Origin of the sequence: Bradyrhizobium sp. AUGA SZCCT0222 (assembly GCF_018130205.1) — a bacterium.
Taxonomy (GTDB): Bacteria; Pseudomonadota; Alphaproteobacteria; order Rhizobiales; family Xanthobacteraceae; genus Bradyrhizobium.
Genome location: NZ_JAFCLX010000018.1, coordinates 57672 through 113644, shown reverse-complemented (window position 1 = coordinate 113644; position 55973 = coordinate 57672). Strand labels below are relative to the sequence as shown.

The following is a 55973-nucleotide window of genomic DNA, read 5'->3' as shown; positions in this document are numbered from 1 at the left end:
GTCGACATTGATGGAAAAGAACACCTTGCCGTCAGTGGCGGTGATCGCCGACAGCACATTGGCGTTGGTCAAGGCGACGCCGCGCGGCGAGGCCACCTTGGCCAAGGCATCGAGAACCTGTTGCTGCGTTACGCTCACGGCACGTCTCCTGGAGCCCAGAGCCTTGTCCGTTCCGATTGAATCGGAACGGGGCTCTAGATTCTTGATTGACGCGTTTTCATGACGCGAACCGGGTCCACTTCGCTGGAAAACGCTCTAGTCGGTTCCGATGGGCATCAGAACCGGGGCCCTCTTAGAGCGTTGCAGCCCAAAAGGCTACCTTGCTCCGACGTCGTCCCGGCGTTCGGCCGGAGCCACGACGCCGCCCTCCTTGGCGGCCTCGTAGTTCAATTCGACCATGACGCCATTGGGATCCGTGACGAAGATCTGCCAGAGATCGCCGCCGGGAACCTGACGCGAGTCGAATTCCGTTCCTTTGGATTTGAGCCGCTGCTGCATGCCGGCAAAGCCCGTGCTGGCGAAGGCCACGTGATGGACCACGCCGGAGTCAGGCTTTTGGGGCTCGTCGGTCTTGGAAATATCGACCAGATGCACCACCGCCTTGCCCTCCGAGTACATCCACGCACCCGGGAAGGCGAAGTTCGGCCGGGCGCCCTTTTCCAGGCCCAGAATATCCTCGTAAAAACGGACCGTGTCGGCGAGATTCCGGGTCCGGATGTTGAAATGATCGAGCACGCCCACACTGACGCCCATGCGATCTCACTCCCTTTTTTTGTGAGGTTCTTATAACGCCCCTAGCCTAGCACAAAACCCGTCCCGCCAGCCAAACGAAGGCGTTGCCCTTCATGGCGCAGGGGTTATGGTGCGGCCTCCTCCCAAATGGCGTCCGGCCCTTCCGCGCCGGCCAAACCCCGGATTTAGCCCGCCAGGGCAAACGATAAGGTAGCACACATGGCTAAAGTCGCTTTTCTCGGTCTCGGCGTGATGGGTTTCCCGATGGCGGGCCATCTGGTGAAAAAAGGCGGCCACGAGGTCACCGTTTACAACCGGACCGGAGCCAAGGCGAAGGAATGGGCGGACAAGTTCGGCGGCCGCACGGCGCCGACGCCAAAGGCCGCCGCCGAAGGCCAGGACTTCGTGATGTGCTGCGTCGGCAATGACAATGATTTGCGCGCGGTCACGATCGGCGCTGACGGCGCCTTTGCCGGCATGACGAAGGGCGCGACCTTCGTCGATCACACCACCGCCTCCGCCGAAGTCGCCCGCGAGCTCGATGCCGCCGCCACCAAAGCGGGCTTCAAATTCATCGATGCGCCGGTGTCCGGCGGCCAGGCCGGCGCCGAAAACGGCGTCCTGACCGTGATGTGCGGCGGCGCCGCGGACGCCTATGCCGGCGCCGAGCCCGTGATCGCGGCCTATGCGCGGATGTGCAAGCTGCTGGGACCTGCCGGTTCCGGTCAGTTAACAAAGATGGTCAACCAGATCTGTATCGCGGGGCTGGTTCAGGGCCTCTCCGAAGGCATTCATTTCGCGAAAAAATCCGGCCTCGACGTCCAGGCCGTGATCGAGACCATCTCCGAGGGCGCCGCGCAGTCCTGGCAGATGGAGAACCGCTACAAGACCATGAACGACGGCAAGTTCGATTTCGGCTTTGCGGTCGAATGGATGCGCAAGGATCTGTCGATCTGCATCGCCGAATCCCGCCGCAACGGCGCCAATCTGCCGGTCACCGCGCTGGTCGATCAGTTCTATTCCGAAGTCGAGAAAATGGGCGGCAAGCGCTGGGACACGTCGAGCCTGCTGGCAAGGCTGCAGCGCTGAGCGAAGAGGTTAATTTAACCTCGCGTTAACGGGATTCTTTAGCTCTTTAAGTCATCGCTTAAGGATTTGGGCTCACAGATAGACAATACAAAAAGCCCGCGCGGTTCGCGGGCAGGGTTTGTGTTGTTTAATGAGTAATCCCGCAGAAAAGCCCGAGGTTGTCCAGCTTCCGGCGGACCCGCCAGTCGCCGCGCCGGTCAATACCCGGCGCGCCGCGGCGCAGCGGGTGCGCGAGGCGCGCGACCGGTTAACGTCGACCAGCGGAACCCGCCCGGCTTTCGATACCGAACTGCTCCGGCAATATGCCCAGACCCGGATGTCGGCCTCCTACGTCGTCATGCTGCTGGTGGTTGCGACGGGTGTGCTGTTCGGCCTTTGGATGCACCCGATAGCGGCTTTGGCCTGGACCTTCGGCATGCTGTGCATTCATGCCGTCATCATCCGCAATTGCCGGAGATTTCTGGCGGTGCAGCCCTCGCTCGCCGCCACGCGCAAATGGCGCACGCGATTTGTGCTGCTCGACCTGCTCTACGGCCTGTGCTGGACCGCGATCCTGATCCACCCCGCCGGCCTCGACGTCGTGTCGAACACGATGATGATGTTCCTGATGCTGCTGGTGATCGCGGTGTCGAGCATGCTGGCGGCCAGCCTGCCGATTGCGGCGCTGGCGGCCACCGCGCCGGTGACGGCCGCGATCGCGCTGAATTTCGTGCTGGGCGGCACCTTCGACACCTACGCGCTCGCCATGCTGGCGCTGGCCGCCGAAGGCTATTTCGCGCTGCTCGCCCATCGCCTGCACTCGACGACGCTGGCGACGCTGGAGGCGCGCGCCGAAAAGGATGCGCTGATCGGCGAGCTCGAGCAGGCCAAGGCGATCTCCGACGAGGCGCGGCATCGCGCCGAATCCGCCAACGTCGCCAAGTCGCGCTTCCTCGCGCAGATGAGCCACGAATTGCGCACGCCGCTGAACGCGATCCTCGGATTCTCCGAGGTGATGAAGAGCGAAATTTTTGGTGCGCACACCGTGCCGGTCTACAAGGAATATTCCGCCGACATCCATAATTCGGGCGTCCACCTGCTCAACCTCATCAACGAGATCCTCGATCTGTCGCGGATCGAGGCCGGCCGCTACGAACTCAACGAGGAAGCGGTGTCGCTGGTGCATGTCGTCGCCGACTGCCATCATCTCTTGAAACTGCGCGCCACCAGCCGCGGCATCACCATCCACGAAGTGTTCGAACAGGGCATGCCGCGGATCTGGGGCGATGAGCGCGCCACCCGTCAGATCGTGCTCAATTTGTTGTCGAACTCGATCAAGTTCACCCCGCAAGGCGGCGATATCTGGCTGAAGGTCGGCTGGACCGCGTCCGGCGGCCAGTATCTGAGCGTCAAGGACACCGGCTCCGGCATTGCCGAAGACGAAATCCCGATCGTGCTGGCGTCATTCGGCCAGGGCTCCAACTCGATCAAGTCGGCCGAACAGGGCGCGGGGCTGGGACTGCCGATCGCAAAAAGCCTGATCGACATGCATGGCGGCACCTTCACGCTGAAATCGAAGCTGCGGATCGGCACCGAAGTCATCGTCACCTTCCCGCCGGAGCGCGTGATGTCGGCGCTGGCGCCGATGGCCGAAGAGGCCCCGCCCCTGCAGCCGGAGCCCGTCATCATTGCGACCGCCGACGAGAAGCGCCGGGCGCGCCACAAGCCGATCATGAGCGCCGGAACAGGACTGTAACTGGAGCGCTTGCGCAAACCACCGAAAGCATTTCACACTCCCCGAATGAGCAAAGAAACGCCGTGTATCGCAGTCTGCATGATGGACCCCAAAACCAAACTCTGCTTCGGCTGCGGACGAACGCTGCCGGAAATCGCGCAATGGCACCGCATGGACAGCGCGGAGCGGCTGGCCGTGATGGCAGGATTGCCGGCCCGCATGGCAGAGGCCGGCCTGGCGCAGATCGCGGAGCGTCCGACGTCCAGCTGATCGATCGCAGGACTGCCCAGGGGGGCGCGCGATGAGCCGCATCCTGCTCGTCGTGATCATGCTCGCCGCCACCGCCGGCGCCGTCGTTGCTTACGGCGACCCCGAACAGATCGCACGCGCGAGCGATTCAGTCTCGCAGATGTTGCGGCGGCACAGCGTGCAGCCGGTGCCCGCGGTGCAGATCGCGCGCGGCCAGGCCGGCGAATTTGCGCTGCATGCCAAGATCAACGGCGTCAAGGCGCCGATGGTGATCGACACCGGCGCGACCTCGGTGGTGCTGACCTGGGAAACCGCGAAGGCGATCGGGCTGCCGCTCGAGATGCTCGAATACAATGTCGACGTCGAAACCGTGGGCGGGCACACCAAGGCGGCGCGGCTGACGCTCGACCGTCTCGCGGTCGGTCACCTCGTCGAGAAATCGGTCCCGGCGCTGGTGGTGCAGCGCGGGCAGATGAAAACCAACCTGCTCGGCATGAGCTTTCTGGATCGCCTGGAAAGCTGGGGCGTAAAGGCCGACCAGCTGATGCTGCACGGCTATCCCGACGTGACGGGCAGCGTCAGCCCCCCGCGCCGCCCCCGGCGCGACCGCGCGGCTGCCAACTAGCGCGATCGCATCGCGCGGCCCGCCGGCGCCTTGCGGATGGGTGGCTCGGCTGCGTGTGGGTCAATTCGGCCCGAGCGCCGAAGCGGCGACTTTCGCTGGCACCACATATTCGATCTGCACCTTCTTGCGTTCGGCATCCCTGCGGGCCTGCAGCCAGCCTGGAAACCACATCGCGATCGCCGGGAAGATCAGCACCAGCACCACGCAGAGAACCTGGATGACCATGAAGTCCGCCATGCCGCGGTAGATCAACCGCAGATTCCATTCCCTCACGACCTGCTTGAGATAATAGGCCGACATCGCGACGGGTGGAGACAGGAACGCCGTCTGCAGCACGACCGCGACGATGCAGCCGAACCACACCATGTCGTAGCCGAGGCCCTTGGCCACCGGGGCCAGCATCGGCATGAAAATAAACACGATCGCCGGCCATTCGAACGGCCAGCCGAGCAGGAATATCAGCGTCAGCAGCAGCGTCATGGTGCCCCAGGCCGGCAGCGGCGAGGCAAGCAGGGCATTGGTCATCCAGCTGGCGGTGCCGAGCCAGGCGAACACCGCACCGAACACGTTGGAAGCGACGGCGAGCAGCAGCACCATGCTGGTGGTCGCCATCGTGCTGTAGCAGGCCTGCAGCAAACCGCTCCACGTGAATTTGCCGTAGAGAATGACCAGAAGGATGGCGCCGAGCGCGCCGAGTGCCGCCGCCTCCGCCGCCGTCGTGATGCCGGCCAGGATCGCACCCAGCGTGACGATGGTCAGCACCGTCACCGGAACGAGGCCGACCAGGCACTCCCACAGCACGATCTTCATCGATTCCGGCCGCTCGTCGAGCGGCACCGGCGGACCGAGCTTCGGATTGAAATGACAGCGGATCAGCGTGTAGGCGATGAACATGCCGGACAGCAGGAAGCCCGGGCCGAACGCAGCCGCATACAAATCGATGATCGAGATATCGAGCACGGGCGCCATCACGACCAGCATCACCGACGGCGGAATCAGGATGCCAAGCGTGCCGCCAGCCGCGATCGCACCCGCCGACATGCGCACGTCGTAGCCGGAGCGGATCATCATCGGCCCGGCCATGATGCCGAGCAGCGCCACCGTCGCGCCCACGGTTCCGGCAGCGATGCCGAACAGCGTCGCGGTAACGATGACGACGACGTAAAGCGCGCCCTTCAGCGGCGCAAACAGATCGCGGAACGCCCTGAACAGTCGCTCCATCAACCCGGCCTGATCGCAGATGAAGCCCATCAGGATGAACATGGGCACCGCGACCAGTTCGTCCTGCTTCATGATGCCGATGGTCTGCAGGTAGGCGAGGCTGAGCACCCGCGGCCCCATGCCGATGTAGCCGAACACACCGGCGAGAAACAGCAACGTAAAACTGATCGGCAGACCGATGAAGATCGCCCCCAGCATCACCAGCAGCATGAACAGGCCAAGCAGCTCGAGTCCGGTCATATCTCGATCTTTTCCTTGTGCTCGAACTCGCGCCCGAACTGGATCTGATACCAGCACTTCAGTACTTCGGAGACGCCCTGAACCATCAGAAGGACCGCCGCCAGCGGGATGGTGGCCCGGAACGGCCACATGATCACGCGCCACACGCTTTCCTGCGACCTCTCGCCAGTGTCCCAGGAATGCAATGCGGCGTCGTAGCTGACCACCATGAAGGTGATCATGACCGGGTAGAACAGCAGGATGTAGGAGATCATGTCGATGATCCCCTTGGTGCGGTACGAAAAATTCTCCCAGTAGATATCGGTTCGAACGTGCGCGCCCTTGTAGAGCGCGTATCCGCAGGCGAGCATGAAGGCCGCGCCGTTGGCCATGAAGCTCGACTCGTAAACCCAGGCGGTCGGGGCATTGAACCCGTAACGCATCACGACCTCGTAGGTGATCGTCACCACGAGGAACAGCATCGTCAGGGAGATGAGTTTGCCGGTGACGTCCGAGAACCGGTCAATGGCCCGAATGATCGTGTAGAAGGCGCGTGGAAACTCACTTCCCACGCCAGCAGGATACGAGGCTCCGCCGTCTGTCGACATCATGATCCCCCTTGGAAAGCAACTGGCGCTTGTCAATGACGCCAGTTGCGCGCGCGAAAGCGGATCACTTCTTCTGCAGATAGACCTTGTCCTTCCAGTAGTACTCGCCGGCGAAATTATAAGGCGGGAACCAGGAAAGCTTGAACGGGACGATCTTCTCGGCGTAGGCCTTCTGACTGTCCATCGCCTTCTTGTAGAAGGGGTTCTTGGCGGCGTACTCGGCCTGGATCTTCTCCCACTCGTCGAGGAAGTTCTTCAGGACATCATCCGGCGTGCGATGCAACTGGACGCCCATCTTGAGGAGGTCCTGGCAGGCCTGCGCGGTCTCGCGGTTGAAGGAGAAATTGCGCTGCGTCGTGGCGTAAACGCTGGCAACCTTGATGATCTCCTGCAGATCCGGCGTCAGCTTCTTCCAGACATCGCCGTTGATCATCAACTGGCCACCGGTGACGGGCTCGTGCATGCCAGGGGTGTAGTAGTGCTTTGCGACCTGGTGCAGACCGAGCTTCTTGTCTTCCTCGCAGTTGATCCATTCAGCGCCTTCGATCACGCCGCGCTCCATCGCCGGGACGATCTCGCCGCCCGGTATGGTGACGACCGACACGCCAAGCCGGCCGTAGGTCTCCGCGCCGATGCCGTAGATGCGATACTTCATCCCCTTGAGATCGGCGAGGCTGTTGATCTCTTTCTTGAACCAGCCCATGCCTTGCGGATAATCGGTCGGAATCGGGAAGCCCACGACGTTGAGCTTGAGGACGTCGCGGTAGAATTCTTCCAGCAGGGCCATGCCGCCGCCGTCGTAGTACCAGGCCCAGTAGTCGCTTCCGTCCATGCCGAACAGCGGACCGTGCGACATCGGAATCGTCGCCGTGTTGCGGCCGAGGATGTAGCCGAACGGCGCCATTCCAACGTCGAGAACGTTCTTCGACGTTGCGTCGAAGACCTCGAACGGGGGAACGATGGCGCCGGCCGGGAGCGTTTCAATCTTGAGGCGGCCAGCCGTCATCTTTTCGACGGTCTCGGCCCACAATTTGAAGATGAGGTGGAAGTTCGACGACGCGGGGTGGGTCGATTGCCCTTTTAATACAAGGGGCTTGGGCGCCGGGGTCTGAGCCTGGGCTGGCTCTGCAAAGGTGGCGGCGAGTCCGAGGGCAGCAGCCACGACAATAGACGTGTACCTGAGCATTCTCACTCCTCCCTTTTGGCAGCAATTTCTCCTTGGTTGATGTTTTTTTGATCTTGTGAGCTGAAGTTACGGACGGGATGATTGCGCTGTCAAGGCGATATCTGTCGGACCGGCAAGTGAGCCGGTGAAAGATGGAGTGGCCAGGCTCGTGAAAGCGAGACAGCTAATTGAAGAAATTGCCGGCAGCACCAACGCTGCCATCAGCCTGGGTCGCGCGCCAGAAGCGTTGCCGTCAGGCCGCGATCGAAGACGCCACGCTGATATCAACCAGCGCAATCGCATCGCACAATACGTTGGCGCCGGCGCCTTGCCTGACGCCGTTTTCGGCGAGATGGCGGCGGAAGGCGCGCGCCCCCGGCACGCCGTGAAACGCACCGACGAAATGCCGCGTCATCGAATGCAGCCGCGTGCCCTGCCCGAGCTGGTTTTCGATGTAGGGCATCATAGCCTCAAACACATCCTTCATGGTCGCATGCGGCGCCGCCTCGCCGAATAACTCCGGATCGACCTTGAGCAATCGCCACGGCTCCTGATAGGCCGCCCGCCCCAGCATCACGCCATCGACATGGGCAAGATGCGCCTTCGCCTCGGCGAGGCTGCCGATCCCGCCATTGATGATAACGGGCACCTCGGGCAGCGCGGCCTTCAGCCGGTAGACTCTGTCGTAATCGAGCGGCGGAATGTCGCGGTTTTCCTTCGGCGACAAGCCGTTGAGCCAGGCCTTGCGGGCGTGCACGACCAGCGCATCGGCGCCCGCGGCAACGACGCCGCGCGCCAGCACGTCCAGCGCCACTTCCGGATCCTGGTCGTCGATGCCGATGCGGCATTTGACCGTGACGGGAATGTTCACCGCGCGCTTCATCGCCGCAACGCCGTCGGCAACCAGCGCCGGCTCCGCCATCAGGCAGGCGCCGAAGCGGCCGTCCTTCACCCGGTCCGACGGACAGCCGACGTTGAGGTTGATCTCGTCATAGCCGAAATCCTCGCCGATCTTGGCAGCGGTAGCGAGATCGCGCGGATCGGAGCCGCCAAGCTGCAGCGCAACGGGGTGCTCGCTCTGGTCGAAGCCGAGCAGCCGCGTTCGGTCGCCATGGATGATGGCGCCGGTCGTCAGCATCTCCGTGTAAAGCCGCGCCCGCCGCGTCATCAGACGGTGGAATACGCGGCAATGCCGGTCGGTCCAATCCATCATGGGGGCGACGGAAAAGCGGTGGTCTAACATGTTGCTTTCATTGAATTTTACGACACAAATCCGTCCAGCCGTTTCCTGGGCCGACCAATGATCGGAGCGATAGACCTAAAGCATTTTCCTTTCTTTTCAACTGGTTGAACCATTCTGGCTTCTTCACGTAATTTCGCCTATGTCGACTTTTACCTGAGCCGGTACTGCATTGCTGTACTGGCTGAGCGCATGCAGTACTGCGTTGCTACACCCTAATCACGACGACCTCGATCACTTCGATTCCGCTGGCATCGAGTAACCGATCACAACGCCGATCAAAGTCAGAAGCAAAATAGCGCTGCGCTTTGCCGGTGCCTAGGCCCGCGATACTCCGATCGTAGTTTCGGCGATCGCAGCGTAAGAGAACTTGAGCACGGCGGACTAATGCCGCGGTGATGCTGCAAGTTGGCGGTGGTAGCTTCAAATCGAAGGCACGCAATACCCCTAGAAGCGCAAGAAGGACGGCGAAAACAGGCCGCAAGATTTCTTGATGGGGATGTCAGATCCGCACTTGACGATCTCGCCAGACCATTCAGATCAGGCTTGAGGTGCCACGGCTGATCACCTCACCTGCGCCCTTCTCTCCGACGATCTTTCCATTTTCTGCAACCACCCGCCCACGGGCGATGGTCGTGACCGGCCAGCCGGTTACCTCAAACCCTTCCCACGGCGTGTAGTCCGAACCGTGGTGTAGATCGGACTGTTGGATCGTTTTCTTCAGCTTCGGATCCCACAAGACGATGTCGGCGTCGAAGCCCACGCCGATCGAACCCTTGCGGGGGTAGAGGCCATAAATTCGCGCGTGATTGGTGGAGGTCAGCTCGACGAATTTTTGGAGACTGATCCGTCCCTTCGACACCCCCTCCGAAAAAAAGATCGGCAGCCGCGTTTCCACTCCGGGGATTCCGTTTGGTACCCAGCGAAACGATGTACGCGAATTCGGCGTCAGCTTGCCCATCGGATCGTCATAGCGAAATGGGCAATGATCGGATGAAAAGGTCTGAAAGACGCCGCCGGTGATACCTTCCCAGATTGCTTCCTGACTTTCCTTGTCGCGCGGCGGCGGCGAGCACACATATTTCGCACCACTCATATCCATGTTGAGGCCCTTCATATCATCAGCGGTTAGCGTGATGTATTGTGGACAGGTCTCCGCATGCACGGGCAAGCCCCGCTGCTGAGCCCAACGCACCTGCTCCATCGCCTCCCTGCCCGACACGTGAACGATCATGATCGGAACACCGACAATTTCGGCATGGCTGATCGCACGGTGCGTCGCTTCTCGCTCGACGATTTGGGGCCGCGATGTTCCGTGAAAATACGGCGCGATATGCCCTTCGCGTTCCAGTTTTTCGGTCAGGTGGCGGATGGCGTCGTACCCTTCACAATGCACCATCACGAGCGCCTGCTCGCGGCGGGCCACCTCAAAAACCTCGAGCAACTGCTTGTCGCTTAGAACCAGGTCGTCATAGGTCATGAAGACCTTAAAGGACGTGTAGCCGTCCTTGACGAGCGCCGGCAGTTCCTGACCGAGAACGACCGCCGTCGGGTCGGATATGATCAGATGAAACGATGTATCGATGTAGCACTCGCCTTCGGCGAGTTTTCGGTATTCCTCGACGCAGGCGCGTAGCGATGAGCCTTTGATCTGCAATGCGAACGGCAGGATCGTGGTATTGCCGCCGGCCGCGGCGGCGCGCGTGGCCGAGGCAAAATCATCGGCCATCACGACATCAGGCCCTGACGGCTGCGAAATATGGACGTGGCTGTCGATGCCGCCGGGCAATGCCAGCAGGCCCGTTGCATCGATCTCCCGCGAAGCGCCCTCGATGCGGTCGGCGATGCTCACGATGCAGCCATCGCGAATACCGATATCGGCCCGGAATTCGTCGCTGGCCGTTACGATCGTGCCGCCGCGAACGGCGAGGTCAAATTGGACCACGTGGAATGCCTCCGGTCGCTTCTAGGAAAGTGGGGACTGAAAGATCCGCCCCCAACCTGACAGTATTCTCGGGTCTGCACGCGCAAGCAACAATGTTTGCCACAACGTGACCGCGACGGAGTCGAGGATCAAGACATTCAGTTCGCGCTCCAGGGGCGCGGTCACGGTTGCGCTATCCATGTTAGTGCAGAGGACCACGACAGCCTCGCACCCCTCTGCGGCAACGGCACGGATCATTTCGGTGATTTCCGCAGGAGTTACCTCTCCGAACGAGAAATTATCGCGCAGGCCGAGATGGCGTTCCGCATGACAGGCAATGCCTGCGCCCGCCCAGACCTCGCCGATTCGTAGTTGCACGTCATCCGTATAGGGCGTCACGAAGCCGATGCGTTGCGCGCCACTCAACCGCACCGCATCGATGCAGGCCAGCGTCGACGTCGTGGCAGGCCTTCCGGTGCGCGCACTGATCGCTTCACACAGGCTCCGGTCGCGCTCGATTCCCAGCCAGCTGGCCGAAGTGCCGTTCCAGGCCATGGCATCGACCTTGGCGTCGGCAAGCAAATCCGCCGCCGGCAAGATATTGGATAGATCGAACTGATCGAGCGCCTGGGCATCAAGCGCGATCTCGGTCACCCGGAAACGGGAGAAGTGCGCGCTGATCCCGTGAGCTCTGGCGAGCATGGCGCAGGTCACCGGCTCAAGCACCGAATTCGACGATGGCGTGAGCATCCCAAGGCGCGTTCGCATTGCATTCATCACAGGACCACGTTTCGGCTGGCCAATATTTGCGGCGCAACGACGCCAACGTTCAATCATCCTTCCCTACGCCAGCCACCGCAATGAATTTCTGCACACTGCATACAATTTGTTCAATATGCCATTGTTTTCATCTAGATAAGTAATTAATTTGGGCAACTACTTCGAGCCAATAGCGGCTAGAGTGGAAGTCCAGCGAGGCGGAAGCGTGCGAAAAAAAAGGGACGACGGTGCGGGGCGAAAGACACTCAAGCTCAAGCGGACAGGCCTGCATGAGCGCGCCGCGGCGCGGATGCGAGCCATGATCATCCGCGGAGAGTTGGAGCCTGGGTCGCCGACGCAAGAAACCAAGCTGTCAGAGGCGCTTGGCGTTTCTCGAACGCCACTGCGTGAAGCCATGAAGCTATTGGCCGCCGAAGGACTGGTGGAATTAAGACCGAACCGCAGCCCGCGGATCGCCGAGATCGAGACGGATCGCATACTCGAGTTGTTCGAAGCGCTCGCAGGGATCGAGCGACTTGCGGCTGAACTCGCGGCTCAACGCGCCACCGAGCGCGAATTACAACGTCTGCGCCTCCTGCAGACGCGCATGGAGCACCATCACAGGGACGGCAAGCTCGACGATTATTTCGCCATCAATGGGGAGATACACGGCCTGATCGTTCGCGCCTCGCGGAATGCGCCGCTGCGCGAGGCGCATGAGACGCTGCTGTCGAGGGCAGAGCGTGCCCGCTATCTGGCACTCGGGGCGGAGCGGCGCTGGAGCAATTCTGTTGAGGAACACGCGGCCATTCTTGCCGCACTCGAAGCTCGCGATGGCGAACTCGCCGGACGTCTGCTCTCGGCGCACGTGCAGCGCACCGGCACCGCGCTTTTGGAAGTCTTGCCCAAGACTACACTCAGCAGGCCGGCGGCGTGACGATGAAACTCCTGCTCCTCAACCCGAACACCCGCACGGACATCACCGACCTGATGCTGGCGGTCGGACAGCGCGCCGCTGCGCCGGGAACGGCGCTGACACCCCTCACCGCCCCGCGCGGCGCCCCCTATATCTCGACGCGCGCCGAAGCCCAGATCGGCGGCGCCGTTGCGCTCGAAATGCTCGCGGAGCACCATCGCGAATTCGACGGCGCGATCATCGCAGCCTTCGGCGATCCTGGCCTGTTCGCAGCCAGGGAATTGTTCGACATCCCCATCGTCGGCATGGCGGAGGCTGCGATGCTGACCGCCTGCATGGCGGGACGCCGGTTTGGCCTCGTAACATTCGCGCGGGCGCTCGGCCCATGGTTCGAGGAATGCGTTCGCGCGCACGGGCTCTGGGATCGCTGCGCGGGTATCCGCATGCTCGATGGTCCGTTCCGTGAGATCGCAGAAGTGGGGACTGAGAAGGAAGACCTGCTCGTCGAACTTGCCAAGCGCGCGGTGGAAGAGGACGAAGCCGATGTCCTCATTTTGGCCGGCGCGCCTCTATCGGGACTGGCCGAGCGGGTCGCCGATCGCATTCCGGTGCCTGTCATCGACCAGGTCGTGGCCGCCGTCAAACAGGTCGAAGCCCTGCACGCGCTCCGCTTGCGAAAAGCGAGCGCGGGGACATTTCGCCGGCCCGCTGCAAAGCCGACGAAAGGCCTCGCCGGTCCGCTGGCCGCCCGTCTCGAACATCGCGACGCTTGAGATGCACGTCCCTCGAAAATGACGATAGCACAGGCACGGGATTTGCTTTCCCATTGAAGTCGAGAGGAGTGCTCCATGGCTGAAGCGAAGGGCGGTCGTTCGCTCGTACTTGACGCAATCACACACCGTTATCCCGGTGGTGCGATCGCGGTGGAAGACATCAATCTCGACGTAAAGGGCGGCGAAATCATCGCATTGCTCGGCCCGTCCGGCTGCGGCAAGACCACGCTTCTGCGCATCGTGGCGGGCTTTATCGCCCAGACCGAAGGACGGATCATCATCGGCGACGAGATCGTCGATGCGTTGCCCCCCAACCGCCGCGCCGTCGGGATTGTCTTCCAGAACTATGCCCTGTTTCCGCATCTGACGATCGCCGAAAACGTCGCCTATGGTCTCGCCGCGCGTGGCGTCGACACGGCGACACGTCGGCGCGAAGCGCAGCGCCTGCTTGAGCTCGTGCAGCTTTCCTCGATGGGCGAGCGCTTGCCGCGTCAGCTTTCCGGTGGCCAGCAACAGCGTGTGGCGCTAGCGCGCGCACTGGCTATCAAACCATCGATCCTGCTGCTCGACGAGCCCTTTGCCGCGCTGGACAAAAATTTGCGGCTCGACATGCAGATTGAAGTCAAGCGCCTGCAGCGCGTTTCCGGAATTACAACGCTCATTGTGACGCACGACCAGGAAGAAGCGCTGTCTATGGCCGACCGCGTCGCGGTTCTCAGCCAGGGCCGGCTGGAACAGTTCGGATCACCGTCCGACGTCTACGACCGTCCGCAAACATTGTTCGTGAACACATTCGTCGGTTCGACCAATCGGATGCCGGGCACACTGGTGTCGGCCGATCCGACCGGCGCGAAAGTTCGCCTCGACGCCGGGGCTGAGATCATCGCCAGGCCAGCAACGAAATCGATGACGGAAGGTGGTCGGGTCACCGTTTGCATTCGGCCCGAATATTTGCAGTTCGTGACCGACGATTCCGGCTTCGCCGGCGTGGTCGGGATGGCCCTGCCCCTCGGTGCAACCGTCGTGCATGAAGTCACGACCGCGGACGGATCGGGCGTGAAAATATCCCAGGCGCGCTTTGGCGAAACGCGCCTGCTGGAGAGTGGCGTAGCGGTGCGTATTGCGCCGCTCGCTCCATCCCTCGCCACCGTATTTCCAGCATCACTTTGAGTTCGGCGTCAGAATACAACGGGAGTAAAGCCTCATGATCAATCGCAGAACACTTCTAACGACCGCATTGACCCTCGGCGCCATGAAGGCGTTCCCGGGATTAAGCTATGCCCAGGCTCGTCCGTTGGTTTTCGCCACATTCACGGGAAGCTGGGAGGAGGCCCACAAGGCGGTGTTGGTCCCGGCCTTTCGCAAGGCGAACCCCGACGCGTCGATCGTGCTCGACCCGATGCTGTCCGTCGACCAGATCGCAAAAGTAAACGCGGCGCGTACCAATCCGCCGATCGATGTGATGCTGCACGATCCTGGTCCGGCGCTCGTTGCCATTGGTCAGGATATCGTCGAGGCGTTCCCGGTCGAAAAGAGCACCTATTACAGGGACCTCATTGCCGAAGCCCAGGAACCGATGGCGCCGGCGCCGTTCTTCCAAGTGGTCGGTCTTACTTACAATCCCGACACGATAAAGACGCCGCCCACCTCCTGGGCCGACCTCTGGAAACCGGCGTTCAAGGGTAAAGTCGGCATCACCAATCTGAATTCGACGCTCGGCACCGGATGGCTTGTCGAAATCGCCAAGATGCATGGTGGCTCGGAAGCCAATGTCGATCCCGCCTTCAAGGCATTGGAAGCGCTGAAGCCCAACCTGGCAGCGGTCGCGGCCAATCCGGGTGCATTGGCGACGTTGTTCCAGCAGGGCCAGATCGATATTTCGCCCGGTAATTTCAATGCCATCCAGATTCTCAAGGCGCGCGGCGTTCCCGTTGAATTCGTGGCGCCGAAGGAAGGCGCGATCGCCTTCAAGACCACGATCCACGTCGTCAAGAACTCGCCAAACAAGGAGCTCGCCTTCAAGCTCATCGAAGCGTCCCTCTCACCTGAGGTGCAGACGACCCTGATGAATTCGCCCTATCTGATCGTCCCTACGAATTCAAAGGTCCCGATGGCGGGCGAGATCGCGCGCGTGCTGGCGAAGGACACCGCAGAATTGAAAAAGAAATTCGTCTTTCAGGACTGGAAGAAGATCAACGAGCAGCGTTCCGCCTGGATCGAACGGTTCAACCGCGAAATCAAGCTCTGAGGAACACGACGATGGCTGCCACATCGGTGCCGCGCGACGTCACATCATACGGTATAGGGCTGGCTGCACCGCTGGCGCTGTTCTTCCTGTTGTTCTTCGTCGCGCCATTGGTCCAGCTGTTCGTTCTTTCACTGCACAACGATACGGCCGGCGTTGTCTGGGGCATCGGCCAATACGTTCATTTCTTGACCGATCCATTCAGCCTGAGCGTACTCGGCTCGACGCTGCTCCTGGGCGCGGAAGTGACGGTCCTGTGTCTGGTGTTGGGCTTTCCAATCGCGTGGCTCTATCATCGAGTCGGATCGCGAGCTCAGACGCTCATCATCCTCATCGTGCTGCTGCCGCTCCTGACAAGCGTTGTCGTACGCACCTTTGCATGGATCGTCATTCTGGGCCGTCAAGGCATCATCAATTCGACACTTCTTTCGATCGGTGCAATCGACACTCCAATGCGCCTTCTCTACACCCAGGTCGGGGTGGTCCTTGCCCTCGCCCAGGTGCAGATGCCGCTGATGACGTTGCCGCTGATAACGGCGCTCGGTCGGATCGACATGAACCTCGAGGATGCGTCCTGTTCGCTCGGCGCAGGGAACTGGCGTACCTTCTGGAAAGTGGTGCTGCCGTTGTCGCTGCCGGGCGTGATCGCGGGTTGCACGCTCACCTATGCCGCCGCCATCACGGCGTTCATCACGCAGTCGCTGGTCGGCGGGGGACAAATGCTGTTCATGCCGATGTATCTCTACCAGCAGGCATCGACACTGCAGAACTGGCCATTCGCTGCCGCGATCTCGATCATCTTTCTTCTTGCGGTTCTCGCGGTCGTGACGGTGTTCGGTATGCTGGGCCGGCTGTCGCGCGGATATGGTGGAGCCTGACCGATGGGCGGCCGGAAACGCACGTGGGAAGCCATCAGCTTCGAATTCGTGATGACTGTGATCGCGTTGATCGCACTGGTCGTCATCATCGCGCCGTCGCTTGTCGTTCTGATCGTCTCGTTCACCAACGGATTCTCGCTCAAATTTCCGCCGCCCGGCTATTCGGCGCGATGGTACGCCGAGCTGTGGAATGCTTGGCAATTGCATTTTGCTGCAAAGAACAGTTTCATCGTCGCAATGTGGTCGACCGGCTTGTCCGTCGTGCTCGGTGTTGCCGCCGCACTGGCTATTGCACGCTCGCCTACGCTTTCGGCGCGCGTCCTCGATTCGCTCTTCATGTCGCCGCTGGTCCTTCCTGCCCTAGCCTTCGGCCTGTCTGCGCTGATGCTGTTTTCGCTGGTCGGCATGCCAGTTTCCGCACTTACCCTCGTCATAGGCCACACCGTCGTTTGCGTTCCCTATGTGGTGCGCAACACGGTAGCGGCGCTTGCCCAGCTTGAGCCGACCCTGCTGGAAAGTTCAGCCATTCTCGGCGCCAGCCGCTTGTACACCTTTCGCAGGATCGTATTGCCTCTGATCCGCCCCGGGGTCATTGCCGGTGCGTTCATCGCCTTCATGTCCTCGTTCGACAATGTGCCTGTCTCACTGTTCCTGCGGGATGCGGCAACCGACATGCTGCCTATCCGGATGTGGCAGGACCTTGAGGGCAAGCTCGACGTGACGATCGCTGCATTGTCGGGCGTTCTGATCATAGCTACGGTGGCGCTCATGGCGATCATGGAGCGTGTCACCGGCCTGTCGAAGCGATTGACCAGCTGACGTGCGACTCACGCTCCCCGAAACAGGGAATAGCCCCAGCGGGTGAACTTCATTGGCAGATGAAAATGCTCATCCACCTCCTCAACCCTGAAACGGAAAGGTGCGACGGTGAGGAAACTGGCGCCTGCACCACCTGCGAAAAATTCGCCGAGGTGAAAGTGAACTTCGTACTCGCCAGCTTCGATCCCCGATCCACCTACCACTGGGTGGTCAAGCTGGCCATTCGAGCCAAGTCGGCCTTCCGCGATTCGCGTGGGCGCGGGTTCAATGCGCCAAATCTCGACACGCAAGCCCTGCGCCGGGCGCCCGCTCGCGACATCGACAGCATGAATGGATATTCCGCCGGCCATTTGCTCTCCTGTCCCTTGGTCGCCTGTCTGTCAGGCCCTGGCGCATGATACACGCACCAGCGGCAGGTCGGCCAGCACTCCTGCCAGCACTCGCGGCCATGACGTGGCTACAGGCGCTCGTGGCGCTCGCGCTGTTTGCACCGGGAGCTGTGGCACCCTCCGCTCATCTCGATATTCCCAGCCTCTCGATGTTCTCGACGGCGGTATTCGCCGTCGGCGTTGTCACATCTTTTTGGACGGGTGGCTTGATCAACCGCATCGGATCTCTTCGCATGGCCAGCCTCTGCGCCGGCGCGGTGGTCGCCAGCATGGCACTCGCGGCGATAGGATCAGGCGCGGCCCTGCTCGTGGCGGGGCTTTGTCTCGGCCTCGCCTTTGGACCCGAGACACCTGCTAGTACGGCACTGCTGGGCAAATTGGTTACCGATGAGCGACGTCCCCTGGTTTTCTCGGTTCGCCAGACAGGCAATCAGATCGGTGCGGTCTGCGGCTCGCTTGCGTTGCCCGCGATCGCCATCTGGTTTGCCCCACAGTGGTCCTACGCAGCGGTGGGCGCCTGCGCCATCTGCGGGATCATCGTATTCGAGTGGCTGCGACCGCGATATGAAGAGCTGGCGCAAGCGCCTCGGCAACTCGGCATGCGTGCACGGCTGGCATTGGTAAGCTCCGACCGTCGTATCGCAGCGCTCGCGGCGGCCTCGATACCCTTTAGCGGAATGCAGCTTGCCCTCAATACCTATTTTGTCACGCTTGGTGTACGCGAACTCGGGCTCAGCCATCTCGAAGCCGGTGCCGCGCTTGCCGGCGCACAAGCAGGCGGCTTGTTGGGACGGCTCGGCTGGGGTTTCCTTGCCATGCGCATCAATTCCGCACGATTGGTCCTGATCGGCCTCGGCTTGGGAATGACTATATGTGCAACCATCTTCGGTGCTTGGGGGGATATGCTGGGTAAATCGGGACCGTATGCGCTCGCTGCAGCATTCGGTTTAACAGCCAGCGGTTGGAATGGCGTATTCCTCGCGGAGGTCGCCCGGCTTGCGCCACAAGATCGCATCGGCGAGACAACCGGCGCCGTGCTGACAGCTTCGTATGCCGGCTTGTTAGCGACCCCGGTCTTCATTTCCGCCATTGAGGCCTTCGCCGGCCTCGCTGGCGCATTCGTCGGCCTCGCAATCCTTGCGTTTGGTGGGACAGCAGCGCTCGTTCGGGGAGGCGCGCGATGAATGCTCACGAAATCGTCGCCGCAGTCTCGAGCAGGCGAGCGTCAGCCGTCGAAATCGTCCGCGCCACGCTGGATCGTATCGCTGCCGCCAAAGCGCTCAATGCCGTCGTAACCGTGGACTCCGAGCGGTCGCTTTCAGACGCAGCCACGATAGACCGTCGCTTGCAACTCGGTGAAAGCATACCTCTGGCTGGCGTCCCCGTTGTGATCAAGGACAATATCTGGGTTGATGGCTGGAGGGTAACGCAGGGGTCCCGGCTTTTTGCCGACTTTGTGGCGCCGTGCGACGCCATTGCCGTCGAGCGATTGAAGAAGGCGGGAGCTGTCGTCGTGGGCATGGGCGCCACGTCTGAATTCGCCTGCAAGGGCGTCACGACGTCGCTGCTGTTCGGTTCAGCGCGACATCCGCTTGATCCAGATTTGACGCCCGGTGGTTCGTCGGGCGGCCCCGCGACGGCCGTTGCAGCCGATCTCGTACCGCTAGCAATCGGCACCGATGCTGGCGGCTCCAGCCGGCGCCCTCCGGCCCATGTCGGTATTGTCGGCTTCAAGCCGTCATATGGCGCCATTCCATATGGCCCGGGGTTCGCCGAACCTTTTTTTGGCATATCTGTGATCGCGCCCATCGCTCGAAACGTCGCGGATGCAGCGCTCGCATTCGAAGCCATGGCGGGCCCCGATGCCCGCGATTCTGATTCCGCGCTGGTCGAAAGCAGTGACGTCGATTCGTCTGATCTGCGTGTCGCATTCTCGCCTAAGCTGGGGCTCGATACACCCGTCGATCCCGCGATCTCCGAAAGGCTGGAAGTAGTAGTAGAGCATCTCGCCAAAACAGGCCTGCGATCTGTCCGTCGTGACCCGGTATGGCCACCCGGCGCAACCGAGGAGGCGCTGATGCCGCTGCAGCACGGGGGACTTGCCGAACTCTACGGCGCAGCCTTCCAAAAGGATCCCGAACAATTCGATCCAGACGTAGCCAGACAGATTGAGCGCGGTCTTTCCTTGCGCGGCGTAGACGTTATTGCCGCCCTTGGAGCAAGCTCAGCCATCACAACTGCTTTCGCCGAGTTCTTCCGCGAATTCGATCTACTTTTGGCACCGACCGTTCCCTGCGTTGCCTGGCCACTTGCTCAACTCGGCCCCAAAGTGATCGGTGGAAAGGAAGTAAGCCCTCGAGTTCACGCCGCTTTTACACCGTTCGTCAATCACGCACGCCTTCCGGCGATCACAATTCCCTGCGGATGCGACGGCAACGGCCTTCCATTCGGGATTCAGATTATCGCACGAAGGGGACGGGACCGACTGTTGCTCCGCGCAGCAACGCGCATTGAGGATGAGATACGCGCTCTTCCTCATTGAATACGCGAACTCCTGTTCCAACCTATCATGAGGAATCTTGTTCAAGATCCAGCCCAGCGCGAGTTGGTCAAATTCACGATCCATGAGCGGCCATTCGACGAGGAATAGATTTACGCTGCGATACGAGGCAGCCACCAAACAAAACCGGCAACCCGAAATTGCTCGCCAGCTGGCTATTTGAACATGGTCGGTACTGCATTTGGTACAGCATGGCGGAAGGCGACCGCGCTTAAGTGCTGATTGTGTTTTGTTTTTCGAAAAGTCCCGGCCCAATCCATCATCGGCGCGACGGAGAAGCGATAGCCTTGATATTTCAACAGCTTATCTACTCTTCAATGGGACGAACAGCGAAATTGTGCACTCCAAACTAGACGAAATTGCACACGTCTGTACTCGTTTTGACCTCTCCGTGCACACGAAAGTCGGAGTGCACACGCGTGGCGACCTTCACACAAATGGCATCTGGAAACTGGCGCGTCCAGGTCCGCCGCAAGACCCGCTATGTGGCCGAGACATTCCGACGGCACAAGGACGGCGAAGAATGGGCGCTCGAGATGGAGCGCAATAGCGACCGCAACGGATCGTCCAAGCCACGCGTGGCGCGGAGCGTTCGCACGTTTGGCGATCTGATCGACCTGCACGATGAAGACGCACGAGTTGGAAAGCCCCCTCGCCGGTCAAAAGCTGCCGTGATGGCGTCATTAAAAGACAGAGCTCGGCAGCGTGAAGCTGCCCGCGCTCAATCGAGATCGGCGCTGGGCCTTGTGATGCACAACGCGCCGTCCAAACGAGTGGCGTCTCTCAAATTCCTCGGAACGATTAATTTTGCGGTCATCTGCGCGAGTTTTAAGCGCGGATTGTCCAAAAATGCCGCGCCTCCGCCCGTTGACGACGGCCTTTCCAGGTCTCAAAATTAAAAACTAGGTTCCATTTTTCGGAACTACTCGGAAAGCCTCGACACGACCATGAACGCAAGACCATGAGCGCCCTCGACAATGCCATTGAGATCTTGCGCTGCTTCGCCCCGCATCGGCCGGAGATCAGCAATGCTGACGTGATCCGGCTCACCGGCAAGCCGAAGAGCTCGACGTCGCGGCTGCTGCGTCAGCTTAAGGAGTGTGGGCTGCTGGAGCAGGACGCATTGACCCGCCGTTATCGGCCGGGCCTGCTGGTTTTCGAACTCGGCCGGCTGCATCGAACCCAGAATGATTTTGTCGCCCTCGCCGAGCAGCGGTTGCGTGCGGTCTGTGCCAAGACCGGCCATACCGGCTACATCTCGGTGCTCGACGGCGCCGAACAGGTCGTGCTGCGCGTCGTCCCCGGATCCAATCCGCTTCAGGTGGTAACGCCGCCGGGCGTGCGGGCGCCGGCCTTCGCGACATCCAACGGCCGAGCCATGCTGGCGCGCCTGAGCGATGCCGATATTCGCGGCCGCTTGCCAAAGCCTCTACCTGCAATCTCGCCGTCTGCACCGCGGAATCTGACGGCGCTGATGGCGCGTATCGCCGAAATCCGCCGCACCGGCTATTCCGAGGCCAGCAATGAATCCTTGCCGGGCGTGGGCTCGCTGGGTTTCGCACTCACCCGCCGCGACACCAATGAAACGATCGGGGTCGCGGTATCCTATCCGAGCCAGCTGACCTCGGCCGAAGAGCGCGCGAAGCTCTGGCAGGCGCTGCGCGCGATGGCCGTCGACCTCGGCCGGCTTTTCGATGATCCGATATGGGTCGCGCTGCATGACGGCGCACCAAAGCACAAGGCCGCATCAAGATGAACGCGGCTCGCACGGGTATCACGCCGATTGCCTGGTTGATCGCGCCGAGCGCCCTGCTGTTCGCTCTATTCTTCTTCCTGCCGATGGGGCTGATGGCCATGATCAGCCTGCTCACCGGCAATCCGGTCGTGCAGCCAAATGTCGATTTCACGACCAAATACTATCGGAGGATTCTCGACGACACTTATTATTTCGAGGTGATCTGGACCACGCTTCGGATTGGCCTGCTCACTACGCTGGCGGCGTTGCTGATCGGCTACCCGCTGGCGCATTGGATGGCGCGCATCCGCGGTCGCACAGCCTATGCCATGCTGATGATGGCCGTGCTAACGCCGATGCTGACGGGCATTGTCGTCCGCACCTTTGCCTGGATGGCGCTGCTGTCGGACAAGGGCGCGATCAACCAGGCACTGATCGGGCTCGGCCTGATCTCGAAGCCGCTGCCGCTGATGTACAACGAATTCAGCATCGTGCTGGGCCTGACGCATATCTACGTGCCCTACATGGTCCTGACGCTGGTCGGCGTCATCGGGCGGATCGACGAGCGGCTGGAACATGCGGCACAAAATCTCGGCGCCTCGCCGCTGCGGGCTTTCCTCGAAGTGACGCTGCCCCTGAGCCTGCCGGGCATCCTGGCCGGCTCGCTGCTGGTGTTCGCGCTGGCCATCAGCGCCTATGTCACCCCGATCCTGATGGGCGGCTTCCAGATCATGACGCTGCCGATGCTGATCTACCAGCAGATCTCATCGAGCTTTAATGTCGGCTTTGCCGCCGCACTCGGCATGGTGCTGCTGACGATCTCGCTGGTTCTGGTCATCGCCTATAACCGCATCCTCGGGCTGGTCTCCGGCCAGCGCGATCTGCAGTGAGGCCGCCGATGACCACAGCACCATTCACCCCTCGCATTGGCCGCTTCTGCTACCTGGCCCTCAATGTTGCGGTGGTGGTCTTCCTGCTGGCGCCGATCGCCATCGTCTTCGTGTTCGCTCTCAATCCGACCCCCTATATCCAGTTTCCGCCGGTTGGCGTTTCGTTGCGCTGGTTCGAAAAATTCTTTGCCTCGCGCGATTTCATGAACGCCTTGCGGTTGAGCCTCGAGGTCGCCGTCATGACGACCGTCGCGGCAACCCTGTTCGGTGCCAGCGCCGCGCTCGCCCTGGCACGCGGCGGGCTGCCCGGCACGCGCGTCATCACCGCGATCATGCTGTCGCCGCTGATGCTGCCGGCGATCCTGACCGGCCTTGCGCTGTTCCAGACCTATGTCCTGCTCGATGTCGGCCGGCCGCTCTGGGGGCTGGTGCTCGGCCATACGCTGGTGTCGATTCCCTACGTGGTGCGCACGACGCTGGCGGTTCTGCAAAATTTCGATACCCGTCTGGAAGAGGCCGCGCGCAACCTCGGCGCCGGTCCCTTGCGCACCTATTTCGAGGTGACGCTGCCGTTGACCAAGCCCGGCGTGATGGCGGGAGCCGTGTTCGCCTTCATCGTCTCCTTTGACCAGTTTCCGGTATCGCTTTTCCTCGTCTCCCCGGGCCGGGAAACGCTGCCGATCACGTTGTTCAACTATCTGAAGTTCGATCTGGACGGAACGATCGGCGCCGCCTCGGTGGTCTCGATCCTGCTCGCCGTGCTGGTCGTCGTCGGGCTCGATCGCACGGTCGGGCTCAGGTCCTACGCCAAGCTTTGACTGTCATTCCCAGAGAGAGGATCGTCCCATGACCCGCCTGCCGCTGAACCGACGTCAATTCCTCGCCACCGGTGCCGCCGCCGGCATCGGCATGATCGCCGCTCCCCACGTCGCCCGCGCCGATGCCGCGACGCTGCGCATTACCGGATGGGGCGGCAAGTGGGGACAAACCATGTCGAGCGAACTGATCCCCGCCTTCGAAAAGGAATTCAAGTGCAAGGTGGAGACGGACTCGGCCTTTCCATACCTGCCCAAGCTCCAGGCCAGCCCGCGTTCGGCGCCGGTCTATGACGTGCTGCATACCAATTCCAACGAGCAATGGGCCGCACTGGAGATGGGGATCGTCGAAGCCAAGATCGACGCCAAGCAGGTCCCGAATATCGCCGACGTCTATCCTTATGCCGTCAGCGACAAGATGGTCGGCGTCTGCATCTTCACCAGCGCCATCGGCCTCGGCATGCGCACCGACAAGGGCTACGCCAAGGTCGCGTCCTGGAAGGAGCTCTGGGACCGTGCCTATGACGGCGTGCGCGGCGGCTATGTCATTCCGGTGAACAGCCTTGGCCAGGCTTTCCTGATGATGAGCGGCGCCCTCTTCGGCAAGGGAATGACCGATCTCGACGCCGCATATGCGGCGATGGAAAAGCTGAAACCGATCAAGCTCGTCGACTTCACCGGAACGATGGAAAAGATGATCCTTTCCGGCGAAGTCGGCCTAGCGGTGATCCATGATTCCGGCATCCTGCGCTATGACGGCCAGAACCAGCCGACCACCTTCGTCGCGCCGTCCGAAGGCGTTCTCTCACTGGAACAGGTCCTCACGCTTACGCCGGGCACCAAGGTCCGCGAACTCGCCAACGCCTATGTGAACTACATGCTGCGCCCGAACGTGCAGAAGACGCTGGCCGAGTCGGTCTGGTATTCGCCGGCCAACAGCAAGGTGAAGCTCGACGACAAGTACAACGAAAAGCTTCTGACCACGCCGGAGAAGGTCGCCAAGCTGATCCAGCCCGACTGGAAATGGTACAATGCGCGCAAGGACAAGATCGATTCCCGCGTCAACCGCATCTTCCGCGCATGAGCGCGCGTATCGACATTATCGCCGTCACCAAGACCTATGACGGCACCACGCGTGCCGTCGATGCCGTCGATATGAGCATTGGGGAAGGAGAATTCTTCTCGCTGCTGGGACCATCCGGCTGCGGCAAGACGACGACGCTGCGAATGATCGCCGGCTTCGAGACGCCGACCGAAGGCGTCATCGAGGTCGGTGGGCTCGACGTCACCCATGTGCCGGCGCACAAGCGCGACATGGGAATGGTATTCCAGAACTATGCCCTGTTTCCGCATCGCACGGTCGGTGAAAACGTTGCCTTCGGTTTGCGCATGCGCGGCATGGATCGCAGCACGATTGCCCGCAAGGTCACCGATGCGCTGGCACAGGTGGAGCTCGTCGGATACGAGGACCGCCGCCCCGGCGAACTCTCCGGGGGCCAGCAGCAGCGCGTCGCCCTGGCCCGCGCCATCGTGATTGAGCCGCGGGTGCTGCTGTGCGACGAGCCGCTCGGCGCGCTCGACAAGAAGCTGCGGCAAGCGATGCAGTTCGAACTGAAGCAGCTGCAACGCAAACTCGGTCTGACCATGGTCTTCGTCACCCACGACCAGGAAGAAGCGCTCGCGATGTCCGACCGGATCGCCGTGATGAATGCCGGCAGGGTCGAGCAGATCGGCGCACCGTCCGATATCTACGACCGGCCAAGCACGCGCTTCGTCGCCGATTTCATCGGTGACACCAACCTGTTCCGCGGCGAGGTGATCCGCGACGGCGGCGGCAACTCCGTCCTGCAGGTCGACAAGGGCCTGTCGATCGCGCTGGCCGCGCCGCCCAAGGCAAACGGCGTAGTTTCGATCGCGCTGCGGCCGGAGAAGATCAGCCTGGCTACCCCACCCGCGCTAACCGACCATGGCCTCGACGGTGTCGTCGAGAGCGCCAATTTCCAGGGCGGTTCGGTGCTTTACCGGATCGAGACGGCAGGCGGCAGGCGCCTGCTGGCGCAACAACCGAACAATGGCTCGCATCAGCTGTTTCCAGCCGGCGCCGCCGTCGCCCTGCGCTGGAAACCATCGGACATCGTGATTTTGAGGGACTGATATCATGCAACAAAAACGCATGGGCGTGGTCGTGATCGGCCAGAGCCCGCGACCTGCCATCGTAGCCGAAATCGCGGCGGTGCTATCCCCCGGGCTGGAGATCGAACTGCGCGGCGCGCTCGACGGCATGACGCGCGCCGAAATCGACGCGATTCCGCCGCGCGACGGCCACGACGCCCTGTTCACCCTGCTGCCGAATGGCGACAGTGTCACCATCAGCAAGAAGGCGGTCGAGACGCGGGCGGCGATCCAGATCGAGAATTTCGCACGCGAGGGCGTCAAGGTCGCCATGCTCGCCTGCACCGGAAAATTCCCCAACCTCGCGCCGGATCGCATGGTGATCCTGCCCTCAGCCGTGCTGCATCATATGGTCGAGGCGGTGTTTCCGAAGGGGCGTCTCGGAATCTTCTCGCCGCTGCCGGAACAGACCGCGCTGATTGCCGGGAAATGGCAGCGGCCAGACGTCGAAGTCGTCGGCGTGACGATGCGGCCGGGGTCCGACGCCGCGGCTGTCGATGAGGCCGCACGCAAAATGTCGACGCTGTCGCCGGACCTCGTCGTGATGGATTGCATGAGCTACACGCGCGCCAACAAGGCGCGTGCGCGCCTGGCCTATGGTGGGCCGGTCATCCTCGCCATCGCTGTCGCCGCACGGGCCGTCGAGGAGTTGGTCGCATGAAGGAGCTCGCTCTCACCGAGATCACGCTCGAAGATATCGAGTCCCTTGCCGTCGGCGCATGGATTCTCGGCACCGGTGGCGGCGGCAGCCCCTATCTGGGTCTGCTCAACCTGCGCCGGCTCTACGCGCAAGGCTATCGCGTGCAATTGATGTCGCCGCTGGATCTTGATGATGATGATCGTGTCGCCGTCGTCTCCAACATGGGCGCGCCGCTGATCGGTCAGGAACGCCTGGCCGACAGCCGCAACATCGCCCGCGCGGTCGAGATGCAGGAGGAATTCGGCGGCTTCAAATTCCGCGCCGTGATGTCCCTCGAGATCGGTGGCGGCAACGGCACGCAGGCGCTGATGGCGGCGGCCCATCTCGGCATCCCGGTGGTCGACGCCGATTGCATGGGGCGCGCATTTCCGGAGGCGCAGATGACATCGTTCGCGATTGGCGGGCTGCGACCCTACCCCTGCACGCTGTACGATCCGCGCGGCATCGAAGCGATGGTGACCAAGGTACCTACATGGAAATGGATGGAGCGGGCAAGCCGCAAGATTTGCGTCGAAATGGGCTCGATCGCCTCGACCAGCAAGGCGCCGCGCACCGGCCGGGAGGTCAAGGATTGGGGCATCCATTTCACGACCACCGCGGCGATTCGGATCGGCCGATTGGTGCGTGAAGCCAACCGCCTGCATGCCGATCCGATCGCGGCACTGCTTGAAAGCGAAGGTGGCAAGCGGCTCTTCGCCGGCAAGGTGGTCGATGTCGCCCGCCGGACGACGGAAGGGTTTTTGCGCGGCTCTGTCACGATCGAGGGCATCGACGACGATCGCGGTTCCCGGCTGGAGCTTTCGTTCCAGAACGAGTGGATCGTCGCCTGGCGCGAGGGCAAGGCGGTCGCGATGTCGCCCGACCTGATCTGCGTGCTTGAGAGCGTCACGGGCCATGCGGTTGGAACCGAGACGGTCCGCTACGGCCAGCGCGTCACCGTGGTGGCGCTGCCGGCTCCCGCCGTCCTGACCAGCCCGCGTGGCCTCGAATTCGTCGGTCCCCGCGCCTTTGGCTACGACCTGGATTTCCGTTCGGTTTTCGAAGAGCGCGCTGGCGCTGGAGTGTAAATTGATGCGACGCATTGGAATTGACGTCGGCGGCACCAACACCGACGCCGTGTTGCTTGATGGCGACAAGGTGGTTTTCGCGGTCAAACGCCCGACCACGCAAGACGTGACATCCGGCATCCTCGACGCCCTGAAAGCCTTGCGCGCCGACCCCGCCACGCGGGGACCGGTCGATGCGGTGGTGATCGGAACCACGCACTTCATCAACGCCGTGGTTCAACGCCGGAATTTGATGAAGGTCGCGGCGATCCGGATCGGTATGCCGGCCAGCGCATCGCTGCCACCATTTTGCGATTGGCCGCAAGATCTCGCCGCAGGCGTGCGCGGCGAGATTTTCATGCTCGAAGGCGGCCACGACTATGACGGCCGGCCGATCGTGCCCTTCGACACGGCCGGCATGCGCGCCGCCGCACGGCGCATCGCCGATCTCGGGCTACGCTCGGTGGCCGTCTCGTCGATCTTCTCGCCGCTCGATCCAAGCTGCGAGATTGCGGCGCGCGATATCCTGCGGGAGATCTGCCCGGATGTCGCCGTGACGATGTCGCATGATCTTGGGCGGATCGGCCTGCTGGAGCGCGAGAACGCAGCACTTCTCAATGCGGTGCTGCACGAGCTCGCCGTCGAAACGGTGGCCGCCTTCCGCGATGCGACCGCCGAAAGCGGCATCGACGCGCCGCTGTTCCTCACCCAAAATGACGGCACGGTGATGCAGGCTGATACGGCCATTGCCTTTCCCGTGATGAGCTTTGCCTCCGGTGCGACCAACTCAATGCGCGGCGCGGCGCACCTGTCCGGACTCGAAGACGCCCTGGTCGTGGACGTCGGCGGCACCACAAGCGACATCGGCCAGTTGCGCCATGGATTTCCGCGGGAGGCCAATACAGTCGTCGAAGTCGGTGGCGTACGCACGCTGTTCCGGATGCCGGACCTGCTGTCGATCGGTCTCGGTGGCGGCAGCCACATCGATCCCGTGTCGGCGAAGGTGGGCCCGCTCAGCGTCGGCTACCGTCTGACGCAAGACGCGCTTGTGTTCGGTGGCGAGCAATTGACCGCGACTGACATCGCGGTCGCCGCCAGATTGCTCGATGTTGGGGATCGCTCCCGCACCGGGTCGATCTCAAAGGAGATGATCGCCGCGGCGCTCACCGACGCTAAGCGGCAACTCGAAGAAAATATCGACCGCATGAAAACCGAGGCCGGCGATGCTCCCCTGATTGCCGTCGGTGGAGGCGCCTTCCTGGTGCCCGAAAAGCTGGCCGGCGTTTCACAGATCATCCGGGTCCCGTTCGGTGATTGTGCCAATGCCGTCGGCGCGGCGATTGCCCGCGTCAGCGGCGAGGCCGATCAGGTCTTCCGCGATCTCACGCGCGACGAGGCCATTGCGGCAGCGCTGGAAATTGCTGAACGCAAGGCTATCAACGCCGGGGCGGATCCCGATAGCCTCAAGACGATCGAGATCGAGGATATGCCGATCGCCTACCTGCCGGGCAATTCGCTGCGGGTCCGTGTCCGCGTTGCCGGTGCGCTTGATCGAATCGAAGCCAGCCGCGAGGTAGCTTAAGCGATGACCGCTCCTTTGCGGCAGGACATGGAGGACAAATATGTCTCTGAGCGATACCCCTACTGCTCAATGCCCGTTCGCGCCAGAACTGGCCCGGAACGATTCGAAACTCCGTCCCGGGAGTCGTAGTCTGGCGAGACCTCCGAAATCATTCCGACCGCTGTCCGGCCCGGCCGGCCGGCACAACGTAATATTCGCGGTCGAAATAGATCAGGTTGTCCACACTGTCCGATCTCTGTAGCTGGTCCACTGCCAGTTCGAGCCGATGCTATGGCGATCATTTCGACCGTTGCGGTTGGGAGGCCAGCAGCGCGTCGATGAAGCGATGCACCTTGAGTGCCTCTTCGCCTGAGGTCATCGGATCGCGGCCGTCACGTATGGCATCGAGAAAATCAGAGATCAGCGCCTGATGGTAGGCGTGCGGGAAAGCCATGGGATCGGCGCCGGTACCCCCGCCGGCGGCGGCATCGCCGGCCTCGAGCACCTCACCGGAGTGGAACGCGACCTTCAGCACGGTGCCCTCGAGAACGGCGACGCCGGCCTCGCCGATCAGTTCGATGCGTTCCGGCAGACCGGGAAAGGCACACGTCGTGGCGCTGACCGTGCCGACGGCGCCGTCGGCATAGCGGATCGCGGCGACGGCGATGTCTTCGGTCTCCATACGGTGGATCGGGCTGGTCGCGGCAAAGCCGGTGACCTCTTGCGGCACACCGGCAAAGGACAGCATCAAGTCGAGCGTGTGTATGGCTTGGGTCAGCAGCACGCCACCACCGTCGCGTGCGCGCGTGCCGCGCCCGGGCTCGTCGTAGTAGGATTGCGGCCGCCAATTGTTGGTGGCGGCGGAGACACCGACGAGCCGCCCAAGGCGACCCTGGTCCAGGACCGCCTTCAAGGCGAGGCAGGCGGGACGGTAGCGGTTCTGCAACACGATGGCGAGCCGGACGCCGGCCTCACGGGTCGCAGCAACGAGGGCTTCGGCGCGTGCCGTGGTGATCTCGATCGGCTTTTCCAGCAGGATATGCTTGCCCGCCGCCGCACAGCGGCCGACGAGATCGAGATGGGTATTGGGCGGCGTCAGAATCAGCACGGCCTCGACCGAACGATCCTCCAGGATGGTCTCAAACCGCTCGGTGAGTGGAAAATCGAAGTTTTGGCCGAAGGCTTCCCGCCGTGCCGGCGTCGGACTGTAGGCGTTGATAACCTCGACCCGGTCCGACAGATCGCGAAGCGCCCGGGCATGCGGGGTGACGGCCATGCCGAGACCGATCAATGCGACGCGCTGCTTCGACGCCGTGGCTACGATCTTGTCCATGCTCACTCCTTCAGGCCGGTGCTCGCAACGCCCTGAACGAAGTGGCGGCGCAGGAACACGAACAGCGTGACGCTGGGGATCAGCACGACGGCTGACGCCGCGCTAAGGCGGCCGACATCTACGGTAAAGCCAGTCTGAAACAGCGCAAGCCCGACCTCGATGGTGTAGGAAGTCTTGCTCGAGCTGACAATCAGCGGCCAGGTAAAGGCGGTCCATGCCTGAAAAAATGCGAGCACGCCAAGGGCGGCGAGCGGCGCGCGCAATAGCGGCAGCACGATATAGAAGAACACCCAGAACTCGCCGGCGCCGTCGATGCGCGCAGCTTCGAGCAACTCATCGGGGATCGAGTGAATGACGTTCTGCCGGATCAGGAAGATGCCAAAACTCATCACGAGATAACCGACCAGCAATCCCCCGACCGAATTCAGCGCGCCGAGCGCCTTGACCTGGAAATACAGCGGGATCATGTAGACTTCGAACGGAATGATCGCGGTCGCCAGGATGATGGCAAAGACGACGGTGAGAATTTTGGAAGGAAATTTGCCCAAGATGTAGCCGGCGATCGCCGACGTCGCCATGATCGACGCCGTCGAGAGGCACGCGAACAACAGACTGTTCCAGATCCAGGTCAGCAGCGGCGTCTCGCTCAGCACTGACTTGAAATTTTCCAGAGTCGGGTCGCGCGGAACGACCGTCGGCGGCCAGAGCAGGATTTCCTGCGGTGTCTTGAAGGCGTTGGCGACCAGGAAGACCAATGGCATCAGCATCGCCAGACCAAATGCGATCAGGAAGGCGTCGATTGCGAGGTTGGTGAGCCGGACCTTCAGGAGACGACTGGGGTCGCCGACGATATCGTCGCGCGCGGAGTGATGCGGCGTCATGGTCATGCCCGGCCCCCCTTTTCGCGCAACAGCGTGAACTGGATCAGCGTCAGGACCAGTACGATGACAAGCAGCACCACGGCTTCGGAGGCGGCATAGCCGACGCGGTAGTTGCGGAAACTGTTCTCCAGCATATCGAGCACCAGCACCCGCACCTGACGGCCTGGTGCGCCCTGCGAATCCGAGGCAAGGATGAAGGCCTGGGCGTAGACGTTGAAGCCGGACACCAGGGTGACGACCGAAACATAGAGGGTGATCGGCTTGAGCAACGGGATCGACAGATACCAGAACGATTGCCGGGCCGTAGCGCCGTCGAGGCGCGCGGCCTCGTACAGCGCCGGCGGCAAATTCTTGAAGCCGACGAGGTAGATCAGAACGGCGTAACCGAGCGCCTGCCATGCGCACAGCACGATGATGCAGACCAGCGAGAGCACCGGGTCGAACAGCCACGCCTTCGGTTCGACGCCAAACCAGCCCAGCAAGGCATTGAGCGGACCGAGCCTGGCATCGAAGATCCACTTCCAGGCCAAGGCGGCCGGCACCAGCGACACCACGTGGGGAAGGAAGACGGACGTTTCATAGAAACCGGCGAAGCGCGACTGGGTACGATGATAGATCAGGGCGGCGAGAGTCAGCGCCGTCGGAATCGTGATGATCAACACGCCGAAGGCGATGATGGTGGTGTTCAGCAAGGCTTCGCGAAACAAGGGATCGCCGATCAGTTCGCGAAAGTTGTCGAGGCCGATGAACGGCTTGTTCTTCGACAGGATATTCCATTGATGCAGACTGAGCCGGAGCGTCTCGCCGATCGGATAAAGCCTGACCGTGGCATAGATCGCCAGGATCGGCGTCAGCGCGAGGCCCGCAAAGATCCATATTTTCCGCTGCAGCATCTGGCGCCTTACTTCCCAGAGGCTGTGAGCCTCATCCTGAAGCACGCGCAACGGCGAAGCCGTCGCGCGGGAATGAGGCCGGTATTTCTTCGCAGGCTCCGGGAGGTCACTTGCCGAGCATGCCTTCGCGCTTCAGGATCTCGTTGACTTCGTTCTCGGTTGCCAGAAGAAGCGCGTCGATCGCCTTGTCGTCGTCGGCGAGCTTGGCGTCACCGAAGGCTGCGACCAGTTTGGCGGCGACCCGGGTAAGGACTTCGTCGCTGACGTCGATCGCCGGCACGGCGAACAGGTCATAGCCCTTCGGGTTGTTGACGAAAGCGCTGAAGGCCGGCACCGATCCGGTGATCGCGGAAGTGTCGAGACCCGCGCGGTTCGGCAACCAACCCACGTTCTTCAGCATCCAGAGCTGATTGTCCGGCTCGTCGGCGGCGAGCGCGAAGGCCCAGGCGGCCTCAGCCTCGGCGCCCTTGGCGATGACATAGAGATTGACCGGCACGCTCATCGAGCCGCGCGGCAGCGGCGCGGTCGCATAGGCAAGGTTGGGCGCCTTCTTGGCGATGTCGCCGATTACCCAGGATTCGCGGATGAACATCGCGGTCTGGCCGCGCTCGAAGGCTTCAGCATCCGCCGGCATCTCCGGCGACACGGTCTTGGTCTTGTGGATGTTGACGAGATATTGCTTCAGCGCCTTCCGCCCGGCCTCGCCCGCAAGCGTCGATTTCCATTTGCCGTCGGCGGTTTGGGTCAGGATGCTGCCGCCGTACTGGAACAGGTTGATCCAGAATTTCTCGGCGACGCCCTGACCGCCGCCCGAGAGGCGCAGGCTCCAGCCGGATACCGTCGCCTTGCCCGACGCGTCGCGCTGCGTCAGCTTCTCGGCGTAGCTGTTGTACTCGTCCATGGTCGCCGGCGGCTTGGTCAGGCCGGCGGCCTTGAACATGTCGAGGTTATAGAACAGCGACACCTGGCCGCGAAACAGCGGCACGCCGTAGACGGTGCCGCCAAGGCTGGCCCGGTCGCGAAAGAAATCGCTGAAGTTCGCGGGGTTGTTGACGAAAGCCACAACATTGGCCGGCGCCTTCGGCAACAGGTCATTGTTGGCATAGCGTGCAGCGCTGGAAGCGTTCAGTTCGATCACCAGCGCATTGTTTGCGCCCGACGCCAGCGCGAGCGCGACGCGCTTCTCGTGCTCGCGCAGTGGGATGGCCTCGACCGAGACCTCGAGTTTTGGATATTTGGCCTTCATGCCGTCGGCGACATGGCGGTAGAACGGCTCCATCTCGGGATAGCCGCTCCACACCGTCAGCTTCTGCGCCTGCGCTGTGGTGATACCGGCAACAAGCGCGGCGCCGATCACTGAAGCCGCTACAAGGCAAGAACGACGCGCGGCCCGACGATGCCTGATGCCGGGTTGCTCGAGACAAGTTTCAGACATGGTGATCCCCTCCGTGCGATGGCGACTGACCTTGATCAATAATCTGCTATGCAACCGGTTGCGGGTCAAGCGATGCCGTTGCTGCGGATCACAGCAAGACGCCTCATCATTCGGCACTGAACCTTTCCCCCGCAACATATGTCTCCCGGATCGCCAGCGATGCGGCGCCCTGCTCCCAGTCGAACAGGATCAGGTCGGCTGCCTCTCCGACGGCAAGTCGGCCGCGGCCACCGACAAAACGGCCGGGATTGACCGTCGCCAACATGAGTCCGTCAGCGAGCGTCAGGTCGGCCATGCGGATGGCCAGCGCGACATCCTCGCAGAGAGGCCGGCTCGCGCCGGCCAAATATGGCGTCCCCGCCACACTGAGGCGACCGTCGCGCCCGAGCTCGACGCGGCCGCCGATCGGCTGGTCGTAGACCCCCGGCGGCATGCCGGCGAGCGCTGCGGCGTCCGAGACGAGATAGGAACGCTTCAGCTCCTTCGCGCGCAGCATTGCCTTGAACGTGTCTGCCGGCAAATGGAAGCCGTCGGCGATGAAACCGGCGTCGAGCCGGTCACAGGCCAGCTGCGCCCAGATGAAATTCGGGTGCCGTGGCAACGTCGCCGCCGCGCCGTTGCCGAGATGCGTAGATAGCCGGGCCCCGGCCGAGACAGCAGCATGTATCTGGTCCGCCGTTGCCGACGTGTGGCCGATGGCGACCAGAATGCCCTGACCGACCAGCGCGCGGATGAAGTTCGAAACCTGATCGTGATGCGGCGACAGCGTTATCTTGCCGACCAGACCGCCACTGACGCGCTGCCATTCAGCGACCTCGTCGAGATCGGGCGAGCGGACATGCTCGCGCGGATGCGCGCCGCGCGGGCCATCTTCGGGTGCCAGAAATGGACCCTCGACATGGACGAACGGGATCATCCGGGCGCAGAGCGGATATTGTTGCCGCGCCGCAGCGATGGTCGCAAGGCTCGAAAGGAGCGAGGCGCGTGAGGCCGTGATCAGCGTCGGCAGATAGGTGGTGACGCCGAGTTCGGTCATCATTTGCGTTAGTGCGGCCACCCGGGCCGGGGTCACCGTGCCGTCATTGAGGTCGAGGCCACGAAAACCGTTAACCTGAAGGTCAATCAGGCCCGCGGCAAGATATGGGCCCGACGTCAACGCCAGATCGGTCGGCTCAATGGCCGCGATGCGACCGTCGGCGACAGTGACGGTAACTCCCTGCCCGCTGCCAACATCGCGGCCGGTGACGCGGGTTGTCGTCATCGCCTCAGGCATCGGGATCGGACTCCGCATCGAGATAAAGCGTGCAGTCGGGATGCCGGCGCAGGACACTGGCCGGGCAGTCGGTGGTGATCGGTCCGTGCAGCGCGTTGCCAACGGCAACGCACTTGTGCGCGCCCGGCACCACGCAGAACAATCGTTCGGCCCGCAACAACCGGGGAATCGTTAGCGTCACGGCCTGTTCGGGCACAGCCGCGAGATCCGGAAAGCAGTCGTCGTCCACCTGCTGCTGGCGGCAAACCTCGTCGAGCTCGACAATCTTGACGTCCTGCGGGTCGGCGAAATCAGCGACCGGCGGATCGTTGAAAGCGATGTGGCCGTTGACACCGATGCCGAGGCAGACGATGTCGATCGGCGCAGCATCCAGCAGAGCGGCATAGCGCGACGCGGCGGCGTGCGGATCGCCCTCCGGCAGGATCGAATGGACCGCGGCGAACGGCACGCGGTCGAACAGGCGCTCTCGAAGCCAGACCGCGAAGCGCTGCGGCGCGCCGGCAGGCAGGCCGATATACTCGTCCATGTGGAACGCTGTGATGCGGCGCCAGTCGATGTCCGGCTCGGCGATCAGCGCTTCGATCATTTCGGCCTGGCTGGGAGCGGCGGCGAAAATCATCCGCATAGCGGCGGCGTGAGCCAGCCTTGTGCGGATCTCCACGGCAATGTCGTGCGCCGCCTTCCTTCCCATCGCCCTGCGCGTTGCAAAGGAAAACACCCGCAAGCGTTCCACCGTCCTGTGACGCACTGGCTCGCGTGAAGCGGCAATCGATTCCATTCCGGATTTCTTCAAGGGTCGAACATGGATTTGCAATGCGCCGCCGTCGGGATTGCCTGCGGCATGCCATTTGTACTATTCTATGCAACCGGTTGCGCGTCAAGCTTACTGCGCCGCGCCCGGAAAGCCGGCACGGCCGGTGCCGAAGAGGACGATGATGGACGACCTCACCAGCCGCCGGGAGGCGCCGACGATCAGCCAGGTGGCGGAAGCCGCCGGTGTCTCGCGCGCCACCGTGTCGCGCGCCTTCACCCGGCCTGACATGCTGAGCGCGGACACCGTGCGCCGGGTGATGGCGGTCGCCGAGAAGATCGGCTACGTGCCGAACCACACGGCGCGGGCGCTTTCGACCGGTCGGTACGGCAACGTCGCGCTGGTCGTGCCCGATGTCGCCAATCCGTTCTTCCCGCCGCTGATCCGTGCCGCGCAGGTCGAGGCGGAGAAGCTCGATTTTTGCGTGTTTCTGGGCAATTCCGACGAAAATCCGACACAGGAAGAAAAACTGGTCAACCGCTTCTCGACCCAGGTGGAGGGGTTCATCCTCGCCTCGTCGCGGCTACCCGACGAGCGAATCCGCTTTCAAGCCGCACGGCGACCGCTGGTGCTGATCAACCGCGACATCAAGGGCATCCCGCGGGTGCTGATGGACAGCGGCGCAGGCGTCGCCGAGGCCGTCGATCATCTGGCCTCGCTCGGTCACAAGCGCATCGCCTATATCAGCGGGCCAAAGAGTTCATGGTCGAACGCGCAGCGGCGCGCCGCGGTGCGGCGCCGGGCGAAAGTCCACAATCTCCAGGTTCTGACCGTGCCGGCACAGATGGCTTCGTTCCAGACCGGTTACTTCGCCGCCCCCGCCATTCTCGACTACGGCGCCACGGCGGCGGTCGCCTTCGATGATCTCATGGCGCAGGGCGCGCTCGCTGGCCTCGCCGCGCGCGGCATCGAAGTGCCCAAAGATTTCAGCATCGTCGGCTGCGATGACGTGCTCGGCGCGATGACCCATCCGCCGTTGTCCAGTGTCTCGAATGCGTGCACGGAGGCGGGCCGGGTCGCGGTTTCGCTGCTGATGGAGATGCTGAAAACGCGCGTCGTCAGCGACGTCCGCTACGTTCTCGGCACCAGCCTTGTGATCCGCAAGACCACCGGCAGAGCCGCAAACCCACGCTAGTGCCGGGGATTGAACGCATCATTCAGGCCGTCCCCCGTCAGATTGAAGCCGATCACGAGCGCTATGATCGCGAGCCCGGGCCAGAATGCCATCCATGGTGCCTCGCCGAGAAACAAGCTCGAGCGGCCGCTTTGCGCGCCAGAAGCGGTCACATGGAGATCCAAAGAGAGAGGAAATTCGCGAAGTCTTGCATAAAAGTGGACATCCATTGAGAATGGATGGCTCATCCAGAGCTTCGGCTTAGCCAGCGGTGAGAACGTAACGTACGTCTACCGATATGGCCGCATTTCTATCCAATCGTCGAAAGCAACGTCCGTGCCTTCTGTCAACAAAGCAAAGAAATCAATCAGTAAACACCCGGCACGGACCAATCGCAGCATAACAGACGCAACCTATTTGAAGCTTCGCAACCTGATCGAGTCGCGACAGCTGCAGCCCGGCGAGGTGATCGAAGAGCGCCGGCTTGCACTGCGGCTGAAAGTCTCGCGGACACCGCTGCGCAAGTCTTTACATGTCAGGCATCAATGCCATCATTTCATGCCTCTTTGCGCATGAAGCATGTCCTTGTGCTCATCGAGAAATCCCGAAAAGACATCCACGACCAACTCGGCGTCAGCGACGGTCATCGGAGTCGGAAGGGAGGCGGCTGCACCATGCGGCAGAATGCATGCCGTTTTCGGCAACAAGCCGCGAGCTCCTTCATCGTGCCCGCACCGGCCGGTGGCGCGATGGTGTCGCGGTAGTGATGCGGCATGAGCGCCGTGGGATGAACCTCGGCAGCGAGTCTAGTGAGGCAATCTGTCGTCGTCATCCACTTATTGTGTGAAAAGCGCAGAGCCGACGCCCGCTTGCGGGGCTGTTAGCGACCGCCAAACTCGAGCTCACCTGACCGATCACGGCCTGATCTATAAAACCGCCGGCGGCCTCTCTTCGCCAAGGGAGGAATGCCGTGTGTGGCGCGGCCCGACAAGATGACACGGCGATACCTCGAACGACACTCCGCGCCAAAGCTGATTGTTGCGGATTTTCCTTTAGGCGACCCGGTCGCCCTTCCTGATCCTTACAGCCCGATTATCGACGCCAGACAACATTTTGGGGGCACGAGTAAACACGACATCGATAACGGTTGGCTGCACTGCTCCGGATAATAGGCCGTGCACTGTGTGCCCACGGCCAACACATCAGCCGATGGGAGGCCGCCGCGTATGCCAGTCCGTCGTGGACTGAAAGGCGTGTGCGGCGCGTGCAAGCACCTCTTCGGAAAGATGGCGACCGACCAATTGCATGCTCAGCGGCATCTGATCCGAAGTCATTCCCGCCGGCAGCGTAATCGTGGGGCTGCCGCTGAAGTCGAACACGGCTGTGAACCGCAAGATGCTCAACAACACGCTGGGATCAGCGCCATATTCACCCATCTTTGCAAGCGTCGGGATCGGCATCGGCATCGTGGGGACGAGCAACAGGTCGATTTCCTCGAACAGCGCCGCCAGGCTGCCGGAGAATTTCAGTCGCTCGTGATGAATGGCCGCGATCTCAACACCGCTTACCGATCTGCCTTGTTCGATCAACTGCGCCAGGTCCGGACCGTACTCCGACTTGCGCGACGGATACGTCTCCAGGTGGGCTTCGGCTGTCTCCACCGAGCACATCGGTATCCATAGACTGACAAGTTTCTCGTAGGATGGAAATCGAACCTCACGGATTTCTGCGCCGAGATCCGCGAGCGTGCGCTCGGCTTCGAGCAGGGCCGCCACGACCTGCGGGTCTATTCCTTCCTGGGTGTAGTTTCGGTCCACGCCAATCCTGAGACCGCGCACGCCATCCCCGATCCGAGCCAGATAATTCGGCACGGGAGCCGGCAGAGCCGTTGGGTCATTTGTATCCGCGCCCGCAATGACGCCCAGCATTGCGGCGGCATCCGCAGCACTTCGGCACATCGGTCCGACATGATCGAGCGAGTCCGCCAATGGGAAAACGCCATGCCGACTCACCCGGCCCCATGTCGGCTTGATTCCGGTCAGCCCGCAGGTCGCCGACGGAAATCTTATCGACCCGCCGGTGTCGCTGCCGATCGAACCATAGCAAAGCCCGGCAGAGGTCGCGACACCAGATCCGCTCGATGACGAGCCGACCCAGTAATTGGCGTTCCAGGGATTGAGCGGGGCCTGCTCGTCCGGATGATGGCTGGTGTAGGCACCTTCCGTCATCTTGAGCTTTCCGAGCGTGACCGCGCCGGCGCGCTCGAGCCGATCAACGATCGTCGCATTGAACGACGGGACGAACTGCGAATGAATCTTCGTCCCGCCCGCGGTCGGCGCAAATGTCGTGTAGCACAGGTCCTTCAACCCGATCGGAACGCCATGAAGGGGGCCGCGCCAAATACCCTTGGCGATCTCGCCGTCGTGCTTCCTGGCCTGCACCATCGCCCGCTCCGCCAGGACAACGGCATATCCGTGCAAGCTTCCATCGAGTTTGCCGATACGGTTCAACACCGCTTCGGTAACCTCTGATGGCAAAAGCTCCCTCCGACGAAACAGCTTGGAGAGTTCAGATAAGGATTTGTAGTGCAGCTCATCCGCAGACATATCGACACCCCGCCGCGGCTAGAACTGGACGCCGCGCGTCAAGGCACCGTCCACGACAAGGTTCGTTCCCGTGATGAAACTCGCGGCACGGCTCGCAAGAAACACGACGCCGTTCGCCATCTCCTGCGGCGTGCCCATCCGGCCGGTCGGATTGAGCGCCAGCGCGGTCTTGTAAAGTTCGGGGTTGTTGTCCTTGATCATGTTCCAGACCCCACCTTCGAAATAGGTGTTGCCCGGAGACACGGAATTGGCCCGTATGCCCTTGCCGGCCAACTGGTTGGCCAGGCCCTGCGTATAGTGGATGATCGCGGCCTTGAAAGTGCCGTACGGGCCGCTCGCGAAATCGACCTCCCGGCCCGAGACGCTGGAGATTGTCACGATCGCTCCGGCGGCGCTTTTCTCGAGATACGGCATCGCGGCATTCACCAGACGCACCGTTCCCATCATATCCGTGGAGAATTCCTTCTCCCAGCTCTCCTCGTCCTGTCCGATGGAAAGCGCGCTGACATTGGCGACGACGACATCGACGCCACCGAGCTTCGCTGCCATATCGTTCACCCAGGCCTTGAGAGCCGCCCCATCGGATACGTCGAGCGCGCCGCCAAAGGCCACAGCGCCCTTTGCCTTGAGCGCCGCAACGGCGCTATCCACGTCCGCCTGATTGCGCGAGCAGATGCCGACATTGGCGCCCTCGGCGACGAACGTTTCGGCGATCGCCCTGCCGATCCCCCTGGTGCTGCCCGTGACGAGAACCTTGGCTCCCTTGAGTCCCAGATCCATGTTCGATTCCTTCCCTGTCTAGCGGATTTTTGGCGGCTCTTGCTTTCGAGCAAGTTGCTCGCCAAACGTTACGCGCATCACAACAACAGCTGCGCACGGACATTGTCCGCGGTCACGTCCTCGCCGGTCAGCGATCGCGTGATCTTGCCCTTTTCCATGATGTAGCACCGCTCGGCGATCGCCATGATCGTATCGAGATTCTGCTCGACGAAAATGATCGTCGTCCCAAGTTCAGTGCGGAACGACTTCAGCGCTTCGCAGATGTGCTGCACGATCGACGGCTGCACGCCCTCCGACGGTTCGTCGAGAATCATCAGGCTCGGGTTGCCTATAAGAGCACGCCCGATGGCGAGCTGCTGTTGCTCGCCTCCCGACATCGTGCCCGCGATCTGCCGCCGGCGCTCCTTCAACCGCGGAAAGTATTCGTAGACGAGCTCCGGCAGCTTCTTCGCCTTCGGTCCGCCGATCAGTTCACCAACCTGCAGGTTCTCCTCGACGCTCATCTGCGGAAACACGTCCCGTCCCTGCGGGATATAGCCGAAGCCGGCGCGGGCCCGGGCGTCGGCCGGCAGCTGCGTGACATCCTGATCCATGAACGTGATCGTGCCCCGCCACGTTTCAAGGAGTCCGATCAGGCACCGCATCAACGTCGACTTGCCCACGCCGTTACGGCCGATCACGCCAACGATTTCGCCGCGGGAGATCGTCATGCTCACGCCCTGGAGGATCGGCGTGGCGCCATAACCCGCCCACAGCTCCGACAGTTCGAGAATTCGATCAGTGGACATGTGTCTTACCAAGGTAAATTTCGGCCACCTTCTCGTCCTGAATGATCGCCTCCAGACTTCCACGCGCGAAGATCTTGCCGAGATGCAACACCGTTACGCGTTGGGCAATCTGGCGCACAAAAGCCATATCGTGCTCGACGACCAGAACCGTCATGCCTTCGCCATTGAGCGATTTGATCAGTTCACCGGTCCTGAACGTTTCCTCCGGCGACATGCCGGCGGTCGGCTCGTCCAGAAGCAGAAGCTGCGGCTGCAACGCCAGCGCCATCCCGATCTCGAGCCATTGCTGCTGGCCGTGCGAAAGGGCTCCGGCGAGCTTGCTGCTGTCCGGCGCCAGATTGAGAAGCGCGAGCAGCCGGTCTTCCTCAACGACCCGCTTGGCGCCTGAAAAGCGCTTCTGAAGCGCGATCTGGATATTTTGCCGGACCGGCAGCTCCTTGAAGACGCTCGGCGCCTGCATCTTGATGCTCATGCCCCGCTGCACGCGCGCAAAGGGACGCTCTTCGGTGATATCGACGGAGTCGAACAGGATCGTGCCCCTGGTCGGCGGATAAAGACCGACAATCAGCTTGAACAATGTGCTCTTCCCGGCCCCGTTGGGACCGATCAGACAGTGCACCTCGCCGACATTCACCGTCAGATCGACATCGGAAACGGCGGTCAATCCACCGAAGCGCTTTGTCACCCCTTTCACATCGACCAGCGCCATGATCAGGTCTCTTCCGGTTGCAGGCGGCTGGTGTCTGCCAGGGCCAGTTTTGAGCCGCGCCGCCGGCGCGCGCTCCATCGATCCGCGACAAACTTTCCGACACCGAGCACAAAGCCCTGCGGCGCCAGCATCACGGTGGCGAGCAGAAGGCCTCCCATCAGCACCAGCGCAGCCTGCTGACTATAAACCGTGATGGTCTGGAAGCCGAACAGCAGCAGGAACGAGCCCACCAGCGTCGCGGTCAGATCGCTTCGTCCGGAAAATGCGACCCATACGATCGGCATGGCCGCCGCCGGCAATCCGATGCTCGATGGGGTAATGAACTGACCCCAGGATGTATAGAGAGCCCCGCTCAGACCCGCGAGCCCGCTTCCAATAATGAATGTAAGCAATTGATATTTGCGGACATCGTAACCGAGCATTTCGGCGCGCTGCGGATTCTCACGCGTGGCGACGATCACGTTGCCGATACGCGAATTGACCAGCATACGCAGCGCGAGGTAAACGATGACGATCAGCGCCACCATCACGTAATAAAGCGCAACCCCCTCGATGTAGAAATCGCCGATCGCGAGCGGATCCATGCCCTTCATGCCGTTGAAGCCGTTCAGCCGTGCGGAGCCGATACGCCATTCCGGCCCGGCCGTCTGCCCAAGGAAGAAGGCCAGCACCAGCGTCGCCGACAGGGTCACGATACCGAAGAAGATTCCGCTGATGCCGCCCCAGATCATGAAGTAGCCGAGGATACCGGCCGCGATCATCGCAATCATGATCGACAGCACGAGCGCGACGATCGTCGTCGATCCGCCCCCCATATTGATGGCCAGCACGCCATAGGCGTAACCGGAAATGCCGAAGAAGAGCGTCTGGCCGAACGACAGCATGCCGCCATATCCCCACATCAGGCAGAGACCGAGCGCCATGAAGATCCAGATGAAGAAGTAAGAGAAGTTGCCAACATCATAGGAGTCCGCAAAGACCGGATAGATCAGCGCGGCTGCCAGTACGACGAGGAAACAGGACCAAAACGTCGGCCCCCTTCCCAAGGTCTGCGAACCATCTAGCAACTTGAACATCTACTCTCCCGCTTAGCGTCCGCGACGGACCAACACACTGGAAATGCCTTCGGGCAGGACGCGAATGATCAGGATGACGGCAAACAGCATGCCGATCTGGCCGATGATCTGCCCATAGCTCGCATTCAAGGCCATTCGAATGATTGCCAGGAACACGGCGGCCGGTGCCGTTCCGAGCAGAACATTTGCCCCGCCGACGACGACTGTGACGAAGCTCTCCACCACGAACGTAGCCCCCATCGTCGGGATCAAAGTCATGGTCGGTGCGTAGAGCGCGCCACAAAGACCGGCGAGCCCCGCGCCGATGCCGAAACTGATCGCATAGATGCGTCCCGTGCGGGCACCCAATGCCCTGGCCATCGCGGCATTCTGCATCGTCGCCCGGGCCATCACGCCGAAGCGCGTCTTCATGAAGGTCACATAGAGACCGACCAGCACGGCGACCGCGCAGGCAAACAGCACCAGGCGATAGGTCGAAAACGTATAGCCGCCGATCGCAAAGCTGCCCTCCGGCGTGCCGATGCCCGTGATCGACGACCCCACGATCAGCAGCATCGATTGCGTGACGATCAGGCTGAGGCCCCAGGTCGCGAGCAACGAATCCAGCGGCCTTTTGTAGAAACGCCTGACCACGAGGTATTCGACGGCAACGCCGATCAATCCCGCCGTCAACGCAGCAAGCGCTTGCGCGATTGGGAGCGGCACGCCGAGCTTCACCAGTCCGACGGTCACATAGGCGCCGCACATGATGAATTCGCCGTGCGCCATATTGATGACGCCCATCATGCCGAACACGATGGCTAGACCGGCCGCAGACAGGATCAGAAACGCGAAGACGTCGGCGAACTGATAGAATATCGAGAATAGTTCAGCCGACATCCAGTCCTCCTGCCCCATCTTCACGGCGCCGCACCGTTGCGGCAGCCGTGCAATTCGACGTCACGACGCGAATGGGCACGATTGCAGGAGCAAGATTCGTGCCCATCAATGTGTCACGACTTCTTGGGAAGATGACTGGGCGTGTACTGATCCTTGTCATTCTTCTTGGTGAGGTCGCAGCCGATCTCACCGAGCCAATACGGCTTGATCGTTCCGTAGTCCTTCTCGACCTTGACCTCATGCTGGGGCCCAACAGAGATCAAACGCATACGGTGGGACGTGTGTTGGCTCTTCGGATCGATGCAGACCTGGCCTTCGGGCGCTTCGATGCAGGCTTCGCCCGTCGCGATCACTTTGCGCATGTCCTCCAACTTGATCGACTTCGCCTTCTCGACCAGCATCTTGTACATATAGAGGGTGTTGTAGGCGTTGTAGCCCATGTCGTTGATGTAGAGCTCATCGGCGAACTTCGCGCGCCAGCGCTTTTTGAAATCGTTGGCTTCAGGCGTATCGATCTCCTCGAACCAGTTCGCGGTCGCATGCATATTGTTGAGCGCCGGCGGCTTGAACCGTTTGTGCTCGAAGCCAAGCATGACCTTGATCGACGACCCCATCGGCAGGTTGAGCTTGGCTGCGGCGGCCTGCTCGAAGAACGAGTCCTGGGCGGCGCCGACATTGATCGTCAAGATCCAATCCGGCTTTGCCTTCTGTATGTTCTGGATCGTCTGCGCGAACTGTGAAACGCCGAGCGGAATGAACTCTTCTCCGACCACCTCGCCGCCGAGATCCTTCATGATCTTCCGGTTCCACTCCGCCGAGATCTGACCGAAGTTGTAGTCGGCGGCGATGACGTAGACCTTCTTGCCGAACTTGTCGACCATCCAGGGGATCAGCGTCGAGAACTGCTGCTCGGGCACCGCCCCCATGCTGATCATGCTGGCATCGCACACGCCGCCTTCATACTGGTTGGTATAGAAGTACGGAGTGGTCGTCCGGTCGATAATGGGCCGGATGGCCTCGCGCGAAGCAGACGTGATGCCTCCGATCAGCACATCGACCTTGTCGCGGCTAAGAAGACGTCGCGCAAATTCCTGATAGCGAGCGTTGTCGCCTTGCGGATCGAGATGGATGAGCTCGATCTGCCGTCCGAGAATGCCGCCCTTCTTGTTGATTTCCTCGACGGCAAGCTGCGAACCGCGGAGTTTCGGCATACCCATGAACGCAAGGTCACCGGAGACGTCTTCGAGCAGGCCGATCTTCAAGGGAGGCTCGGCCGCCTGGGCGACACCGAATGCCGCCACTCCGAGTATGGCGCCGAGGAGCGCCGTTCTGAGCCGTTGTCCTGACTTCATTTAAGTATCCCCTTCGTTGAAAGCTGGTGGAGTTCACGCCTTGAGGTAATTTTTCAGGATCGAAGCACCCATCGTGTATTTCGGGTCGACCATGTTGCCGAGCCGCATTCGCCCGGCCTGGCTGAGCAGCATGTAGGCGTCGATCTCGTCGAAGCCGTAGTCGGTGCTCATCCATCGCGTAAGTTCGCGATAGGCGATGCGCGCCGCATCCTCGAGCGGGCGGGCGCTGCCAATTGTCATGATGAAGTCGCGGGTCTCAAGGCGCGGCCAGGCGAAACTCCAGTTCTTGATCAGGTCGACCTGGAGCGTGACCGTCGCACGCTGCTCGAGCGCCACACCGGAGAGCTCGCCGTCACCCTGCGTTGCATGGCAGTCACCGACGTAAAGAAGCCCGCCCTCGGTATGCACGGGCAGATAAAGAACGGCCCCGGGCCCGACATCGGGCAGGTCCATGTTGCCGCCGTGATAGTCCGGCTGTAGGGAGGAGATCGCCTCGATCTCGGGCGACACCCCAATCGTGCCGATGAACGGCTCGTAGGGCAGCGTGATCTTGTCGCTCCATCGCACGCCGTTCCTGTCGACATGCAGCTTGCGGACACGTTCGGGCAGCGGCGGGTTCAGCATCGCCGTGGAACTGGTCCCGACGAGTCCGCCGAACTCGGGGATGATGCAGGTCGTTCCGGCCGGTTGTTCGCCGCGGGTTTCGACGTCACGGATATAAACAGCGAGGCAATCGCCCTTTTTTGCGCCCTTGACCGCAATCGGACCGCATTGCGGATTGAGGTACGGAAAGTTCAGCTTCGCCGTGGGACTGTCGCTCTCGCTGGTGAGCGCACCGCCGAACGCGTCTTCGGTTTCGACCACGACGACCCCGCCGGGATCGATCGACAAAGTCGGCTTGGCGTAGGGCCCGTAGACGTAGTGAAAGTTCCCTTGCTCCTCGATCGTCAGGCTATGGCGTGCGCCGGCTACGCCCTTGGCGACGGCTCGCTTCGCCATGATGGAACTCGTCAACCAATCTTCTGCTGTCATGCAAACGGTTCCTTTGATCAGAGCGCGGGATGGCGTGTGTGCCAGTCGGTGGCGCGCTGGAACGCGTCGCCGGCGCGGACGAGACCCGCTTCATCGAAGTGGCGACCGACGAACTGGAAGGCGACAGGACCACCGCCGGGGGCGAAGCCGCCCGGAAGCGTGATGGTCGGGCTTCCGGTCATGTCGAACGGGCAGGTAAAGCGCAGCAATCCGGCAATCAGCGACGCGTCTTCGCCGAGCGCGGCCATCTTGGCGAGCGTGGGGGCCGCGAAAGCCTGGGCTGGCACGGCAATGAAGTCGACAGTCTCGAACAGGATCCGCACCGCGCCGCGAAACGCTTCGCGCCGCAGCACGATCTTCTGATAATCGGCGCCGGATTGCGCAAGGCCAAGGTCGAGCAGTCCCGCAAGTCCGGGGCCATATTCGTCCTTGCGCGACGGATAGGTCGCCTCGTGCGCAACCGCCGCCTCGATGCCGCAAAGCGGGAACCAGTCATCGATGACGGCCTTGGAGTCCGGGAAGGTGATCTCGGTGATCTTCGCACCAAGCTCTGCCGCAGCCCGCAAACCTTCGCTCAAGACCTTGCTTGCGGCCTCGTCGGTGCCTTCGCTGGTCCAGCGCCGATCGACGCCGATCGTAATGCCGCGCAGATTGCCCGGCAGGCCCGCGAGATAGTCCGGCACAGGTAACGGCACCGCGGTGGTGTCCTTGGCATCCTTGCCTGCGATCACGCCGAGCATTGCACCGCAATCGACCGCATTGCGCGCCATCGGCCCGATATGATCCAGCGTTGCCGCGAGTTCGTATGCCCCATAGCGGCTGACCCGCCCCCAGGTCGGCTTCAGCCCCGTGATGCCGTTGGCCGCCGAAGGAAACCTGATCGATCCACCAGTGTCGGTTCCAAGAGATCCGAAGCAGAGGCCGGCCGCCGTCGCCGAACCCGAACCGCTCGAGGAGGCGCCTGTCCACAATTCTGCGTTCCACGGATTCTTCGGCGGATCGATTTTTGGGTGGTGATCGGCGTAGGCGCCTTCGGTCTGCTGCAACTTTCCGAGAATGATCGCGCCTGCATCCTTCAGGCGCGCGACGACCGTGGCATCCTCGTCGGGGCGGAAGCCGCGATGGATGGTCATGCCATGCGCGGCCGGTGCACCCTTGACCCAACACAGGTCCTTGATCGCCACCGGCACGCCGTGCAGTGGCCCTTTGATCCTGCCAACCGCGATTTCCTTTTCGGCAACAGCCGCCTCCGCAAGCGCGGAATCAGCCATGACATAGACGTAGCTTTTGAGCTTGCCATCGAGCCGCTCGATCCGACCGAGCATCGCCTTCGTCACCTCAACCGGTGACAACTTCTTTGCGTGTATCTGCTGTCCGACCTCAACCAACCCGAGGTAACAAAGATCTGTCGCTGGCATGGCCTGTCGTCCCTCGCCCGTCGCGTCCCGCACATCCACGGCCCGGCTACCGTGCATGCGTCACCGGCTTGGCGACACGCATGCATCGCCAACTTCTTTTGCGGCAAAAGAAAAAAAGCCACCCGCCCCTCAGAATGAGGTGACGAATGGCTCTGATGCCGCGGCTATGATCTATCGCATGGACCCTGGGTCGAACGGAGCACCGAAAGCAGGGATCGGGACGTCATCGGCCCGATCGAAGCAAGCAAGGTTCGACAGGAAGCCCTGTGGGAGAAAGTCTAGGTTCCTGCCCTGCACATTGTCAACGAGAGAGGATGCACAAATTTCGCAGGCCCCATGCGCAGCAAATAAGCAAGACTTCCTGCACTGGCATCGGCGATGATAACTTCCTCAAGGCGTCGCTCCGTCGAAAGTCATCAATGACCAAGCCATCGGTTCCAGTTGGCATCATATGTTCCCAGTCCGGGCCGTACCACGCCATGGGGCGCGAGATACTCAAGAGCGCCCTGATGGCGGTCGACGAGATCAACAGTCATCCTGATTTCGACTTCTCGCTCATGGCGCATGTCCGCGATCCCCACGGCGTCATTTCCGAATATCACACGGTTTGTGACGACCTTATTCGCAACACGGGCGTCGAGCACATCATCGGTTGCTACACGTCGGCATCGCGCAAGCAAGTGCTGCCGATCGTCGAACGCACCGATCGCCTGCTGTGGTATCCCGCGCGTTACGAAGGGTTCGAATGTTCCGACAATGTCATCTATGTCGGCGCGTCACCCAACCATAACGTCTTGCCGCTCGTGCGGTACATGCTCGACAATATATCACAGCAGGTTTTCTGTGTCGGATCCAACTATGTCTGGACATGGGAAACCAACCGCGTCACGCGCGAGCTGGTAACGGCAGCGCAAGGATGCATTCTTGCCGAACGGCTGCTCGAGCTTGGCGAGAGTGCGGTCGGGCATATCGTCGACGAAATCATCCGCCGCAAGCCGCCCGTCGTCTTCAACACGCTGGTCGGCAGTTCGAGCTATGATTTCATCCGCGCGTTTCACGCCGCCACCACTGCTGCCGGCCTCGAAATTCCGATGCTGAGCTGCAGCCTTTGCGAACCGGAACTCAAGATCGTCGGACCGGCATCTGCCGGATGTATCACGTCATCGGCCTATTTCGAGAGCATCGAACTGCCCGAGAACCGGGCTTTCGTCCAGCGCTGGAAAGCGCGCTACGGTGAAGCAAGCAGCCCCTCCGTCGACGGGCAATCCGCCTATGTCGCGGTCTACCTGCTGGCGCGCGCGCTCAGTCGGGCTGGCACCTCCAGCATCGGTGAAGTGCGGCGTGCGGCCGCAGGCTATCGTTACAACTCACCGCAAGGGCCGGTCTGGATCGACGGTGACAACAACCATTGCGTCCTTACGCCGCGGCTGGCCGTCTCCAACGCGCAAGGACAGTTTGATCTCTTCTGGGAAGCAGACGCGCCGGTCAAGCCGGATCCCTATTTGACGCAGCTCGATGTCGCCGCCGGACGTGCTCGCGAAACATCAAGGGCCGACGCTTCGCCGATTGCGCCTCACTTGCGGGTGGTGAAATGAGCAAGCCTTCTTCATTCTCCCTCCGCGGGCGCAGAGCGCTGGTCGCCGTCAAGGACGAACGTGACCTGTCGATCGTCAGGCGACAGTTCGAACGCCTGGGTATCGACATCTTCACGTGGGAAACAGGTGACGCCCTCGAATGCCGCCCGGACGTGGCGCTGATCGACGATGAATTCCTGCCGCTCGCCTCACCCGCGCAACGGGCCTTGCCTGAACGATGCCCCGTCATCGCCCTGCTGGGCACGGAAACGCCTAGCCGGCTGAAGCTGGTGCTGGAACTCGATCCGGCGTCGTTCCTCGTCAAACCGCTGCGCTCTGCGGGCATCTACGCCGCGCTGGTCCTGGCGTTCGAGCGAACCGAACGCACCAACGAGCTGAAGCAACAGGTCGTCAAGCTGGAAGAACGCCTTCGCTCGCGTCGGGTCGTGCTCGCTGCCGTCCTTCAAGTGATGCACTCGCACGCCGTCGCCGAACCCGCCGCTTTTGCGCTGATCCGGCGAGCCGCCATGGAGCAGCGCAAGACAATCGAGCAGATGTCGGCCGAGATCGCGGCAAACGGCAGCCTACCCCGCGCGACCGGATAGGTTCGTCAGTCGCTGGATTTGGGGGAACGTTCCGTCCCGGTCACGAGTGTCACGTCGCCGTCGATCATGGGCCTGGCTCGAAGAAGCGCGCGACGGCCTCGGAATTGTTGTGTCGATCCATCGCCGGTTGGTCCAGGTAACGCTCGTAGGCCGTGAACACGCGCGGGTCCGTTGCATCCTGCGACACGTAGTACCCGATCGTCGCCGGCTCATTTGCCCGCACGCTGCTGACAACATCGAGCAGCGCCTCAAGCATGGCAGCCTCGCACCCCTTCTTGACCCGGATAATCGCGGTAATCGTCAACATGTCGTTCTCCTGACTCTACCAATGATCGGTGTGGCGCGGTCAACCTCCAGCCCGCGCGCGGTAAGGATGGATGCGCAATGTCCCGAAGTCCTCAGATGGCCCATTCCGAGCAGTCCGCTGCGCGCCTACATGCTCGCTCGAGTATTTCTAGTTCAGCCCCCTCAACACCCGCAAGGCTGTTCTCGATGAGCGATCATGCCAATGGGTCCGGTCTACAGCTGAAACTGGGTTTCTTGCGCAGGAAGCGGCCGTTTCTGATATAATTCCATTCTGTCAGCCGCCGCCAAACTTGGACGGATCATCATAGGCAGGAGGGTCGTCGTGGTCGGTCCGCAGACCGCCCGGAACGGAGTCGTCGCGATAGATGCGCACCCCATTCGGCGTGGTGTGGCTCGGGATCACAGCTTGGTTGGGAGGAACGACCACATGTCGCGATTTGGCATGGTGCTCTCTTGCGGCGGCGTTCGCAGAGCCACTGAGAGCGATCAAAAGGCATAATGCCAAGACAGAACGCATTACATTTTCTCCAATCTACCAGCGCCGCTTGCGTGCCGCGCGGGCATCATCGTCGTAGCCGGTAGCCGCCGGTCGGTTGCTCAAATCGGGGGTGATTGTGGCTGCCAAAGACGATCCCGGCTCCATAGCTTCACACCAAGTGCAGCGCGCGCCTGGCGTCACGCGGGACTTATTGCCGGGGCGAGATCCAAGGAGACGATTTTCCGCGGCCGGCCAGGCCTGAACCTGCGCGCTCCATTCTTGCATAAGCATTGCTTGCTGCATAAGCGTTGACGGCACCGCCGGGTAGCTCCAGTCCCATTCTGCCGGCAGGAGTTAACGCACCTCCATTCAGCACATCCCGATTCGGGAACATCGCTTGAAACGCTCCGGGTTCTGAGATTGCGGCTTGTGCAAGTGCCGGGGTTATCGAAACTGTCGAAAGCAGAGCTACCGCGACGAGCGCTGTGAGTCTGGCCATAGTGTTCTCCATTTTCTTCTCTGCGCGGGAATTCGCGCTGGCGCCCTCGGATGCTCCCTCCAGATTTTTGATCCTTATTGGCATCGACAGATGCTCAGGCTCTTGTCGAGCTGCTCGTCGAGTTTGCGCTGCTCGGCATCGAATGCCGACATTTTCTGCTGCTCGATTTGCTCAGGGACAGAACCCGGCGAAAACTGACGCGCGCGCGGTTGCAGATGACCTATCGGCGCTTGGGGCACCGGAGCTGCCGCGTTTACCAGCGGCCGGGCATATCCAACTGGGTTGGAGATGACGACAGTACAGACCACGGCCGTCATGGCAGGAAGACGTAACGACATTGATCACTCCCTCAATTATGCGCTCGGCCAATAATCGAGAAGTGGCCTTGCTGCGCATGAAGTGGCTCGGGAGTAGATAGGCCAGACAATCTCTTATTCCCATTAAATACGAATTCATTGTTGGCTTCGTCGATTGCCATCATCGACAGCAAGGGTCATCCGCAAGGCGTCGCGTACTGCAATGACGCCGTCCGTGTCGAACCGTTCGTTGAGGGGGAACGTCCACTTCGCGTAGCTAATATACGCTAAAGAACAATATTGTCGGCGCTTGAAAGCGCGGCACCCTACGATCGAATCTGGGCGCCAGGGCGGCCCGAAGGTCTGCCCTGGCGCCCGCCGCATTTCAATTCAGTACGGCCCGGGTTCGCAGGGGATGTTGCCACCGGTCCAGGGCTCCGTAGCAAACGCGCCGACGCGCGGCGCCGGAATGCAGGCCTGGCCATCAACATACGGAGCGGCGGCAGGATCGCTCACATTGACGCTCTCGGTGACATGCCGTCTGGACGTATGGTTGTCGCGAGCCATGGCAGGTGTTGCGAGCATTGCGGCAGCAATCATTCCAGCAGACAAGAGCTTGATCGTGGTCATTCGACTTCTCCATTGCGTGTAAAGGAAGCCAAAGACGTTTGGCTTCCACACTCGCGATGTAGGTAGCTATGAGATATCCTTAAACGGCACGCTCGCTCACGATCATTCAATGCGTCGTGAGGCGAACACTGACGCACGACGATTGCAAAATCGTTCCAAGAAATTGCACGGCTATCGCAACGAGGAGAATGAATTTTTTTATAGTCGATTTCGTCGTTGCCGCGCTCCACAATGAAGATTGGGGCAAGACAAAATGAACTGGACTCATGAAGACTATTCGGAACATCGCGATTGCCTCGACAATCGCATTTTCAACACTGGTATTTGCCGCGGTCACGGCATCGGTGGCGGAGGCCGGGCCGATCGTTCCGCCAGGTCACTATTGCCTCTCATATGATGAGGGCGGGACTGATTGCAGCTTTACGAGCTATTCGCAATGTCTCGCAACCGCTTCCGGTCTTGACGCGGAATGCTACGGCAAGAACTTTCGCGACGACGATGCCGACGACTTGCGGGCTACTCAGCACCCAAACTCTCATGGCTACTGACTGAGGTGCGCACGGAGATTCAGCATTGTCTCGCGGACCGTGACTATGCTGCTGCCCGGATCAACCCGGTTGATCGGGGCAGGCAATCTCCACCTGGCAACATGGCCCGGAATGGATCGTGAGGCGGAAGCCGTGTAGCTTTACAATCGCAGCGACCAGATTAAGACCAAGGCCGACACCCGGCGTATTTCGTATCTTGTCGGAGCGATAGAATCGCCTCAACACGGCCTCGCGTTCGTGTTCGCTGATACCGCTGCCGGTATCGGTGACGCGAATAACGGGCTCGCTGCCGTCGCGAACCAGCTTGATACTCACCTTTCCGCCTTCCGGCGTAAATTTGATGGCGTTATCGACCAGATTGGCGACCGCCTCGATCAGCAAGTCGCGGTCGCCACGCACGGTGAGAGGCCGCTCCACTTCGACCTGCAAGGCGATGTCCTTGTTCTCGGCGATCGGCTCATAAATGTCATGTACCTCGCGCAGCATGTCGTGCAGGTTGACGTCGCCAAAACCCGCGGACCGCCGGCTATTTTCGATCTCGGCCAGGCGCAACAGGGCGGTTATGATCGTCAGCGACTGGTCGATGCCGGCGATGGCCTTGTCAGCCACCGCCTGAAGCTGCTCCAGCGATGTTGCGTTGGTACGCCCGCGTTCAAGAACAAGGCGGGCTCGCGTCAACGGAGTCCGCAAGTCATGGGCAATATCGTTACCGACCCCGGCCAATGCATGGATCATCGTTTCCATTTCATCGAGCATGCCATTGACGATAATCGCAAGCTTCGAGAACGGCTCGTCGACCGTACGGTGCGGCAGCCGCTCGCGCAGATCTCCGGCGATGATGCGCCGAACCCGTTGATTGACCTCCTCGACGCGCTTCTGCGCTCGCACGCTAAGCCATGCGCCGGCGAGCAGGCAGAGGCAAAATCCGGGTAGCAGGCCGAGCGCAAGCGCCTGGCCGACGACACGGGAAATTTCCCTGGTCTCATCGACATTTCGTCCGATCACCAGCACGTCGCCGTTGCGCATCCGTCGCGCAATCGCGCGCACAGTCTGATGTTCCCGGCCGCCTCGATCGATCCTGATGACATCAACGCCTTGTGGCGGCGCATCGATCGTGAGTCCGGCGGGCAGACTCTCCAGATTGCCCGTGATCCGGCGACCATCGGCAGCAAAGATCGTTGCGAGCTGCACGCCGCGGGGATCCTGCCTCAAGCGCTCGTCGATCGCTTCGAGCCGCCGCTCAGGCGTCAGCCCGGCAATCCCGTCTATCTGCGCTGATATCACGCGGTCGGACCGCGCGATCAGATAGTCATCGATCGTCCAGTAGATGAATCCAAACAATGCCAGGATGAAGGCGGCAAGCACGCCTGCCACCATCAGCGTCCAGCGGAACGTATTCGAGCGCGCGAACTGCAAGTTAAGCATCGGATTTCCGTCGCCCGAGGTTCTCAGCCGATACCAATATAGGCCGCTATCGACAGCGCATCACCCCGGGGCGAACGGTCGATCGCCTCAGGACACAGCCTTAAGAATGAAGCCCGCGCCACGCACGTTGTGGATCATCGGCGCATCACCGGACCCATCTACCTTGTGACGCAGGCGCCCCATATGCACGTCCACAAGATTGGTCGCGGGAACGAACTTGTAGTTCCAGACCTCTTCCAACAGCATGGCTCGCGTGAGCAATTGATCGGCGCGCCGCATCATGTACTCCAGCAGGCGAAATTCACGCGGCAGCAATTCGATCGTACGATCGCCGCGTTTTGCGGTACGTTCGATCAGGTCGATCTCCAGCGTCCCGACCTTGAGCGTGGTCTCGCGTGATTCCGCAGGCCGACGCAGCAACGCTTCCATTCGGGCGACAAGTTCGACAATCGCGAACGGCTTCGTCAGGTAATCGTCGCCCCCCATTCGCAGCCCCCGGACGCGGTCGTCGACCGCGCCCAGCGCACTCAACACCAGAACGGGGGTGCGGACCTGTTCTTTTCTCAGTGTCTCGATGACAGTCAGGCCATCCATTCCAGGCAGCAGCCGGTCGATGATCATGGCGTCGGGCTGCGACGAGCGTGCCTTGTCGAGACCCTCGATACCGTTGGCTGACCATTCAACGTCAAAACCGCGATCAGCCAGTTCGGCTTTGATTTCCTCGGCCGTTTCAGCGTCGTCTTCGATTAGGAGCACTTTTGCCATATGCCGCTTCTCGATTGCCGCAAAGCCATGCGCGTCCGGCAAGCCGGGAGTCGGACGTCTGCGGACCGCTATCAATGCCATAAGGTCAACCACCTGCAATGCCAAGACTCTTGCCTGGAATTGGGTTTCCCGCCGGAGAGCTACCTAGGAGCCGGACGGCACCGCCAGCCCCACCGGGGGAATGAGGCGTGGCGTGCGCCGTCCGCTCTGCGGCCGAGACACCCCCTGGGACAAGCGAGGTGTAGCCGCTGAGGGTGGATATAGCCGCGAAAAACCGGCCGCACCATTAAATAGGATTTTATGACCGGCCTGCCGGATGCGGCTGTTGCTTGCATCATTCTGGCTGAGGTCAGGATACCTGTGTCACCTGGAGCTTGGCGCGCACCTTGCCGCCTTCAGCCAAATCGACAGCGGGATTGAGGATGACCTGATCGCCCGGCTTGACACCGCTGTTGACCTCGACCTGCTGCCCGAGGTCGCGCACCACCGTCACCTTGCGCAGATGCACAACGCCATTCTCGACCACCGCAACCTGCAGCCCGCCTTTGTTGAAGATGACGGCGTCGGCAGAGACCGTGAAGCTTGGCGTCTTGCGCGGAATATGCAGTTCGATCGTGCAGTAGATCCCGGGGGCCAGCGCCCCGTCGGGATTGGGGATATCGATTTCGGTGAGCAGGGTCCGAGAGCCGGGCTGCAACGCATCGGCTATCCGCGTCACCTTGCCAGGAAAGGTGCGATCCGGGATCTCGGGTACATGCACGACGGCGTCGATTCCCGGTCGCAGCCCAAAGGCTTCGTCCTGCGGGACGAAGACCTGGGTCCGGATGACATTGCCTTGCATGATGGTGAACATGAAGGTGCCGCTGGTCGCGTCCGCCTGTACCAGGCTTCCGATATCGATATTGCGCTGGGTAATCACCCCATCGAATGGGGCGACGACGCGCTGATAAAGCTTCTGCTGTTGCAACACCTGCAGCTGGGCCTGCTCTGCCACCACATTGGCCTGTGCAACGGAGACGCCGGCCTCCTGCGCCTTCAGGGTTTGAATGTCGGTAGTGCCCTGCTGCGCGGTCAGCCAGCCCTGCTTCACCAGCGGACCGTCACGATCCCAGGTCACCTTGGCGAGTTCGCGGTTCGCCTCCGCCTGCTGCAAGGCTGCCTTGAACTGCCCGAGCGTCGCCTCGGCTTGGGCAATCTGGTGGTCGAGTTCGGGTGCCACGATTTCGGCCAGTAACTGGCCCGCCTTCACCCGGTCGCCGATATCGACTTCGCGTTTGTCGACATAACCGCTGGCGCGGGCAAAGATATTGGCAACCGAGAAAGCCGATGTGGTCGCCGGCAGACTGACAATCTCCGTGCCGGTGCTGGCTTGCACCGCCGCAACACGAACCTGCGGAACAAAGTCCAGACTTTGCTTCGCCGT

At 61.6% G+C, this 55973-nt stretch carries 57 protein-coding genes and 1 pseudogene (2 of these 58 cut by a window edge); 26 read left to right on the top strand and 32 right to left on the bottom strand.

Annotation, left to right across the window (positions count from 1 at the left end; all coding sequences use genetic code 11):
- Window positions 1-138, bottom strand: the 5' end (the start) of a protein-coding gene (locus JQ629_RS18070) for an Mrp/NBP35 family ATP-binding protein (RefSeq protein ID WP_212413806.1). The gene continues 1026 nt to the left of window position 1, outside the view; 138 of the gene's 1164 nt are visible here — the first part of the coding sequence; the start codon lies at window positions 136-138; its stop codon lies off the left edge, out of view.
- A gap of 177 nt (window positions 139-315) precedes the next feature.
- Window positions 316-753: a VOC family protein gene (locus JQ629_RS18065; protein ID WP_209836065.1), complete on the bottom strand. Its 438-nt coding sequence runs from the start codon at window positions 751-753 to the stop codon at window positions 316-318.
- A 198-nt stretch (window positions 754-951) separates the two neighbouring features.
- Here JQ629_RS18065 and JQ629_RS18060 point away from each other — a divergent pair, with 198 nt between their 5' ends.
- The 4 genes from JQ629_RS18060 (at window position 952) to JQ629_RS18045 (ending at window position 4409) form a co-directional block, all read left to right on the top strand.
- Window positions 952-1821, top strand: a complete 870-nt coding sequence (locus tag JQ629_RS18060) for an NAD(P)-dependent oxidoreductase (RefSeq protein ID WP_212413805.1) — start codon at window positions 952-954, stop codon at window positions 1819-1821.
- Window positions 1822-1951: 130 nt separating this feature from the next.
- Window positions 1952-3556 carry a sensor histidine kinase gene (locus JQ629_RS18055; protein WP_212269442.1) on the top strand — a complete coding sequence of 535 codons (1605 nt, stop codon included), beginning with the start codon at window positions 1952-1954 and terminating at the stop codon, window positions 3554-3556.
- 45 nt (window positions 3557-3601) lie between these two features.
- Complete coding sequence (locus tag JQ629_RS18050; protein ID WP_212031756.1) at window positions 3602-3805, top strand: DUF1289 domain-containing protein; 204 nt, start codon at window positions 3602-3604, stop codon at window positions 3803-3805.
- A gap of 31 nt (window positions 3806-3836) precedes the next feature.
- Window positions 3837-4409 carry a TIGR02281 family clan AA aspartic protease gene (locus tag JQ629_RS18045; RefSeq protein ID WP_212413804.1) on the top strand — a complete coding sequence of 191 codons (573 nt, stop codon included), beginning with the start codon at window positions 3837-3839 and terminating at the stop codon, window positions 4407-4409.
- A gap of 60 nt (window positions 4410-4469) precedes the next feature.
- Here the strand turns inward: JQ629_RS18045 and JQ629_RS18040 are convergent, their stop codons facing one another.
- The 6 genes from JQ629_RS18040 to JQ629_RS18015 all read right to left on the bottom strand — a co-directional run bounded on the left by JQ629_RS18040 (window position 4470) and on the right by JQ629_RS18015 (window position 11563).
- Entirely contained in the window at window positions 4470-5870 is a 1401-nt protein-coding gene (locus JQ629_RS18040; protein WP_212413803.1) for a TRAP transporter large permease, read from the bottom strand.
- Window positions 5867-6457 (bottom strand): TRAP transporter small permease subunit, encoded by a 591-nt coding sequence (locus JQ629_RS18035; RefSeq protein ID WP_212413802.1) that lies wholly within the window; start codon window positions 6455-6457, stop codon window positions 5867-5869. The genes JQ629_RS18040 and JQ629_RS18035 overlap by 4 nt, the downstream gene beginning before the upstream one ends.
- Before the next feature lie 64 nt (window positions 6458-6521).
- Complete coding sequence (locus JQ629_RS18030; protein WP_212413801.1) at window positions 6522-7643, bottom strand: TRAP transporter substrate-binding protein; 1122 nt, start codon at window positions 7641-7643, stop codon at window positions 6522-6524.
- A 232-nt stretch (window positions 7644-7875) separates the two neighbouring features.
- Entirely contained in the window at window positions 7876-8865 is a 990-nt protein-coding gene (gene dusA, locus JQ629_RS18025) for a tRNA dihydrouridine(20/20a) synthase DusA (protein WP_212413800.1), read from the bottom strand.
- A gap of 532 nt (window positions 8866-9397) precedes the next feature.
- Complete coding sequence (gene hydA, locus JQ629_RS18020) at window positions 9398-10807, bottom strand: dihydropyrimidinase (protein ID WP_212413799.1); 1410 nt, start codon at window positions 10805-10807, stop codon at window positions 9398-9400.
- Window positions 10808-10828: 21 nt separating this feature from the next.
- Window positions 10829-11563, bottom strand: a complete 735-nt coding sequence (locus JQ629_RS18015) for a maleate cis-trans isomerase family protein (protein ID WP_212413837.1) — start codon at window positions 11561-11563, stop codon at window positions 10829-10831.
- A gap of 208 nt (window positions 11564-11771) precedes the next feature.
- Between JQ629_RS18015 and JQ629_RS18010 the strand changes: the two genes are divergently transcribed.
- The 6 genes from JQ629_RS18010 to JQ629_RS17985 all read left to right on the top strand — a co-directional run bounded on the left by JQ629_RS18010 (window position 11772) and on the right by JQ629_RS17985 (window position 17176).
- Window positions 11772-12482 carry a GntR family transcriptional regulator gene (locus JQ629_RS18010; protein WP_212413836.1) on the top strand — a complete coding sequence of 237 codons (711 nt, stop codon included), beginning with the start codon at window positions 11772-11774 and terminating at the stop codon, window positions 12480-12482.
- Between the two features lie 2 nt (window positions 12483-12484).
- Entirely contained in the window at window positions 12485-13234 is a 750-nt protein-coding gene (locus JQ629_RS18005; RefSeq protein ID WP_212413798.1) for an aspartate/glutamate racemase family protein, read from the top strand.
- Window positions 13235-13309: 75 nt separating this feature from the next.
- Window positions 13310-14404 (top strand): ABC transporter ATP-binding protein, encoded by a 1095-nt coding sequence (locus JQ629_RS18000; protein WP_212413797.1) that lies wholly within the window; start codon window positions 13310-13312, stop codon window positions 14402-14404.
- Between the two features lie 34 nt (window positions 14405-14438).
- Complete coding sequence (locus tag JQ629_RS17995; RefSeq protein ID WP_212413796.1) at window positions 14439-15482, top strand: ABC transporter substrate-binding protein; 1044 nt, start codon at window positions 14439-14441, stop codon at window positions 15480-15482.
- Window positions 15483-15493: 11 nt separating this feature from the next.
- Complete coding sequence (locus JQ629_RS17990) at window positions 15494-16357, top strand: ABC transporter permease (RefSeq protein ID WP_212413795.1); 864 nt, start codon at window positions 15494-15496, stop codon at window positions 16355-16357.
- Between the two features lie 3 nt (window positions 16358-16360).
- Window positions 16361-17176 carry an ABC transporter permease gene (locus JQ629_RS17985; protein WP_212413794.1) on the top strand — a complete coding sequence of 272 codons (816 nt, stop codon included), beginning with the start codon at window positions 16361-16363 and terminating at the stop codon, window positions 17174-17176.
- Between the two features lie 8 nt (window positions 17177-17184).
- On the opposite strand, the gene JQ629_RS17980 is transcribed toward JQ629_RS17985, so the two are convergent.
- Window positions 17185-17526 (bottom strand): hydroxyisourate hydrolase, encoded by a 342-nt coding sequence (locus tag JQ629_RS17980; RefSeq protein WP_212413793.1) that lies wholly within the window; start codon window positions 17524-17526, stop codon window positions 17185-17187.
- 44 nt (window positions 17527-17570) lie between these two features.
- On the opposite strand from JQ629_RS17980, the gene JQ629_RS17975 reads away from it, so the two are divergent.
- The 11 genes from JQ629_RS17975 (at window position 17571) to JQ629_RS17925 (ending at window position 29065) form a co-directional block, all read left to right on the top strand.
- Window positions 17571-18749: an MFS transporter gene (locus tag JQ629_RS17975; RefSeq protein ID WP_212413792.1), complete on the top strand. Its 1179-nt coding sequence runs from the start codon at window positions 17571-17573 to the stop codon at window positions 18747-18749.
- Entirely contained in the window at window positions 18746-20107 is a 1362-nt protein-coding gene (locus JQ629_RS17970) for an amidase (protein ID WP_212413791.1), read from the top strand. Before JQ629_RS17975 ends, JQ629_RS17970 begins: the two co-directional genes overlap by 4 nt.
- 437 nt (window positions 20108-20544) lie before the next feature.
- Entirely contained in the window at window positions 20545-21024 is a 480-nt protein-coding gene (locus tag JQ629_RS37130) for a hypothetical protein (protein WP_249135128.1), read from the top strand.
- A 62-nt stretch (window positions 21025-21086) separates the two neighbouring features.
- Window positions 21087-21881 (top strand): IclR family transcriptional regulator, encoded by a 795-nt coding sequence (locus JQ629_RS17960; protein ID WP_212413790.1) that lies wholly within the window; start codon window positions 21087-21089, stop codon window positions 21879-21881.
- Window positions 21878-22750 (top strand): ABC transporter permease, encoded by an 873-nt coding sequence (locus JQ629_RS17955; RefSeq protein ID WP_212413789.1) that lies wholly within the window; start codon window positions 21878-21880, stop codon window positions 22748-22750. Before JQ629_RS17960 ends, JQ629_RS17955 begins: the two co-directional genes overlap by 4 nt.
- 8 nt (window positions 22751-22758) lie before the next feature.
- Entirely contained in the window at window positions 22759-23568 is an 810-nt protein-coding gene (locus JQ629_RS17950; protein WP_212413788.1) for an ABC transporter permease, read from the top strand.
- 28 nt (window positions 23569-23596) lie between these two features.
- Window positions 23597-24649, top strand: a complete 1053-nt coding sequence (locus JQ629_RS17945) for an extracellular solute-binding protein (protein WP_212413787.1) — start codon at window positions 23597-23599, stop codon at window positions 24647-24649.
- A complete protein-coding gene (locus tag JQ629_RS17940) occupies window positions 24646-25719 on the top strand; it encodes an ABC transporter ATP-binding protein (RefSeq protein WP_212413786.1) in 1074 nt (357 codons plus the stop codon). Before JQ629_RS17945 ends, JQ629_RS17940 begins: the two co-directional genes overlap by 4 nt.
- 4 nt (window positions 25720-25723) lie before the next feature.
- Complete coding sequence (locus JQ629_RS17935; protein WP_249135127.1) at window positions 25724-26398, top strand: AroM family protein; 675 nt, start codon at window positions 25724-25726, stop codon at window positions 26396-26398.
- Window positions 26395-27504, top strand: a complete 1110-nt coding sequence (locus tag JQ629_RS17930; RefSeq protein WP_212413785.1) for an S-methyl thiohydantoin desulfurase family protein — start codon at window positions 26395-26397, stop codon at window positions 27502-27504. Before JQ629_RS17935 ends, JQ629_RS17930 begins: the two co-directional genes overlap by 4 nt.
- Before the next feature lie 4 nt (window positions 27505-27508).
- On the top strand, window positions 27509-29065 hold the full coding sequence (locus JQ629_RS17925) for a hydantoinase/oxoprolinase N-terminal domain-containing protein (RefSeq protein WP_212413784.1): 1557 nt from the start codon (window positions 27509-27511) through the stop codon (window positions 29063-29065).
- Between the two features lie 277 nt (window positions 29066-29342).
- Here the strand turns inward: JQ629_RS17925 and JQ629_RS17920 are convergent, their stop codons facing one another.
- The 6 genes from JQ629_RS17920 to JQ629_RS17895 all read right to left on the bottom strand — a co-directional run bounded on the left by JQ629_RS17920 (window position 29343) and on the right by JQ629_RS17895 (window position 35550).
- Entirely contained in the window at window positions 29343-30377 is a 1035-nt protein-coding gene (locus JQ629_RS17920; protein WP_212413783.1) for a Gfo/Idh/MocA family protein, read from the bottom strand.
- Between the two features lie 2 nt (window positions 30378-30379).
- Window positions 30380-31264, bottom strand: a complete 885-nt coding sequence (locus tag JQ629_RS17915; protein WP_502753099.1) for a carbohydrate ABC transporter permease — start codon at window positions 31262-31264, stop codon at window positions 30380-30382.
- Window positions 31261-32151 carry a carbohydrate ABC transporter permease gene (locus JQ629_RS17910; protein ID WP_212413782.1) on the bottom strand — a complete coding sequence of 297 codons (891 nt, stop codon included), beginning with the start codon at window positions 32149-32151 and terminating at the stop codon, window positions 31261-31263. The genes JQ629_RS17915 and JQ629_RS17910 overlap by 4 nt, the downstream gene beginning before the upstream one ends.
- A 106-nt stretch (window positions 32152-32257) precedes the next feature.
- Window positions 32258-33586 (bottom strand): ABC transporter substrate-binding protein, encoded by a 1329-nt coding sequence (locus JQ629_RS17905; RefSeq protein WP_212413781.1) that lies wholly within the window; start codon window positions 33584-33586, stop codon window positions 32258-32260.
- A gap of 106 nt (window positions 33587-33692) precedes the next feature.
- Window positions 33693-34859 carry an N-acetylglucosamine-6-phosphate deacetylase gene (locus JQ629_RS17900; RefSeq protein ID WP_249135126.1) on the bottom strand — a complete coding sequence of 389 codons (1167 nt, stop codon included), beginning with the start codon at window positions 34857-34859 and terminating at the stop codon, window positions 33693-33695.
- Window positions 34852-35550, bottom strand: a complete 699-nt coding sequence (locus JQ629_RS17895) for a glucosamine-6-phosphate deaminase (protein ID WP_212413832.1) — start codon at window positions 35548-35550, stop codon at window positions 34852-34854. The genes JQ629_RS17900 and JQ629_RS17895 overlap by 8 nt, the downstream gene beginning before the upstream one ends.
- 244 nt (window positions 35551-35794) lie before the next feature.
- Between JQ629_RS17895 and JQ629_RS17890 the strand changes: the two genes are divergently transcribed.
- On the top strand, window positions 35795-36805 hold the full coding sequence (locus JQ629_RS17890; protein WP_212413780.1) for a LacI family DNA-binding transcriptional regulator: 1011 nt from the start codon (window positions 35795-35797) through the stop codon (window positions 36803-36805).
- Here JQ629_RS17890 and JQ629_RS17885 read toward each other — a convergent pair.
- Window positions 36802-36918: pseudogene (locus JQ629_RS17885) on the bottom strand (ABC transporter permease); the annotation flags it as partial. The gene JQ629_RS17890 and the pseudogene JQ629_RS17885 overlap by 4 nt on opposite strands.
- A 202-nt stretch (window positions 36919-37120) precedes the next feature.
- On the opposite strand from JQ629_RS17885, the gene JQ629_RS37920 reads away from it, so the two are divergent.
- A complete protein-coding gene (locus JQ629_RS37920) occupies window positions 37121-37360 on the top strand; it encodes a GntR family transcriptional regulator (protein ID WP_212413779.1) in 240 nt (79 codons plus the stop codon).
- Between the two features lie 626 nt (window positions 37361-37986).
- Here JQ629_RS37920 and JQ629_RS17875 read toward each other — a convergent pair.
- The 9 genes from JQ629_RS17875 to JQ629_RS17835 form a co-directional block, all read right to left on the bottom strand.
- Complete coding sequence (locus JQ629_RS17875; protein ID WP_212413778.1) at window positions 37987-39390, bottom strand: amidase; 1404 nt, start codon at window positions 39388-39390, stop codon at window positions 37987-37989.
- 18 nt (window positions 39391-39408) lie between these two features.
- A complete protein-coding gene (locus JQ629_RS17870) occupies window positions 39409-40170 on the bottom strand; it encodes an SDR family NAD(P)-dependent oxidoreductase (RefSeq protein WP_212413777.1) in 762 nt (253 codons plus the stop codon).
- Between the two features lie 77 nt (window positions 40171-40247).
- Window positions 40248-40958 (bottom strand): ABC transporter ATP-binding protein, encoded by a 711-nt coding sequence (locus JQ629_RS17865; RefSeq protein ID WP_212413776.1) that lies wholly within the window; start codon window positions 40956-40958, stop codon window positions 40248-40250.
- Entirely contained in the window at window positions 40948-41667 is a 720-nt protein-coding gene (locus JQ629_RS17860; protein ID WP_192734661.1) for an ABC transporter ATP-binding protein, read from the bottom strand. The genes JQ629_RS17865 and JQ629_RS17860 overlap by 11 nt, the downstream gene beginning before the upstream one ends.
- 2 nt (window positions 41668-41669) lie before the next feature.
- Window positions 41670-42743 carry a branched-chain amino acid ABC transporter permease gene (locus JQ629_RS17855; protein WP_212413775.1) on the bottom strand — a complete coding sequence of 358 codons (1074 nt, stop codon included), beginning with the start codon at window positions 42741-42743 and terminating at the stop codon, window positions 41670-41672.
- A gap of 12 nt (window positions 42744-42755) precedes the next feature.
- Entirely contained in the window at window positions 42756-43622 is an 867-nt protein-coding gene (locus JQ629_RS17850; RefSeq protein WP_212413774.1) for an ABC transporter permease subunit, read from the bottom strand.
- A 113-nt stretch (window positions 43623-43735) separates the two neighbouring features.
- Window positions 43736-44974 carry an urea ABC transporter substrate-binding protein gene (locus JQ629_RS17845; RefSeq protein ID WP_212413773.1) on the bottom strand — a complete coding sequence of 413 codons (1239 nt, stop codon included), beginning with the start codon at window positions 44972-44974 and terminating at the stop codon, window positions 43736-43738.
- Window positions 44975-45007: 33 nt separating this feature from the next.
- Window positions 45008-46006, bottom strand: coding sequence for an acetamidase/formamidase family protein (locus tag JQ629_RS17840; RefSeq protein WP_212413772.1), 999 nt, complete (start codon window positions 46004-46006; stop codon window positions 45008-45010).
- A 17-nt stretch (window positions 46007-46023) separates the two neighbouring features.
- Window positions 46024-47424 carry an amidase gene (locus tag JQ629_RS17835; RefSeq protein WP_212413771.1) on the bottom strand — a complete coding sequence of 467 codons (1401 nt, stop codon included), beginning with the start codon at window positions 47422-47424 and terminating at the stop codon, window positions 46024-46026.
- Window positions 47425-47843: 419 nt separating this feature from the next.
- Here JQ629_RS17835 and JQ629_RS17830 point away from each other — a divergent pair, with 419 nt between their 5' ends.
- Window positions 47844-49019, top strand: a complete 1176-nt coding sequence (locus JQ629_RS17830) for a transporter substrate-binding domain-containing protein (protein ID WP_212413770.1) — start codon at window positions 47844-47846, stop codon at window positions 49017-49019.
- Window positions 49016-49603, top strand: coding sequence for an ANTAR domain-containing response regulator (locus tag JQ629_RS17825; RefSeq protein ID WP_212413769.1), 588 nt, complete (start codon window positions 49016-49018; stop codon window positions 49601-49603). Before JQ629_RS17830 ends, JQ629_RS17825 begins: the two co-directional genes overlap by 4 nt.
- Before the next feature lie 64 nt (window positions 49604-49667).
- Here the strand turns inward: JQ629_RS17825 and JQ629_RS17820 are convergent, their stop codons facing one another.
- From JQ629_RS17820 to JQ629_RS17805, 4 genes are all read right to left on the bottom strand, one after another.
- Entirely contained in the window at window positions 49668-49910 is a 243-nt protein-coding gene (locus tag JQ629_RS17820; RefSeq protein ID WP_349631283.1) for a putative quinol monooxygenase, read from the bottom strand.
- Window positions 49911-50183: 273 nt separating this feature from the next.
- Entirely contained in the window at window positions 50184-50426 is a 243-nt protein-coding gene (locus JQ629_RS17815; protein ID WP_212413768.1) for a hypothetical protein, read from the bottom strand.
- A 534-nt stretch (window positions 50427-50960) separates the two neighbouring features.
- Window positions 50961-51224, bottom strand: a complete 264-nt coding sequence (locus JQ629_RS17810) for a hypothetical protein (protein WP_212413767.1) — start codon at window positions 51222-51224, stop codon at window positions 50961-50963.
- A gap of 348 nt (window positions 51225-51572) precedes the next feature.
- Window positions 51573-51812 (bottom strand): hypothetical protein, encoded by a 240-nt coding sequence (locus tag JQ629_RS17805; protein WP_212413766.1) that lies wholly within the window; start codon window positions 51810-51812, stop codon window positions 51573-51575.
- 266 nt (window positions 51813-52078) lie between these two features.
- On the opposite strand from JQ629_RS17805, the gene JQ629_RS37915 reads away from it, so the two are divergent.
- The gene (locus JQ629_RS37915) at window positions 52079-52360 is read left to right on the top strand and encodes a DUF3551 domain-containing protein (RefSeq protein ID WP_212413765.1); all 282 of its coding nucleotides are present in this window, start codon (window positions 52079-52081) and stop codon (window positions 52358-52360) included.
- A gap of 60 nt (window positions 52361-52420) precedes the next feature.
- Here the strand turns inward: JQ629_RS37915 and JQ629_RS17795 are convergent, their stop codons facing one another.
- From JQ629_RS17795 to JQ629_RS17785, 3 genes are all read right to left on the bottom strand, one after another.
- Window positions 52421-53785, bottom strand: coding sequence for an ATP-binding protein (locus tag JQ629_RS17795; RefSeq protein ID WP_212413764.1), 1365 nt, complete (start codon window positions 53783-53785; stop codon window positions 52421-52423).
- 87 nt (window positions 53786-53872) lie between these two features.
- On the bottom strand, window positions 53873-54550 hold the full coding sequence (locus tag JQ629_RS17790) for a response regulator transcription factor (protein WP_212413831.1): 678 nt from the start codon (window positions 54548-54550) through the stop codon (window positions 53873-53875).
- Window positions 54551-54899: 349 nt separating this feature from the next.
- Window positions 54900-55973 carry the 3' portion of an efflux RND transporter periplasmic adaptor subunit gene (locus tag JQ629_RS17785; protein WP_212413763.1) on the bottom strand. The gene runs 189 nt beyond the window's last position, so the window shows 1074 of its 1263 coding nt (coding positions 190-1263); the start codon falls outside the window, past its right edge; the stop codon is at window positions 54900-54902.

Bases quoted from the DNA above. Each gene is read 5' to 3' on its own strand.
- JQ629_RS18065 (WP_209836065.1), bottom strand. From the start codon at position 753: ATGGGCGTCAGTGTGGGCGTGCTCGATCATTTCAACATCCGGACCCGG.
- JQ629_RS18060 (WP_212413805.1), top strand. From the start codon at position 952: ATGGCTAAAGTCGCTTTTCTCGGTCTCGGCGTGATGGGTTTCCCGATG.
- JQ629_RS18055 (WP_212269442.1), top strand. From the start codon at position 1,952: ATGAGTAATCCCGCAGAAAAGCCCGAGGTTGTCCAGCTTCCGGCGGAC.
- JQ629_RS18050 (WP_212031756.1), top strand. From the start codon at position 3,602: ATGAGCAAAGAAACGCCGTGTATCGCAGTCTGCATGATGGACCCCAAA.
- JQ629_RS18045 (WP_212413804.1), top strand. From the start codon at position 3,837: ATGAGCCGCATCCTGCTCGTCGTGATCATGCTCGCCGCCACCGCCGGC.
- JQ629_RS18040 (WP_212413803.1), bottom strand. From the start codon at position 5,870: ATGACCGGACTCGAGCTGCTTGGCCTGTTCATGCTGCTGGTGATGCTG.
- JQ629_RS18035 (WP_212413802.1), bottom strand. From the start codon at position 6,457: ATGTCGACAGACGGCGGAGCCTCGTATCCTGCTGGCGTGGGAAGTGAG.
- JQ629_RS18030 (WP_212413801.1), bottom strand. From the start codon at position 7,643: ATGCTCAGGTACACGTCTATTGTCGTGGCTGCTGCCCTCGGACTCGCC.
- dusA (WP_212413800.1), bottom strand. From the start codon at position 8,865: ATGTTAGACCACCGCTTTTCCGTCGCCCCCATGATGGATTGGACCGAC.
- JQ629_RS18015 (WP_212413837.1), bottom strand. From the start codon at position 11,563: ATGAATGCAATGCGAACGCGCCTTGGGATGCTCACGCCATCGTCGAAT.
- JQ629_RS18005 (WP_212413798.1), top strand. From the start codon at position 12,485: ATGAAACTCCTGCTCCTCAACCCGAACACCCGCACGGACATCACCGAC.
- JQ629_RS18000 (WP_212413797.1), top strand. From the start codon at position 13,310: ATGGCTGAAGCGAAGGGCGGTCGTTCGCTCGTACTTGACGCAATCACA.
- JQ629_RS17995 (WP_212413796.1), top strand. From the start codon at position 14,439: ATGATCAATCGCAGAACACTTCTAACGACCGCATTGACCCTCGGCGCC.
- JQ629_RS17990 (WP_212413795.1), top strand. From the start codon at position 15,494: ATGGCTGCCACATCGGTGCCGCGCGACGTCACATCATACGGTATAGGG.
- JQ629_RS17985 (WP_212413794.1), top strand. From the start codon at position 16,361: ATGGGCGGCCGGAAACGCACGTGGGAAGCCATCAGCTTCGAATTCGTG.
- JQ629_RS17980 (WP_212413793.1), bottom strand. From the start codon at position 17,526: ATGGCCGGCGGAATATCCATTCATGCTGTCGATGTCGCGAGCGGGCGC.
- JQ629_RS17975 (WP_212413792.1), top strand. From the start codon at position 17,571: ATGATACACGCACCAGCGGCAGGTCGGCCAGCACTCCTGCCAGCACTC.
- JQ629_RS17970 (WP_212413791.1), top strand. From the start codon at position 18,746: ATGAATGCTCACGAAATCGTCGCCGCAGTCTCGAGCAGGCGAGCGTCA.
- JQ629_RS17960 (WP_212413790.1), top strand. From the start codon at position 21,087: ATGAGCGCCCTCGACAATGCCATTGAGATCTTGCGCTGCTTCGCCCCG.
- JQ629_RS17955 (WP_212413789.1), top strand. From the start codon at position 21,878: ATGAACGCGGCTCGCACGGGTATCACGCCGATTGCCTGGTTGATCGCG.
- JQ629_RS17950 (WP_212413788.1), top strand. From the start codon at position 22,759: ATGACCACAGCACCATTCACCCCTCGCATTGGCCGCTTCTGCTACCTG.
- JQ629_RS17945 (WP_212413787.1), top strand. From the start codon at position 23,597: ATGACCCGCCTGCCGCTGAACCGACGTCAATTCCTCGCCACCGGTGCC.
- JQ629_RS17940 (WP_212413786.1), top strand. From the start codon at position 24,646: ATGAGCGCGCGTATCGACATTATCGCCGTCACCAAGACCTATGACGGC.
- JQ629_RS17935 (WP_249135127.1), top strand. From the start codon at position 25,724: ATGCAACAAAAACGCATGGGCGTGGTCGTGATCGGCCAGAGCCCGCGA.
- JQ629_RS17930 (WP_212413785.1), top strand. From the start codon at position 26,395: ATGAAGGAGCTCGCTCTCACCGAGATCACGCTCGAAGATATCGAGTCC.
- JQ629_RS17925 (WP_212413784.1), top strand. From the start codon at position 27,509: ATGCGACGCATTGGAATTGACGTCGGCGGCACCAACACCGACGCCGTG.
- JQ629_RS17920 (WP_212413783.1), bottom strand. From the start codon at position 30,377: ATGGACAAGATCGTAGCCACGGCGTCGAAGCAGCGCGTCGCATTGATC.
- JQ629_RS17915 (WP_502753099.1), bottom strand. From the start codon at position 31,264: ATGACCATGACGCCGCATCACTCCGCGCGCGACGATATCGTCGGCGAC.
- JQ629_RS17910 (WP_212413782.1), bottom strand. From the start codon at position 32,151: ATGCTGCAGCGGAAAATATGGATCTTTGCGGGCCTCGCGCTGACGCCG.
- JQ629_RS17905 (WP_212413781.1), bottom strand. From the start codon at position 33,586: ATGTCTGAAACTTGTCTCGAGCAACCCGGCATCAGGCATCGTCGGGCC.
- JQ629_RS17900 (WP_249135126.1), bottom strand. From the start codon at position 34,859: ATGCCTGAGGCGATGACGACAACCCGCGTCACCGGCCGCGATGTTGGC.
- JQ629_RS17895 (WP_212413832.1), bottom strand. From the start codon at position 35,550: ATGGGAAGGAAGGCGGCGCACGACATTGCCGTGGAGATCCGCACAAGG.
- JQ629_RS17890 (WP_212413780.1), top strand. From the start codon at position 35,795: ATGGACGACCTCACCAGCCGCCGGGAGGCGCCGACGATCAGCCAGGTG.
- JQ629_RS17875 (WP_212413778.1), bottom strand. From the start codon at position 39,390: ATGTCTGCGGATGAGCTGCACTACAAATCCTTATCTGAACTCTCCAAG.
- JQ629_RS17870 (WP_212413777.1), bottom strand. From the start codon at position 40,170: ATGGATCTGGGACTCAAGGGAGCCAAGGTTCTCGTCACGGGCAGCACC.
- JQ629_RS17865 (WP_212413776.1), bottom strand. From the start codon at position 40,958: ATGTCCACTGATCGAATTCTCGAACTGTCGGAGCTGTGGGCGGGTTAT.
- JQ629_RS17860 (WP_192734661.1), bottom strand. From the start codon at position 41,667: ATGGCGCTGGTCGATGTGAAAGGGGTGACAAAGCGCTTCGGTGGATTG.
- JQ629_RS17855 (WP_212413775.1), bottom strand. From the start codon at position 42,743: ATGTTCAAGTTGCTAGATGGTTCGCAGACCTTGGGAAGGGGGCCGACG.
- JQ629_RS17850 (WP_212413774.1), bottom strand. From the start codon at position 43,622: ATGTCGGCTGAACTATTCTCGATATTCTATCAGTTCGCCGACGTCTTC.
- JQ629_RS17845 (WP_212413773.1), bottom strand. From the start codon at position 44,974: ATGAAGTCAGGACAACGGCTCAGAACGGCGCTCCTCGGCGCCATACTC.
- JQ629_RS17840 (WP_212413772.1), bottom strand. From the start codon at position 46,006: ATGACAGCAGAAGATTGGTTGACGAGTTCCATCATGGCGAAGCGAGCC.
- JQ629_RS17835 (WP_212413771.1), bottom strand. From the start codon at position 47,424: ATGCCAGCGACAGATCTTTGTTACCTCGGGTTGGTTGAGGTCGGACAG.
- JQ629_RS17830 (WP_212413770.1), top strand. From the start codon at position 47,844: ATGACCAAGCCATCGGTTCCAGTTGGCATCATATGTTCCCAGTCCGGG.
- JQ629_RS17825 (WP_212413769.1), top strand. From the start codon at position 49,016: ATGAGCAAGCCTTCTTCATTCTCCCTCCGCGGGCGCAGAGCGCTGGTC.
- JQ629_RS17820 (WP_349631283.1), bottom strand. From the start codon at position 49,910: ATGTTGACGATTACCGCGATTATCCGGGTCAAGAAGGGGTGCGAGGCT.
- JQ629_RS17815 (WP_212413768.1), bottom strand. From the start codon at position 50,426: ATGCGTTCTGTCTTGGCATTATGCCTTTTGATCGCTCTCAGTGGCTCT.
- JQ629_RS17810 (WP_212413767.1), bottom strand. From the start codon at position 51,224: ATGTCGTTACGTCTTCCTGCCATGACGGCCGTGGTCTGTACTGTCGTC.
- JQ629_RS17805 (WP_212413766.1), bottom strand. From the start codon at position 51,812: ATGACCACGATCAAGCTCTTGTCTGCTGGAATGATTGCTGCCGCAATG.
- JQ629_RS37915 (WP_212413765.1), top strand. From the start codon at position 52,079: ATGAAGACTATTCGGAACATCGCGATTGCCTCGACAATCGCATTTTCA.
- JQ629_RS17795 (WP_212413764.1), bottom strand. From the start codon at position 53,785: ATGCTTAACTTGCAGTTCGCGCGCTCGAATACGTTCCGCTGGACGCTG.
- JQ629_RS17790 (WP_212413831.1), bottom strand. From the start codon at position 54,550: ATGGCAAAAGTGCTCCTAATCGAAGACGACGCTGAAACGGCCGAGGAA.